The organism is Enterobacter sp. 120016 (assembly GCF_018383635.1).
Classification (GTDB): Bacteria; Pseudomonadota; Gammaproteobacteria; order Enterobacterales; family Enterobacteriaceae; genus Enterobacter; species Enterobacter asburiae_D.
The window spans coordinates 1-56717 of the sequence record NZ_JAHAWC010000022.1; the positions used below are offsets into that span (position 1 = coordinate 1).

The 56717-nt window shown below is 56.5% G+C and carries 52 protein-coding genes and 5 tRNA genes; 15 read left to right on the top strand and 42 right to left on the bottom strand.

All coding sequences use genetic code 11. The features are described from left to right. Window positions 1-112 precede the first annotated feature (112 nt). A complete protein-coding gene (gene uvrB / locus KIF87_RS20955; RefSeq protein ID WP_029742168.1) occupies window positions 113-2128 on the bottom strand; it encodes an excinuclease ABC subunit UvrB in 2016 nt (671 codons plus the stop codon). Between the two features lie 752 nt (window positions 2129-2880). Here uvrB and KIF87_RS20960 point away from each other — a divergent pair. Then, a complete protein-coding gene (locus KIF87_RS20960) occupies window positions 2881-3603 on the top strand; it encodes an ABC transporter ATP-binding protein (RefSeq protein WP_121425407.1) in 723 nt (240 codons plus the stop codon). Here KIF87_RS20960 and bioD read toward each other — a convergent pair. Genes bioD through bioB form a run of 4 tightly spaced genes read right to left on the bottom strand, consistent with a single transcriptional unit; the run spans window position 3566 to window position 7193 of the window. After that, on the bottom strand, window positions 3566-4267 hold the full coding sequence (gene bioD / locus KIF87_RS20965) for a dethiobiotin synthase (RefSeq protein WP_213330526.1): 702 nt from the start codon (window positions 4265-4267) through the stop codon (window positions 3566-3568). The two genes, KIF87_RS20960 and bioD, sit on opposite strands and share 38 nt — an antisense overlap. Next, window positions 4260-5015: a malonyl-ACP O-methyltransferase BioC gene (gene bioC / locus KIF87_RS20970; protein ID WP_213330528.1), complete on the bottom strand. Its 756-nt coding sequence runs from the start codon at window positions 5013-5015 to the stop codon at window positions 4260-4262. Before bioC ends, bioD begins: the two co-directional genes overlap by 8 nt. Then, window positions 4999-6156, bottom strand: coding sequence for an 8-amino-7-oxononanoate synthase (gene bioF / locus KIF87_RS20975; RefSeq protein WP_213330530.1), 1158 nt, complete (start codon window positions 6154-6156; stop codon window positions 4999-5001). Before bioF ends, bioC begins: the two co-directional genes overlap by 17 nt. Beyond that, window positions 6153-7193 (bottom strand): biotin synthase BioB, encoded by a 1041-nt coding sequence (bioB, locus tag KIF87_RS20980; protein WP_080327842.1) that lies wholly within the window; start codon window positions 7191-7193, stop codon window positions 6153-6155. Before bioB ends, bioF begins: the two co-directional genes overlap by 4 nt. An 86-nt stretch (window positions 7194-7279) precedes the next feature. Between bioB and bioA the strand changes: the two genes are divergently transcribed. After that, window positions 7280-8569, top strand: coding sequence for an adenosylmethionine--8-amino-7-oxononanoate transaminase (bioA, locus tag KIF87_RS20985; RefSeq protein WP_502757631.1), 1290 nt, complete (start codon window positions 7280-7282; stop codon window positions 8567-8569). 48 nt (window positions 8570-8617) lie between these two features. Beyond that, a complete protein-coding gene (locus KIF87_RS20990) occupies window positions 8618-9094 on the top strand; it encodes a kinase inhibitor (protein WP_008501131.1) in 477 nt (158 codons plus the stop codon). A 103-nt stretch (window positions 9095-9197) separates the two neighbouring features. On the opposite strand, the gene hutH is transcribed toward KIF87_RS20990, so the two are convergent. The 5 genes from hutH to hutI all read right to left on the bottom strand — a co-directional run bounded on the left by hutH (window position 9198) and on the right by hutI (window position 15442). Then, window positions 9198-10718, bottom strand: coding sequence for a histidine ammonia-lyase (hutH, locus tag KIF87_RS20995; protein ID WP_213330534.1), 1521 nt, complete (start codon window positions 10716-10718; stop codon window positions 9198-9200). Continuing rightward, a complete protein-coding gene (gene hutU / locus KIF87_RS21000; RefSeq protein WP_213330536.1) occupies window positions 10718-12403 on the bottom strand; it encodes a urocanate hydratase in 1686 nt (561 codons plus the stop codon). The genes hutH and hutU overlap by 1 nt, the downstream gene beginning before the upstream one ends. 126 nt (window positions 12404-12529) lie before the next feature. Then, window positions 12530-13264, bottom strand: coding sequence for a histidine utilization repressor (locus tag KIF87_RS21005; RefSeq protein ID WP_024908773.1), 735 nt, complete (start codon window positions 13262-13264; stop codon window positions 12530-12532). Window positions 13265-13283: 19 nt separating this feature from the next. Further along, complete coding sequence (gene hutG / locus KIF87_RS21010; RefSeq protein WP_213330538.1) at window positions 13284-14222, bottom strand: formimidoylglutamase; 939 nt, start codon at window positions 14220-14222, stop codon at window positions 13284-13286. Beyond that, complete coding sequence (gene hutI / locus KIF87_RS21015) at window positions 14219-15442, bottom strand: imidazolonepropionase (RefSeq protein WP_213330540.1); 1224 nt, start codon at window positions 15440-15442, stop codon at window positions 14219-14221. The genes hutG and hutI overlap by 4 nt, the downstream gene beginning before the upstream one ends. 224 nt (window positions 15443-15666) lie before the next feature. Between hutI and KIF87_RS21020 the strand changes: the two genes are divergently transcribed. Further along, window positions 15667-16950 (top strand): putative acyl-CoA thioester hydrolase, encoded by a 1284-nt coding sequence (locus KIF87_RS21020; protein ID WP_213330542.1) that lies wholly within the window; start codon window positions 15667-15669, stop codon window positions 16948-16950. 87 nt (window positions 16951-17037) lie between these two features. On the opposite strand, the gene pgl is transcribed toward KIF87_RS21020, so the two are convergent. After that, window positions 17038-18033 carry a 6-phosphogluconolactonase gene (gene pgl, locus KIF87_RS21025; protein WP_213330544.1) on the bottom strand — a complete coding sequence of 332 codons (996 nt, stop codon included), beginning with the start codon at window positions 18031-18033 and terminating at the stop codon, window positions 17038-17040. Window positions 18034-18173: 140 nt separating this feature from the next. Here pgl and KIF87_RS21030 point away from each other — a divergent pair, with 140 nt between their 5' ends. Further along, window positions 18174-18992, top strand: coding sequence for a pyridoxal phosphatase (locus KIF87_RS21030; protein WP_213330546.1), 819 nt, complete (start codon window positions 18174-18176; stop codon window positions 18990-18992). Here KIF87_RS21030 and modC read toward each other — a convergent pair whose 3' ends face one another. From modC to KIF87_RS21050, 4 genes are all read right to left on the bottom strand, one after another. Then, complete coding sequence (modC, locus tag KIF87_RS21035) at window positions 18993-20051, bottom strand: molybdenum ABC transporter ATP-binding protein ModC (RefSeq protein WP_213330548.1); 1059 nt, start codon at window positions 20049-20051, stop codon at window positions 18993-18995. Window positions 20052-20053: 2 nt separating this feature from the next. Then, window positions 20054-20743 (bottom strand): molybdate ABC transporter permease subunit, encoded by a 690-nt coding sequence (modB, locus tag KIF87_RS21040; protein ID WP_032641645.1) that lies wholly within the window; start codon window positions 20741-20743, stop codon window positions 20054-20056. Continuing rightward, entirely contained in the window at window positions 20743-21516 is a 774-nt protein-coding gene (gene modA, locus KIF87_RS21045) for a molybdate ABC transporter substrate-binding protein (RefSeq protein WP_198884980.1), read from the bottom strand. The genes modB and modA overlap by 1 nt, the downstream gene beginning before the upstream one ends. A 178-nt stretch (window positions 21517-21694) precedes the next feature. Continuing rightward, window positions 21695-21844: an AcrZ family multidrug efflux pump-associated protein gene (locus KIF87_RS21050; protein WP_008501118.1), complete on the bottom strand. Its 150-nt coding sequence runs from the start codon at window positions 21842-21844 to the stop codon at window positions 21695-21697. 127 nt (window positions 21845-21971) lie between these two features. Between KIF87_RS21050 and modE the strand changes: the two genes are divergently transcribed. From modE to gpmA, 7 genes are all read left to right on the top strand, one after another. Beyond that, the gene (gene modE, locus KIF87_RS21055) at window positions 21972-22760 is read left to right on the top strand and encodes a molybdenum-dependent transcriptional regulator (protein WP_213330550.1); all 789 of its coding nucleotides are present in this window, start codon (window positions 21972-21974) and stop codon (window positions 22758-22760) included. 67 nt (window positions 22761-22827) lie between these two features. After that, a complete protein-coding gene (gene modF, locus KIF87_RS21060; protein ID WP_213330552.1) occupies window positions 22828-24300 on the top strand; it encodes a molybdate ABC transporter ATP-binding protein ModF in 1473 nt (490 codons plus the stop codon). Window positions 24301-24501: 201 nt separating this feature from the next. Beyond that, entirely contained in the window at window positions 24502-25518 is a 1017-nt protein-coding gene (galE, locus tag KIF87_RS21065) for a UDP-glucose 4-epimerase GalE (protein ID WP_213330554.1), read from the top strand. Window positions 25519-25527: 9 nt separating this feature from the next. Then, a complete protein-coding gene (galT, locus tag KIF87_RS21070; protein WP_047648356.1) occupies window positions 25528-26574 on the top strand; it encodes a galactose-1-phosphate uridylyltransferase in 1047 nt (348 codons plus the stop codon). A 3-nt stretch (window positions 26575-26577) separates the two neighbouring features. Next, window positions 26578-27726, top strand: a complete 1149-nt coding sequence (gene galK, locus KIF87_RS21075) for a galactokinase (RefSeq protein ID WP_213330556.1) — start codon at window positions 26578-26580, stop codon at window positions 27724-27726. Continuing rightward, on the top strand, window positions 27720-28763 hold the full coding sequence (galM, locus tag KIF87_RS21080; protein ID WP_213330558.1) for a galactose-1-epimerase: 1044 nt from the start codon (window positions 27720-27722) through the stop codon (window positions 28761-28763). Before galK ends, galM begins: the two co-directional genes overlap by 7 nt. Window positions 28764-29039: 276 nt before the next feature. Further along, the gene (gene gpmA, locus KIF87_RS21085; protein WP_023310804.1) at window positions 29040-29792 is read left to right on the top strand and encodes a 2,3-diphosphoglycerate-dependent phosphoglycerate mutase; all 753 of its coding nucleotides are present in this window, start codon (window positions 29040-29042) and stop codon (window positions 29790-29792) included. Between the two features lie 60 nt (window positions 29793-29852). Here the strand turns inward: gpmA and aroG are convergent, their stop codons facing one another. After that, window positions 29853-30905, bottom strand: coding sequence for a 3-deoxy-7-phosphoheptulonate synthase AroG (aroG, locus tag KIF87_RS21090; protein ID WP_213330559.1), 1053 nt, complete (start codon window positions 30903-30905; stop codon window positions 29853-29855). A gap of 304 nt (window positions 30906-31209) precedes the next feature. On the opposite strand from aroG, the gene KIF87_RS21095 reads away from it, so the two are divergent. Beyond that, window positions 31210-31590 (top strand): protein YbgS, encoded by a 381-nt coding sequence (locus KIF87_RS21095; protein WP_032661161.1) that lies wholly within the window; start codon window positions 31210-31212, stop codon window positions 31588-31590. A gap of 106 nt (window positions 31591-31696) precedes the next feature. After that, entirely contained in the window at window positions 31697-32635 is a 939-nt protein-coding gene (gene zitB / locus KIF87_RS21100) for a CDF family zinc transporter ZitB (protein ID WP_213330561.1), read from the top strand. Here zitB and pnuC read toward each other — a convergent pair. The 26 genes from pnuC to sdhC form a co-directional block, all read right to left on the bottom strand. Further along, a complete protein-coding gene (gene pnuC, locus KIF87_RS21105) occupies window positions 32632-33351 on the bottom strand; it encodes a nicotinamide riboside transporter PnuC (protein WP_213330563.1) in 720 nt (239 codons plus the stop codon). The two genes, zitB and pnuC, sit on opposite strands and share 4 nt — an antisense overlap. Before the next feature lie 22 nt (window positions 33352-33373). Further along, window positions 33374-34417, bottom strand: coding sequence for a quinolinate synthase NadA (gene nadA, locus KIF87_RS21110; protein WP_121425434.1), 1044 nt, complete (start codon window positions 34415-34417; stop codon window positions 33374-33376). 222 nt (window positions 34418-34639) lie between these two features. Next, a tRNA-Lys gene (locus KIF87_RS21115) sits at window positions 34640-34715 on the bottom strand. Window positions 34716-34739: 24 nt separating this feature from the next. Next, window positions 34740-34815, bottom strand: a tRNA-Lys gene (locus tag KIF87_RS21120). Between the two features lie 46 nt (window positions 34816-34861). Then, window positions 34862-34937 (bottom strand) — tRNA-Lys (locus KIF87_RS21125). 3 nt (window positions 34938-34940) lie between these two features. Next, a tRNA-Val gene (locus KIF87_RS21130) sits at window positions 34941-35016 on the bottom strand. A gap of 26 nt (window positions 35017-35042) precedes the next feature. Beyond that, window positions 35043-35118: transfer RNA gene (locus KIF87_RS21135), tRNA-Lys, on the bottom strand. A 161-nt stretch (window positions 35119-35279) separates the two neighbouring features. Beyond that, window positions 35280-36074, bottom strand: a complete 795-nt coding sequence (gene cpoB, locus KIF87_RS21140; protein WP_213330565.1) for a cell division protein CpoB — start codon at window positions 36072-36074, stop codon at window positions 35280-35282. 9 nt (window positions 36075-36083) lie between these two features. Continuing rightward, window positions 36084-36605, bottom strand: coding sequence for a peptidoglycan-associated lipoprotein Pal (gene pal, locus KIF87_RS21145; protein WP_003858578.1), 522 nt, complete (start codon window positions 36603-36605; stop codon window positions 36084-36086). Window positions 36606-36640: 35 nt separating this feature from the next. Beyond that, the gene (gene tolB / locus KIF87_RS21150; protein WP_032649508.1) at window positions 36641-37933 is read right to left on the bottom strand and encodes a Tol-Pal system beta propeller repeat protein TolB; all 1293 of its coding nucleotides are present in this window, start codon (window positions 37931-37933) and stop codon (window positions 36641-36643) included. Between the two features lie 134 nt (window positions 37934-38067). Beyond that, a complete protein-coding gene (gene tolA / locus KIF87_RS21155) occupies window positions 38068-39369 on the bottom strand; it encodes a cell envelope integrity protein TolA (RefSeq protein ID WP_159513669.1) in 1302 nt (433 codons plus the stop codon). A 28-nt stretch (window positions 39370-39397) separates the two neighbouring features. Further along, window positions 39398-39826, bottom strand: coding sequence for a colicin uptake protein TolR (gene tolR / locus KIF87_RS21160; protein ID WP_003858589.1), 429 nt, complete (start codon window positions 39824-39826; stop codon window positions 39398-39400). A gap of 3 nt (window positions 39827-39829) precedes the next feature. After that, window positions 39830-40522, bottom strand: a complete 693-nt coding sequence (tolQ, locus tag KIF87_RS21165) for a Tol-Pal system protein TolQ (RefSeq protein WP_008501101.1) — start codon at window positions 40520-40522, stop codon at window positions 39830-39832. Beyond that, window positions 40519-40923, bottom strand: a complete 405-nt coding sequence (gene ybgC, locus KIF87_RS21170) for a tol-pal system-associated acyl-CoA thioesterase (RefSeq protein ID WP_003858593.1) — start codon at window positions 40921-40923, stop codon at window positions 40519-40521. The genes tolQ and ybgC overlap by 4 nt, the downstream gene beginning before the upstream one ends. Before the next feature lie 148 nt (window positions 40924-41071). Next, entirely contained in the window at window positions 41072-41362 is a 291-nt protein-coding gene (gene ybgE, locus KIF87_RS21175; RefSeq protein WP_010428735.1) for a cyd operon protein YbgE, read from the bottom strand. Then, on the bottom strand, window positions 41362-41475 hold the full coding sequence (gene cydX / locus KIF87_RS21180) for a cytochrome bd-I oxidase subunit CydX (RefSeq protein WP_003858598.1): 114 nt from the start codon (window positions 41473-41475) through the stop codon (window positions 41362-41364). The genes ybgE and cydX overlap by 1 nt, the downstream gene beginning before the upstream one ends. A 14-nt stretch (window positions 41476-41489) precedes the next feature. Then, window positions 41490-42629, bottom strand: a complete 1140-nt coding sequence (gene cydB, locus KIF87_RS21185; RefSeq protein ID WP_213330567.1) for a cytochrome d ubiquinol oxidase subunit II — start codon at window positions 42627-42629, stop codon at window positions 41490-41492. 15 nt (window positions 42630-42644) lie between these two features. Continuing rightward, window positions 42645-44213, bottom strand: coding sequence for a cytochrome ubiquinol oxidase subunit I (gene cydA / locus KIF87_RS21190; protein ID WP_213330573.1), 1569 nt, complete (start codon window positions 44211-44213; stop codon window positions 42645-42647). A 731-nt stretch (window positions 44214-44944) separates the two neighbouring features. Beyond that, on the bottom strand, window positions 44945-45814 hold the full coding sequence (gene sucD / locus KIF87_RS21195; RefSeq protein ID WP_008501094.1) for a succinate--CoA ligase subunit alpha: 870 nt from the start codon (window positions 45812-45814) through the stop codon (window positions 44945-44947). Continuing rightward, window positions 45814-46980: an ADP-forming succinate--CoA ligase subunit beta gene (sucC, locus tag KIF87_RS21200; protein ID WP_047347067.1), complete on the bottom strand. Its 1167-nt coding sequence runs from the start codon at window positions 46978-46980 to the stop codon at window positions 45814-45816. Before sucC ends, sucD begins: the two co-directional genes overlap by 1 nt. 117 nt (window positions 46981-47097) lie before the next feature. Continuing rightward, window positions 47098-48318 (bottom strand): 2-oxoglutarate dehydrogenase complex dihydrolipoyllysine-residue succinyltransferase, encoded by a 1221-nt coding sequence (odhB, locus tag KIF87_RS21205; RefSeq protein WP_008501093.1) that lies wholly within the window; start codon window positions 48316-48318, stop codon window positions 47098-47100. Window positions 48319-48332: 14 nt separating this feature from the next. Beyond that, window positions 48333-51140 carry a 2-oxoglutarate dehydrogenase E1 component gene (gene sucA / locus KIF87_RS21210; protein ID WP_213330569.1) on the bottom strand — a complete coding sequence of 936 codons (2808 nt, stop codon included), beginning with the start codon at window positions 51138-51140 and terminating at the stop codon, window positions 48333-48335. A gap of 269 nt (window positions 51141-51409) precedes the next feature. Beyond that, window positions 51410-52126 (bottom strand): succinate dehydrogenase iron-sulfur subunit SdhB, encoded by a 717-nt coding sequence (gene sdhB / locus KIF87_RS21215; RefSeq protein ID WP_008501090.1) that lies wholly within the window; start codon window positions 52124-52126, stop codon window positions 51410-51412. Window positions 52127-52141: 15 nt separating this feature from the next. Then, window positions 52142-53908: a succinate dehydrogenase flavoprotein subunit gene (gene sdhA, locus KIF87_RS21220; RefSeq protein WP_014883036.1), complete on the bottom strand. Its 1767-nt coding sequence runs from the start codon at window positions 53906-53908 to the stop codon at window positions 52142-52144. Further along, window positions 53908-54255: a succinate dehydrogenase membrane anchor subunit gene (gene sdhD / locus KIF87_RS21225; protein ID WP_008501088.1), complete on the bottom strand. Its 348-nt coding sequence runs from the start codon at window positions 54253-54255 to the stop codon at window positions 53908-53910. The genes sdhA and sdhD overlap by 1 nt, the downstream gene beginning before the upstream one ends. Further along, window positions 54249-54653: a succinate dehydrogenase cytochrome b556 subunit gene (gene sdhC, locus KIF87_RS21230; protein ID WP_020684965.1), complete on the bottom strand. Its 405-nt coding sequence runs from the start codon at window positions 54651-54653 to the stop codon at window positions 54249-54251. Before sdhC ends, sdhD begins: the two co-directional genes overlap by 7 nt. 639 nt (window positions 54654-55292) lie before the next feature. On the opposite strand from sdhC, the gene KIF87_RS21235 reads away from it, so the two are divergent. Continuing rightward, window positions 55293-56576 (top strand): citrate synthase, encoded by a 1284-nt coding sequence (locus KIF87_RS21235; RefSeq protein WP_213330571.1) that lies wholly within the window; start codon window positions 55293-55295, stop codon window positions 56574-56576. The last annotated feature ends 141 nt before the right edge of the window (window positions 56577-56717 follow it).

Sequence of the window (56717 nt, forward strand, 5' to 3'; positions counted from 1 at the left end):
CATAAACGGGTTCTTATGCCTTAGTTGTAAGTGTCTACCATGTCCCCGAACAAGTGTTCACTATGTCCCCGGACCGTACACCCACAGGGAGAGGGAGAAAACAACGCTTTACTCACGATGCCGCGATGAAAAGATCCCGCAGCTGATGAAGCTGGTCGCGGATCTGCGCCGCCTCTTCGAACTCCAGATTCTGTGCGTGCTGCATCATCTGCCCTTCCAGCTCGTGGATTTTCTGCTGCAGCGCTTTCGGCGTCAGCACGACGGTATCTTCTTCCACCACTGAACGCGCCTTGCCGCGGCCTTTCGCTTTGGTTTTGGCGATGTTCTGACCCAGCGCCAGAATATCCACCACCTTCTTGTTCAGCCCCTGCGGCGTGATGCCGTGCTCTTCGTTGTAGCGCTGCTGCTTCTCGCGGCGGCGCTCCGTTTCGCCAATCGCTTTTGCCATCGACGGGGTGATTTTGTCACCGTACAGAATCGCTTTACCGTTGACGTTACGCGCCGCACGGCCGATGGTCTGGATCAGGGAGCGCTCAGAACGCAGGAAGCCCTCTTTGTCCGCATCCAGAATCGCCACCAGCGAGACTTCCGGCATATCCAGGCCTTCTCGCAGCAGGTTGATCCCCACCAGCACGTCAAACTCGCCCAGACGCAGATCGCGGATAATCTCCATGCGCTCCACGGTATCGATATCCGAGTGCAGATAGCGCACCTTCTCGCCGTGCTCTTCCAGATACTCGGTGAGGTCTTCCGCCATGCGCTTGGTGAGCGTGGTCACCAGCACGCGCTCGTTGATGGCGGAACGGGCGCGGATTTCCGAGAGCAGATCGTCCACCTGAGTGGCCACCGGACGAACTTCAATAATCGGGTCGAGCAGACCCGTTGGACGAACAACCTGATCGACAACGTCTTCACCGGATTTCTCCAGCTCGTAGTTGCCCGGCGTGGCCGAGACGTAAATGGTTTGCGGCGCGAGCGCCTCAAACTCTTCAAACTTCATCGGGCGGTTATCCAGCGCCGACGGCAGGCGGAAGCCGTACTCCACCAGCGTCTCTTTACGCGCGCGGTCACCGCGGTACATCCCGCCGATCTGCGGGATCGTGACGTGGGATTCGTCGATCACCAGCAAACCGTCTGCCGGAAGGTAGTCAAACAGCGTCGGCGGCGGCTCGCCCGGCCCGCGCCCGGAGAGGAAGCGCGAGTAGTTTTCAATGCCGGAGCAGTAGCCCAGCTCGTTCATCATCTCAAGGTCGAACTGGGTACGCTGGCTCAGGCGCTGCTCTTCCAGCAGCTTATTGTTCGCCAGCAGCACCTTACGGCGCTCGGCCAGCTCCACTTTGATCTCTTCCATCGCCTGCACGATACGCTCGCGCGGCGTCACGTAGTGCGTTTTCGGGTAGATGGTGAAGCGCTGGATCACCGACTCAACGTGTCCGGTCAAGGGGTCGAAGAGCGACAGCCGTTCAACCTCTTCGTCAAACAGCTCGACGCGCAGCGCCATATCGTCCGATTCCGCCGGGAAGATGTCGATCACCTCACCGCGTACGCGGAACGTCCCGCGCTGGAACGCCTGATCGTTACGGGCATACTGCAGCTCCGCCAGACGACGAACGATGGCGCGCTGGTCGATGATCATCCCCTGCGTCAGGTGCAGCATCATCTTGAGATAGAGATCCGGATCGCCCAGACCGTAGATCGCGGAAACCGATGCGACAACGACCACGTCGCGACGCTCCAGAAGCGCCTTAGTGGCCGACAGTCGCATCTGCTCGATGTGTTCGTTCACCGAGGCATCCTTCTCAATGAAGGTGTCAGAGCTCGGCACATAGGCTTCAGGCTGGTAGTAATCGTAGTAGGAGACGAAATACTCCACCGCATTTTCCGGGAAGAACTCTTTCATCTCGCCGTAAAGCTGCGCGGCCAGGGTTTTATTGGGTGCCAGCACCATCGTTGGGCGCTGGAGATCCGCAATCACGTTGGCGATGGTGAAGGTTTTACCTGACCCCGTCACACCTAATAGCGTCTGGTGCGCCAGCCCATCTTCCAGCCCCTCTTCCAGACGACGGATCGCCTCAGGCTGATCGCCAGATGGACGGAAAGCAGAATTCAATTTGAACGGTTTACTCATGGGCGACAACCTGATGACGTTAAAAGCGGCAGGTGAGTAATTTTACTCGTTGTTGCCAGGAATGCCAGTAAAAAACACTGGATGAAAAACCAGTGGCATGTCAGGATATTTAGCATAGCGCCTGAAGGATTGGTGCGATAACGGCCAAAATTTGGGCTGCGACAATATAAAACACCAGTCAGGTCAGGTTATCCCCAGAACTTTTTCTTTTTTAACATTTGTCAAGCCAGGTAATGATAGTTTTGTGGCAACGGGTGACACTTTCATGACGGGAATTGCTTTTATCTAAGCAGTTAAATAATAAACGATATTTTCTAAAGCCGCGTTTCGCGTCAATTTGGGCGTAAGCCGCGTCTTCTCTCGCTTATCGCATGTTTTCTAACTCTAATGCACATGGTTATCCACAGGAATAGTGGATAACTGCTTCCAGCCCATACAGCGTGGCGCTCGGCAAATTCCCGGATTTTCCCACGAGACGGCAGTAAAAAAATTTTATAGCTCTTTTTTGATGATTAACAGTTGTGTCATTCATAACCAACTGATGAGATCTTGCTCACATTTTCATCATTTCGGGCACTGCACCACAACTCAACACCGCCAGCACCGTCGATGTGCAATCCCGTTTTTTCTCTGCCCCTCTCAGGTGACTTATTCCTAAAAAAGCCGTTTTTTTAAACACTTTTCGGGTTCTGGCAGGGGTTTTGCACACTCAATCACGAGCCTCACCTACACACATTTTTAAGGAGAGAAAGATGTTGAGTCTGCGTGCTGTGAATCAGTTTTACGGAAGCCAACATACGCTATGGAACGTGAATTTGGATTTTCCGCAAGGGATGTGTACAGGCGTCGTTGGCCTGCCGGGAATGGGGAAAACCACCCTCATGAATTGCATCGCCGGGAGAGTGCCCGTCGAAAGCGGCAGCATCATCTGGCATGAGGCGGGCGCGCCGCCGCGTGATTTGCTTAACCTGCCGCCAGAACAGCGTTCAGGACCGGGGATAGGCTATGTCCCGCAGGACAGGCGGATCTTCTCCCAGCTAACGATTGAGGAGAATCTGCATATCGCCATGCGGGCGATGGGGAAACCCAACCCGGAAGCGAAAAGTGACGTTTACGACCTGTTTCCGGCGCTCTACGCATTGCGGCAGACCCGCGCCAACACGCTCTCTCCGGACGACCAGTACCAGCTGGCGCTGGCTAATGCGCTGGTGAACCGCCCGCACCTGCTGATCCTCGATGAGCCCCTGCACGGCGCAGGACACAGCTTCGCCCAGAAGCTGGGGCAGCTGCTGGTGCGCTTAAACCGGGAGTTAGGCATGACGGTGCTGTTAGCGGAGCAGCAGCTGTCGTTTATCCGCCGGGTTGCGGACCGTTTCTGTATGCTCTATCGCGGGCGTAACGTGGCGCAGGGCCACGTTAACGAACTGGATGACGAGCTTATCGCGCACTGGATGTCGCGGGAAGCAAGACGCTGAGATCGAGATAACGCCCGGTTTCGGCATTTTCCGCGCCGTCAGCAAGCCAGGGAATTTCCCCGAGGCACGGGGCGGGAAGTACGCGCCTGAGCGTCGCCAGATACTCCAGGTGTCGTTTCCCCGGCGCAACCACGTCGTTGGCTATCCAGCCCGCCAGACGCAGCCCGGCCTGCTGCACGGCCTGCGCGGTCAACATGGCGTGATTGATGCAGCCCAGCTTGACGCCGACGACCAGAATGACCGGAAGCTGCTCGGCCTGCACCCAGTCGGCAAACGTCTGCGCGTCCGAAAGCGGCGTAAACCAGCCCCCTGCACCTTCCACCAGCACCCAGTCGGCCTGGCCTTCCAGCGTCCGTAACCCGGCAGACAGCACCGCGAAATCAATCGGACGACCTTCGTCAGCGCTGATGATGTGCGGCGAGGTCGGCTCGGCAAAGGTGTACGGATTGACCGCTGAATAGGCCAGTTCAATCGTGCTGTTACGCTGGAGCGCCAGCGCGTCGGTGTTGCGTAACCCTTCCGGCGTCATCTCGCTGCCGGAAGCAACCGGCTTATATCCGGCGGTGTTTTTCCCAAGCTTCCTTGCCGCCTGCAGCAGCGCCGAGCTGGCAACCGTTTTGCCCACTTCCGTGTCCGTGCCGGTAACAAAATAACGTTCAGTCACGTTCGATAATCCCATGAAAAAGTTGATAAGAGAGCGGGAAATGCCCCCGCTGCTGCGGCCAGGCCAGCTCCAGACGCTGCAGCTGTCCCCGGGTCAGCGGTTTTCTCTCCCGTCCGGCATGCAGGTGCGTGGCCCCGATGCCCTTCAGCGAGCGCATCGCGCTGAACGCATCGCTAAAATTGAGGGTGATGGTCTGCACCGTGCTGCGGTAGCGCCAGCCTGCCAGCGCCTGCGTCACCTGGTCATGCGATAAAAAGCGGTTAGCGTGCGGCTGCTCATCCACCGCTTTCCACGCCTGATTCAGCTCCGGCAGCGAACTTTCCAGCAGGGTGGTAAAGGCCACCTTTCCGCCCGGTCGCGCCACGCGATAAAGCTCGCGCAGGGCCTGCGGCAGGCTGCTGCACCACTGGACCGCCAGATGACTCCAGACCAGATCGAACTGCGCGTCCGCCAGCGGGATCGCCTCGATATCGGCCAGAAGATAGCGATCCGCTGCCTGCCGCTGACGCGCCTCGTCGAGCATCTGCTCTGAGAGGTCGATAGCCGTGACCTGGCTTCCCGCTCCGCGCCAGTAGCGGCTGTTGCTGCCGGGACCACAGCCGGCATCCAGCACCTGCGGAAAGCGGTTCTCGCCAAGCGCGGCCAGAAGCCCCTGCGCGCTCTGACGCTGCAGTTCGTCGTGCTGCGAATAGCTGTGCGCGGCCCGGCCAAATGCCGCCGCAACGGCCTGTTTATTCACCGGCAACATGGAGCGCCTCCAGCAGCGTCTGGATATCCCGTGCTTCATGCGCCGCCGTCAGGGTTAAGCGCAGCCGCGCCGTTCCCGGCGGGACCGTTGGCGGGCGGATAGCGGTCACCCACATGCCCCGCTCGCGCAGCGCCTGTGCCAGCGCCAGCGCGCGGCCGTTTTCGCCGACAATCACCGGCTGGATAGCGCTCTGCGAATCCGGACTGTGGAAGGGCAGCGCCGCTAGCCCCTGGCGGAAGCGGGAGATATGCTCTGCCAGCCGCTGACGACGTTCATCTCCTTCTGCGCTGCGGATCACCTCAAGTGACGCAGACAGCGCCACCGCCTGCGCCGGGGGCATACTGGTGCTGTAGATCAGGTGTCGGGCAAACTGCAGCAGATAGTCGGCGACGGACTCGCTGCACAGCACGGCGGCGCCGCTGACGCCAAAGCCCTTGCCGAAGGTGACAATCAGCAGTTCCGGCTTCACGTTTTGCTGATGCGCGCTGCCGCGACCTTCGTCACCCATCACGCCAATGCCGTGAGCATCGTCCACCAGCAGCCAGGCGTTTTGCCGCTTTGCTGCCTCGTGCAGCGCGGCAAGCGGCGCGCTGTCGCCGTCCATGCTGAACACCCCTTCCGTGATCGCCAGCTGTTGTCCGTCGCAGGGTTTATCCAGCAGCACAGCAAGCTGCCCCGCATCGTTATGGGCGAAGCGGCGCAGCTGCGCCGGGCTTAAATTTGCCGCCTCAAGCAGCGAGGCGTGGCTCAGGCGGTCAGCGACAATGCGGTCCTCTTTTTCCATCAGGGCGGTAATGACCGCCTGATTGGCGGCAAAGCCGGAGATAAACAGCAGAGCGCGCGGGTAGCCGAGCCAGTCGGCAAGCGCCTCTTCCAGCGCCTGATGCGCCGTGGTGTATCCGCTGACGTGTCCCGAACCGCCGCTGCCAACGCCAAACCGCTCCGCCCCCTGCTGCCAGGCGCGGACGATGGCCGGATGCTGGCTCAGCCCGAGATAGTCGTTGCTGGAGAAATTACAAAACTGCCGCCCGTCGCGGGTAAGAAAACGGCCCGCGCCGTTTTCCACCACCCTGCGAACGCGAAACGCCTCTGCCGCCCGGCGTTCGTCCAGCGCGGTATTCACTCGTACCTGCCAGGTCATACGGCTGCCGCGTTGTAGAACTGGTCGGTGTCGGCGTTGAAAATCTGCTGCTCCAGCTGCTGCTGTTGCTCGTTATCGCCCGTCAGCACCTCAGTCTGATGCGGGTTAAGCCCCAGCTTGCGGAACAGCTGAACGTCTTTGTCCTCTTCCGGGTTCGGCGTGGTCAGCAGCTTGCAGCCGTAGAAGATGGAGTTGGCTCCGGCCATAAAGCACATCGCCTGAGTTTGCTCACTCATCTGCTCGCGACCGGCGGAGAGGCGCACGAAAGAGGTCGGCATCATGATGCGCGCCACCGCGATGGTGCGGATAAAATCAAACGCATCCACGTCGTCGTTGTCCGCCATCGGCGTGCCCTTAACCTTCACCAGCATGTTGATCGGCACGCTTTCCGGCGGGGTCGGCAGGTTCGCCAGCTGCAGCAGCAGGCCCGCACGATCTTTCACCGTCTCACCTAAGCCCACGATACCGCCGGAGCAGACCTTGATCCCCGCGTCACGCACCTTATCCAGCGTGTCCAGACGCTCCTGATAGGTACGGGTGGTGATGACGTTGCCATAAAACTCCGGCGAGGTGTCGAGGTTGTGGTTGTAGTAGTCCAGCCCCGCGGCGGAGAGGCGCTGCGCCTGCTCGTCGTTCAGCGTGCCGAGCGTCATACAGGCTTCGAGGCCCATCTCCTTCACGCCCTTCACCATCTGCTCCAGATACGGCATGTCGCGATCGTGCGGGTTCTTCCACGCCGCGCCCATGCAGAAGCGGGTCGAACCAGCGTTTTTCGCCTTGCGCGCCGAGTCGAGCACCTGCTCCACTTCCATCAGCCGTTCGGACTCCAGGCCGGTTTTGTAGCGCGCGCTCTGCGGGCAATATTTGCAGTCTTCAGGACAGGCACCGGTCTTGATCGACAGCAGCGTGCTGACCTGAACATGGCGAGGATCGAAGTGCTGACGATGCACCTGTTGGGCTTCGAACATCAGCTCAAGGAAAGGTTTATTGAATAATTCAGTAACTTGCGACATCGTCCAGCGTGCGTGGTGAGCCATTGGGCTTCTCCAAAGGGTTTTGTTAATTTTCGGTTCGGTTTATACTCGTAAACCTAAAACTTTTCAAAATGGTTTACAAGTCGATTATGACCCAGGACGATCTCGCCTTCGACAAGCAGCATATCTGGCACCCTTACACCTCCACCACCCGCCCCCTTCCCGTCTATCCGGTGGCCTCGGCCCACGGCTGCGAGCTGCACCTCGCCAGCGGCGAGCGGCTCGTTGACGGGATGTCCTCCTGGTGGGCGGCCATTCACGGGTACAACCACCCGCGCCTGAATGCGGCGATGAAGGCGCAGATTGACCAGATGTCGCACGTGATGTTCGGCGGAATCACCCATCAGCCCGCGGTGGATTTATGCCGTCGCCTGGTGGCGATGACGCCTGCATCGCTGGAGTGCGTGTTCCTGGCCGATTCCGGCTCCGTGGCGGTGGAAGTGGCGATGAAAATGGCGCTGCAGTACTGGCACGCGAAGGGCGAAACGCGCCAGCGGTTCCTCACCTTCCGCAACGGCTATCACGGGGATACCTTCGGGGCGATGTCGGTGTGCGATCCGGACAACTCCATGCACAGCCTGTGGAAGGGCTATCTGCCGGAAAACCTGTTTGCCCCGACCCCCCAGAGCCGCTTCGACGGCGAGTGGAACGAGATGGACATGGTCGGCTTCGCGCGGCTGATGGCGGCGCATCGCCATGACATCGCCGCCGTGATCCTGGAGCCGATTGTGCAGGGCGCGGGCGGAATGCGGATGTACCACCCGGAATGGCTGAGGCGTATTCGCAGGATGTGCGACCGCGAGGGCATTCTGCTGATTGCCGATGAGATCGCCACCGGCTTTGGCCGCACCGGCAAGCTGTTTGCCTGCGAGCATGCGGGTATCGCCCCGGATATTCTGTGTCTGGGCAAGGCGCTGACCGGCGGCACCATGACGCTCTCCGCCACGCTCACGACCCGTCACGTTGCCGACACCATCAGCGACGGCGAGGCGGGCTGTTTTATGCACGGCCCGACGTTTATGGGTAATCCTCTCGCCTGCGCCGTCGCAAGCGAAAGCCTGGCCATTCTGGAAGGCGGCGAGTGGCAGACGCAGGTGGCGGCGATTGAGGCGCAGCTGAAAGAGGCGCTGAGCGCCGCCTCGGGTGCGAATTTTGTGGCGGACGTTCGCGTGCTGGGCGCCATCGGGGTGATTGAAACCACTCATCCGGTGAATATGGCGGCGCTGCAGCGCTTCTTCGTTGAGCAGGGCGTCTGGGTGCGGCCTTTCGGCAAGCTTATCTACCTGATGCCGCCGTACAGCATTACGCCGGAGCAGCTGCGTAAATTAACCGACGCGGTTGTAACAGCCGTTAACATTCCCGCGCATTTCACGATGTAACCCTATGCATTACACTTGCTGAACGAGCGATCAACGAGGGTAAACCGTATGAAAATCATCAGTAAAGATCTGCGCGACGGTGAAAAACTGCCGGAACGCCACGTATTCAACGGCATGGGGTATCAGGGAGACAATATCTCCCCGCACCTGGCGTGGGACGAGGTACCGGCCGGGACCAAAAGCTTTGTCGTGACCTGCTACGACCCGGATGCGCCTACCGGCTCCGGCTGGTGGCACTGGATTGTGGCGAACCTGCCTGCCGACACGCGCGTCCTGCCGCAGGGCTCCGGTTCAGACCTGGTTGCCCTGCCTGAAGGCGCGATTCAGACGCGCACCGATTTTGGTAAAGCGGGCTACGGCGGCGCGGCGCCGCCAAAAGGGGAAACCCACCGCTATATCTTCACGGTGCACGCGCTGGATGTGGAGAAGATTGAGGTCGATGAAGGGGCGAGCGGCGCAATGGTAGGGTTTAACGTGCATTTCCATTCGCTTGGGAGCGCGTCGATTACGGCGATGTATTCATAATAGTGCGGGCTGATGCCCTCACCCCGGCCCTCTCCCACAGGGAGAGGGAGAAAATCTGACAGTTCCCTCTCCCTGTGGGAGAGGGTTAGGGTGAGGGTAAATATCACAGCACCGAAGGTAACAGCCCCACCAGCCGCCCTTCTTCCAGAAGCTGCATCGCCTTATCAATATCCGGCGCAAAGAAGCGGTCGTCATCGTAGTGCGATACATGCTCGCGCAGCGCATGACGCGCCTGCTCCAGCAGCGGGCTGGATTTTAGCCCTTCTCGCAGATCGATACCCTGACTTGCCGCCAGCCATTCCACCGCCAGCACGCCGCGGGTGTTGGAAGCCATTTCCCAGAGACGACGTCCGGCAGCCGGTGCCATCGAAACGTGATCTTCCTGGTTCGCGGACGTTGGCAGGCTGTCCACGCTGTGCGGGTGCGACAGGGCTTTGTTCTCGCTCGCCAGCGCCGCCGCGGTGACCTGGGCAATCATAAAGCCCGAGTTGACCCCGCCGTTACGCACCAGGAACGGCGGCAGCTGGGACATATGTTTATCCATCATCAGCGCAATGCGGCGTTCGGACAACGCGCCAACTTCGGCAATCGCCAGGGCGATATTATCCGCCGCCATTGCCACCGGCTCGGCGTGGAAGTTGCCCCCGGAAACCACCTCGTTTTCCTCGGCGAACACCAGCGGGTTATCGGACACCGCGTTGGCTTCCACCAGCAGGACCTCTGCCGCCTGACGCAGCTGCGTCAGGCACGCGCCCATCACCTGCGGCTGGCAGCGCAGGGAATAGGGATCCTGCACCTTCTCGCAGTTATGGTGTGAATCGGCAATTTCGCTGGTATCGGTAAGCACGTGACGGTACATCGCGGCGGCATTAATTTGACCGCGCTGGCCGCGCACCTCGTGGATGCGGGCATCGAACGGGCGACGCGAGCCCAGCACGGCTTCGGTGGTCAGCGCGCCGCACACTACCGCCGAGGCAAACAGATCTTCCGCTTCAAACAGGCCGCGCAGCGCGAAAGCGGTCGATGCCTGCGTGCCGTTCAGCAGCGCCAGCCCCTCTTTCGCCGCCAGCGTAATCGGATTTAACCCGGCTTTTTTCAGCGCCTCTTTCGCAGGAAGCCACTCGCCCTGCCAGCGCGCTTTGCCTTCGCCCAGCAGCAGCAGCGACATGTGGGCAAGCGGCGCAAGATCGCCGGAGGCACCGACGGAACCTTTTGCCGGGATCCACGGATAGACTTCCGCATTGACCAGCGCCATCAGCGCCTGAATCACGCTCAGGCGAATGCCGGAAAAGCCGCGCGCCAGGCTGTTGATTTTGAGGACCATCATCAGACGGACAATTTCATCATCCAGCGGCTGACCCACGCCCGCGGCATGCGACAGCACCAGCGAGCGCTGTAAGTTTTCCAGATCGTGCGTCGCGATGCGGGTCTGCGCCAGCAGCCCAAAGCCGGTGTTAATCCCGTAGGCGGTGCGCCCTTCGGCAACGATGGCTTCGACGCAGGCGACGCTGTCGTTAATGGCGGCGTGGGCCGTTGCATCCAGCGAAAGAGTGACCGGTTTACGCCAGACGTTACGCAGCTGTTTGAGCGTCAGCGAGCCGGGAGTGAGTGTTAACGCGTTCATTAATGCTTTCCTTGTGTGGCAGGGATCATCGGCAGGTTAAGGCCCTGCTCTTTGGCACAGTCAATGGCAATCTCATAACCCGCATCCGCGTGACGCATCACGCCGGTTGCCGGGTCGTTGTGCAGGACGCGAGCGATACGCGCGGCGGCTTCATCGGTTCCGTCGCAGACGATGACCATCCCGGAATGCTGGGAGAAGCCCATCCCCACGCCGCCGCCGTGGTGCAGCGATACCCAGGTCGCGCCGCTGGCGGTATTGAGCAGAGCATTCAGCAGCGGCCAGTCGGAGACCGCATCCGAGCCGTCGCGCATGGCTTCGGTTTCGCGGTTCGGGCTGGCGACGGAGCCGGAGTCCAGGTGGTCTCGGCCAATGACGATCGGCGCGGAGACTTCACCGCTGCGCACCATTTCATTGAAGGCGAGGCCGAGTTTTTGACGCCACTCCAGCCCTACCCAGCAGATACGCGCCGGCAGGCCCTGGAAGTTAATGCGCTCGCGGGCCATGTCCAGCCAGCGATGCAGGTGTTCGTCATCGGCAACGATCTCCTTCACTTTGGCGTCGGTTTTGTAGATATCCTCCGGATCGCCGGACAGGGCAACCCAGCGGAACGGGCCGATGCCGCGGCAGAACAGCGGGCGAATATAGGCAGGAACGAATCCCGGGAAGTCGAAAGCGTTATTTACGCCCATCTCTTTCGCCATCTGGCGGATGTTGTTGCCGTAGTCAAAGGTCGGAATGCCCATCTGGCTAAAGGCCAGCATGGCGGAGACGTGTTCTGCCATGGCGCGTTTCGCGGCGAGTACCGTACCTTCCGGGTCGGTTTCCGCTTTTTGCTGATATTCTTCCCACGTCCAGCCTTTTGGCAGGTAACCGTGCAGCGGGTCATGGGCGCTGGTCTGGTCGGTAACCAGATCCGGGTGCACGCCGCGGGCGACGAGCTGCGGGAGAATGTCCGCCGCGTTGCCGCACAGGGCAATCGACACCGCTTTGCCTTCGGAGGTGTATTTTTTAATGCGCGCCAGCGCATCGTCCAGATCGGTTGCCTGTTCATCGACGTAGCGGGTACGCAGACGGAAATCAATGCGGCTCTGCTGGCACTCAATGTTGAGCGAGCAGGCACCGGCAAGCGTGGCGGCCAGGGGCTGCGCGCCGCCCATGCCGCCGAGACCCGCGGTCAATACCCAGCGGCCTTTCAGCGAGCCGTTATAGTGCTGACGGCCGGCTTCGACGAAGGTTTCGTAGGTGCCCTGCACGATCCCCTGGCTGCCGATGTAGATCCAGCTACCCGCGGTCATCTGGCCATACATCGCCAGCCCTTTCGCGTCCAGCTCGTTGAAGTGTTCCCAGGTAGCCCAGTGCGGCACGAGGTTAGAGTTGGCGATCAGCACGCGGGGCGCGTTTTTGTGCGTTTTAAATACGCCCACCGGCTTGCCGGACTGCACCAGCAGGGTTTCGTCGTGTTCGAGTTCGGTCAGGGATTTTACAATTGCGTCATAGCATTCCCAGTTGCGCGCGGCGCGGCCTATGCCGCCGTAGACCACCAGCTCGTGGGGGTTCTCCGCTACCTCAGGATCAAGGTTGTTCATCAACATGCGCAGCGGGGCTTCGGTGAGCCAGCTTTTGGCGGTGAGAGTGGTGCCGCGCGCGGCGCGGACATCCTGCTGGCGGTATTTACCTGACGACATTGTGTGCTCCTCATACGGGACAGTGATGCATTTAGATATACTTGTATAGACAAGCACACACAAGGTCAGATTTAACAAAAAAGATACAATTTTGTTATATTGCGTTAGCTATCACGCTTTTAAAACTTATGACATAAAGTGGCCCTGCAGCCGGTATCGGTTACCCGGGAAAAGCAGCCGGGCATGCGACACAATGTGCGACGAGGACCAGGTCCGACGGCGGATCAGCAGGCACGGATCGTGCTCTTTAATGCGCAGCCGCTCGCACTCCTGCGGCGTGGCGCGCACGGCTTCCACAATGTGCTCCCCTTCCGTCAGCGGTGCGACGAGCGAGAGATAGGCGTGCGGCGTGGTCTGGGTGTAATCCTGATTCAGATAGTCCGGTATCCGTTCAGCGTTCACGCAGCGATCTTCAATCTGCACCGGAATGTCGTTCTCAAAATGCACCATCACGGAGTGGAAGATACGGCTGCCTTCTTTGACATTCAGCTCTACGGCCTGCTCGGCGCTGGCCTGGGTCTCTTCGAGCACCAGCACCTCACAGCGGTGCTGATGATTTCGCGAGGTTATCTCATCGGCAATACTGCGGATTTCAAACAGGGCAGATTGCCCTTTCGGTTCCGCCACAAATGTCCCCACGCCCTGCAGGCGCACCAGAAGCCCTTCATCGGTCAGCTCGCGCAGCGCCCGGTTGACGGTCATCCGGCTAAAACCAAACTGCGCCACCAGCTCGGCCTCCGAGGGAATGCGATCGTGCGGCCGCCAGACGCCGGTGGCGATTTTTTCGCTGATCGCCTGCTTCACCTTTTCGTAAAAAGGCGCGGGAGGGCTCGACTGCGGCAGAGGTGAGCGTGAAAACATCGTGACTCCTTGAATAGTGTTATGCCCACCAGTGAGCAATTTGCCAGGCCAGACGGGCGGCAAGCTTTGCGCCCTGTCCGTCCCGATCGTACTGCGGGTTAAACTCTACCAGATCGGCGGCCTGTAGCTTACCGCTGCGGCAGATTTGTTCGATAACCGGGAGAAGTTCCAGCGCCGGTATGCCTAACGCGGCCGGTGCGGACACGGCAGGCATTTCGCTGGCAGGCAGGACGTCCAGATCGATCGTCAGATAGATACGATCGGCCTGCGCCAGCACCTTTTCCAGCGCGGATAGCGCATCGCGCCTGAAATGGAGATCTTCCACCAGCGTGACGTTCAGGCGTTCAGCCTCATCCCACAGCGCCAGCGTGTTCGCCGCCCGGCTCACGCCAAAGCAGGCGTACTGAAATTCCCGCCCGCGCTCATCGCAGTAATGCGCCAGCTGGCGAAACGGGGTGCCGGACGTCGCCCGGTCGGCCCTGCGCAGGTCAAGATGTGCATCAAGATTGATTACCGCCACGCGCTCGTTCGGGAACGCGTCCAGAACGCCCCGACCGTGCGCCCAGGCGGTTTCGTGCCCGCCGCCAAAGACCAGCGTGCGCATCCCGGACTGCTGGCAGGCCGTGACGGCATCGCTTAACGCCTGCTGCGCCGCTTCCAGCTCGTCGCCTTCAACGTAAACCGAGCCCATATCCGCCAGCCGTTCGTGCCCCTGATGGCTTGCCATATTCGCCAGCGCTTTTCGCAGCATATCCGGTGCCTGCACGGCGCCGGGCCTGCCCTGATTGCGTTTTACCCCTTCATCACATTCAAAGCCTATCAGCGCGATGCCGGATGCAAGCGGCGTGAACTGTCCCTGCTGCTTTATCGTCTGGAAAATGCGCGTTGCATTGCTGGCCTCGGCGCTGTCGTCGCGCCCCTGCCAGACGGTTTCGGCTACGGGCCGCCATAACCTCATACTGCCTCCCCACGGAAAATACGTTGATACAGCGGATTGCGTCCCGGCTCGTAGACCATCTCAACCGGATGGCGAGCATCCCAGACGATAAAATCAGCGACAAACCCTGCCCTGAGCTGTCCGTGGGTTGCGCCACGGCCCAGCGCCTGCGCGGCATGCCGCGTGACGCCAGCCCAGGCTTCTTCAGGGGTCAGACCAAACTGGACGCAGGCCATGTTCATCGCCAGGTGCAGGCTGGCAAACGGGCTGGTGCCGGGGTTATAGTCGGTGGCGACGGCCATCGGCACGCCCTGTTTTCTGAGCCGTTCCACCGGCGGGCGCTGGCGCTCCTGAAGAAAATAGAACGCGCCGGGGAGCAGGACGGCAACCGTGCCGCTTTCCGCCATCGCCTGAACGCCTGCGTCGTCGAGATACTCAATATGATCGGCGGAAAGCCCCTTATACTGGCTGACCAGCGCCGCGCCGCCCTGATTCGACAGCTGCTCGACGTGCCCTTTCACCGGAATACCGAGCGCGGTGGCAGCCTGGAAGAGGCGCTCGGTTTGCGACGGGGTGAAGCCGACGTTTTCACAAAACACGTCGACTGCTTCATATAGCTCTTTCTGCCACAGCGTGGGCAATATCTGCTCGCAGACCAGCGTGAGATACGCATCGGGATCCTGCCGGTATTCCGGCGGAACCGCGTGCGCCGCCAGCAGCGTTGGGCTGATATCGATCGGATTATTGAGGCTCAGCTGGCGCGCGACCTGCAGCATCTTCTCTTCGGCCTCGGGGTTTAGACCGTATCCCGACTTGATTTCAACCGTGGTAACGCCTTCATTCATCAATCGCTGAAGCCGCTGCTGCGCCAGTTGAAGCAGGGTTTCGGGCGAGCTGCCGCGCGTCGCCGTCACGGTAGCGTTAATCCCGCCCCCCTGGGCGCTGATCGTTTGATAAGAGACGCCGTTCAGACGCTGCTCCCACTCCGCCGCGCGATCGCCGCCAAACACCAGGTGGGTATGGCAGTCAATCAGGCCAGGCGTGACCAGACGTCCCTGGAGATCGACACAGTGAGGGTGTCCGGCAGGAACGTCAGATTCAGGGATCACGGCCAGAAGGGTGTGGCCGCGCACGACCAGGGCATGTTGCTCTTTCAGTCCATAAGGCGCAGATACGTCCGGCACCATCGTAGCCAGTCGCGCATTTCGCCATATTACATCGTCGGGATGAATCTGCTGCATGGGCATTCCACTTGTCATAGGTTGTATAGACATTTATTTTCATCTGTTGTCTGCTGTCAACCGACTTTGCGGAAAATGTTATTTATTTGTGATCACTTACCTGCCGCACCGGGGCTAAAAATGCAACTTTTACCCTTTTTATCTTCCCGTTTCGCTCAACTTAGTATAAAAAAGCAGGCTATTTCGTCTATCCCGTAAAGACTTGCATACCCAGGAGCTTCACCTTGAACATTTCCAGGATTTCCCGTCTGGCGTTAGCACTCGCCTTTGGCGTGACCTTATCCGCATGCAGTTCAACTCCACCGGATCAGCGACCTTCTGAGCAGGCTGCGCCCGGTACCGCCTCCCGCCCGATTTTGTCCGCTGATGAAGCGAAGAACTTCGACCGCGCGCACTACTTCTCAGCGATGGATCCTAACGCTGCGCCGTGGACACCGTCGTCTATTAACCTGCCTAAACAGCCTGACTTCGTGGTTGGCCCGGCGGGTACGCAGGGCGTAACGCATACCTCTATTCAGGCTGCGGTTGATGCTGCCATCACTAAACACAGCGCGTCTCGCCAGTACATCGCGATCCTGCCGGGTGAATATGAAGGCACCGTGTATGTTCCGGCGGCCCCAGGCAGCATTACGCTTTACGGTCTGGGCGAAAAAGCGGTCGACGTAAAAATTGGCCTGGCGATTGATTCCGAAATCGACAGCAACACCTGGCGTCACCTGGTGAACCCGGCCGGTAAATATATGCCGGGTAAACCGGCGTGGTACATGTTTGATAACTGCCAGAGCAAGCGTTCCGCCACCATTGGCGTGATGTGCTCGGCGGTGGTCTGGTCTCAGAATAACGGTCTGCAGCTGCAGAACCTGACCATTCAGAATACCCTGGGCGACAGCGTTGATGCCGGTAACCACCAGGCCGTTGCGCTGCGTAGCGATGGTGACCAGGTGCAGATTAACAACGTCAACATTCTGGGCCGTCAGAACACCTTCTTCGTGACCAACAGCGGCGTGCAGAACACCCTGCAGAATAACCGCCTGACCCGTACCCTGGTGACCAACAGCTACGTTGAAGGTGACGTGGATCTGGTGTCCGGGCGCGGCGCGGTGGTATTTGATAACACCGATTTCCGCGTGGTGAATTCACGTACTCAGCAGGAAGGCTACGTGTTTGCTCCGGCAACCCAGTCTAACCTCTTCTACGGCTTCCTGGCCGTGAACAGCCGCTTTAACGCTGCCGGTGACGGCGTGGCGCAGCTGGGACGCTCCCTCGACGTGGACTCTGCGACTAACGGCCAGGTCGTTATCCGCGACAGCGTAATCAACGAAGGCTTCAACATGGCGAAGCCGTGGGCTGATGCCGCGATCTCCAAACGTCCATTCTCCGGCAATACCGGTGCGGTGGATGATAAAGGGAACGTGCAGCGCAACCTGAACGACGCTAACTTCAACCGCATGTGGGAATACAACAACCGCGGTCTGGGTAGCAAAGTGGTTGCAGAGCCGAAGCAGTAAGCTGTTTTGCCGGGTGGCGGCTTCGCCTTACCCGGCCTACAGAGATAAAAAAACCTCGCATTCGCGAGGTTTTTTGTTTTTAGCCGCTTAGTGAGCGTTTACCACGACCCACATTGGCCCCTGGCCGACGGCGTAACGTCCTTTCTCTTCCAGCAGCCCCTGCTCGCCTTTAATTTCATACAGCGCGATGTGGTGGGATTTCTGCCCTGCCGCAATCAGGTATTTACCGCTGTGATCGATATTAAAGCCGCGCGGCTGGGTTTCCGTTAGCTGGAATCCTTCAATCGCCAGCACGCTGCCGTCTTCAGAGACGCTGAACACGGTAATCAGGCTGGAGGTACGGTCACAGGCGTACAGATGGCGGCCATTTGGCGTAATGTGGATATCCGCCGCCCAGCGGGTATCGGAGAAGTCAGACGGCATCATATCCAGCGTCTGCACGCATTCAATCTGGCCGTTAGGATCTTTCAGCTCCCATACGTCCACAGAGCTGTTCAGTTCATTGACCACGTAGGCGTACTGCTGGTTCGGATGGAAGACCATATGACGCGGACCCGCGCCTTCAACGGTAGTCACTTCGGCAGGATGCTGCGCCACCAGGTGACCATCGTCGCTCAGGGTGAACAGGCAGATACGATCCTGCTTCAGCGCAGGCACCCACAGCGTGCGGTTATCCGGCGTGATATTCGCCGAGTGGCAGCCTTCAAGCCCTTCCACCACATCCACGGTTTCGACCGGAATGCCATTTTCCAGACGCGTTACGCTGACGCAGCCCGCGTTATAAGAGCCGCTGAAGACAAAGTTGCCTTTACGATCGGTAGAGATATGGGTTGGGCTGCCCGGCAGTGGTGCTTCGGCAGTGTACGTCAGCGCGCCATCGTCCGGAGAAATGCGATAGGCCAGCACGCGGAACTCCGGGCGCACACCCACGTACAAGAAACGTTTATCCGGGCTGATGACCATCGGCTGCACCTGGCCTGGCACGTCAACAACCTGAACCAGCGTGAGTGTCCCTTCGGTATTTAAACGCCAGACGTGGATCTGCTGGCTTTCAGGACTGGCGGTATAAACGGTTTGTTTCATGAATATTCACTCCTCACTGCGCATGAAAGTAGTTAACTTTTGACGGTGAATGCTGAATTGTCGACAGGAATTTTGAAGCGTTCGCCTCTCGGTGTACCATCCCATCAAAACGTAAATTCAATATTAACCCGGGAAAACAGATGACCTCGCGTGTGATTGCTCTGGATTTAGACGGTACCTTACTGACGCCGCAAAAAACCCTTCTCCCCTCCTCCCTTGAGGCGCTTAAACGCGCGCAGGAAGTGGGATATCAACTCCTTATCGTAACGGGTCGACATCACGTTGCCATTCACCCTTTTTATCAGGCACTGGCGTTAGATACACCTGCAATTTGTTGTAATGGCACTTATTTGTATGATTATCAGGCAAAAAAGGTTTTAGCCTCCGACCCGCTGCCGGTTCCCCAGGCGCTGCAGCTGATTGATCTGCTGGATGAGCATGCCGTTCACGGACTGATGTACGTGGATAACGCGATGGTGTACGAGCGCCCTACTGGCCATGTGGTGCGCACCAGCAACTGGGCGTTGTCCCTGCCTGAAGCGCAGCGTCCGGTCTTTACCCAGGTTTCCTCCCTGCGTCAGGCCGCCCAGGACGTTGAGGCCATCTGGAAATTCGCCCTGACGGATGAAGACACCGCTAAACTGAACACCTTCGCAAAACACGTGGAGCAGACGCTGGGTCTGGAGTGCGAATGGTCCTGGCATGACCAGGTGGATATTACCCGTAAAGGCAACAGCAAAGGCAAGCGTCTGACGCAGTTTGTGGAATCAAAAGGCTGGTCGATGCAGGATGTTGTCGCCTTTGGTGATAACTACAACGACATCAGCATGCTGGAAGCCGCCGGTACCGGCGTGGCGATGGGCAATGCCGACGACGCGGTCAAAGCCCGCGCCAACGTGGTGATTGGCGACAATACCACCGACAGCATCGCGCAGTACATTTATACCCACCTGCTGTAATCAGGCGGTAATCGAGACGCTCTTAATTTGCGCGTAAAGCCACAGGCCGGGTTTGATCCCTAACTCATCCCTGGCCCACGGGCTGATGCGCGCCCAGAGCGTCCTGCTGCCGACTTCAAGCTTCACTTCCACCTGCCCGTTATCATCAAAACACTCCGCGACCTTGGCGCGCAGAATATTTCGAATACTGGTTTGCAGCGGCGGCTGCAGCACCAGCGAGACGTCCGACGCCTGGATGCGGATTCTCAGCGCGGACTGCAACGGTTTGTCGATCTTATTGACCCAAAGATGCTGGTCACCCAGCGCCAGGGCGGTCATCGCGTAGTGTGGATGGTGTTCCAGAACGCTCACTTTCAGGATGCTGCTCTGCTGCTCCCTGGGTAACCACGGGTGCATGACGCTGCTGCCCCACACCTCTTCCAGGTTGCCAAACGCCTTAACGCTGCCCTCTTCCAGCACCAGCACCTTGTCGGCCAGATGGAGGATCTCATCCAGCGAATGGCTGACGTAGAGCATCGGAATATTAATTTCTCGCGTCAGGCGCTGTAGATAAGGCAGAAGTTCGCGTTTACGCGGAATATCGAGTGAGGCCAGCGGTTCGTCGAGCAGCAGCAGTTCGGGTGCGGTCAGCAACGCGCGGCCAATGGCCACACGCTGTTTTTCTCCACCGGAGAGCGAGGAGGGCAGCCTGTCGAGCAGAGGTTCAATGCCCAAAAGCGTCACCAGCTTATCAAACTGCCCGGCCATGCTTTTCGCCATGCCGTAACGCAGGTTGCCGCGCACGCTGTAGTGCGGGAACAGGCGCGCGTCCTGGAAAACATAGCCGATGCGGCGTTTATCCGGCGAGAGGTAAACCTTATTCTCTACGTCATTCAGGACGCGGTCATTCAGGACAATACGGCCAGACTGCGGGCGGGTCAGGCCGCTGATGGCATTAATCAGCGACGTTTTTCCCGCTCCCGACACGCCAAAGACGGCGGTGATACCGCTTGCCGGCAGCGTTTCGTTAAGCGTCAGGGTATGGTTTCCCAGCGTCTGGGTGAAATGGAGTTCCAGCATGCTTATTTCCCCATCCGCTCGCGGCTGAGCCGCGCCAGCCATTCAGACACCATTAGCGATGCCAGCGCCAGCACAATTGAAATAATACACAGCCGCGCCGCCGCGCCTTCACCGCCCGGCGTTTGAATCAGAGTGTACATTGCCGACGGGATGGTTCGCGTCTCGCCGGGGATGTTCGACACAAACGTAATCGTCGCGCCAAACTCGCCCAGCGAGCGGGCGAAGGCCAGCACCGTGCCGACAATAATGCCGGGTAGCGTCAGGGGTAGCGTGATGGTGAAAAAGACGCGCCAGCGCCCTGCGCCCAGCGTGCGGGCCGCCTGTTCGAGCTTCATGTCAACGCCTTCCAGCGCGAGGCGTATCGCCCTCACCATCAGCGGGAATGACATCACCGCCGCCGCCAGTACCGCACCGCGCCAGCTAAACGCAAACGTCAGCCCAAACCAGTCGTAGAGCTTCTCACCGATAAAACCGCGTCGCCCCATCGAAATCAGCAGCAGGTAACCGACCACCACGGGCGGCAAAACGAGCGGAAGATGAAGCACGCTGTCGAGCAGCGTTTTGCCGGGAAACTGGCAGCGAACCAGTAGCCAGGCAAAGAAGATCCCAAAGGGCAAACTCAGCGCAACCGCCAGGGAAGAGACTTTAAGGCTCAGCAGAACAGCCTGCCATTCAGGATCGGTCAATATCATCAGTGAGTCGTAAATCCATAACGTTTAAAGATCGCGGACGCCTCCGGGCCCTTCAGGTAATCGCGGAAGGCCGTCACGGTCGCATTTTTATGTCCATCAACAATCGCAACAGGATATTCCACTTTCTTGTGGGAGTCTTCCGGGAACGTTGCGACCACTTTTACACCTTTACTGGCAACGGCATCAGAGCCATACACAATGCCCAGCGGGGCTTCGTTGCGCTCAACCAGCGCCAGCGCGCCGCGTACATCTTCCGCCGGGGCCAGCTTCGGTGACAATGTCTCCCATGCGCCCAGCTTTTGCAGCGCTTCTTTGGCATAAATACCGGCCGGAACGTGCTCCGGATCGCCCACCGCCAGACGGCCACCGTTCAGCAGGCTCGTCCAGTTGGTCTCTTTATTGATGGTGATGTCCGCCTGCGCGCTGGCTTTTGGCGCCACGACAACCAGGCTATTGCCCAGCAGCGTTTCGCGGGTTGTCGCATCAATCGATTTCTTCTCCGCCGCGTAATCCATCCACTTCTGGTCAGCCGAGATAAACAGATCCGCCGGTGCGCCCGCTTCTATCTGGCGCGCCAGCGTCGAGGAAGAGGCAAAAGAGGAGACCACCTCGACGTTTTTCTCTTTTTTATACGCCGCCGCGATATCCTGCAGCGCGTTGGTCAGCGACGCCGCCGCAAAGACCGTGATTTTACCCTCGTCCGCCAGCGCGTGTCCGGTAAGTGAAAGCGTCAGCGTTGCCCCTGCGAAAAGGCGTACCCATGAACGTGCCATCTGTAACTCCTGTGAGTAGCGTTATATATATATTAATATAACGGTAACATCAGGGAGATCCCAGCGTTTAATCGTACCGCTGAAGGGGTAAATCGGTGTGATGCGTTAAATATTATCGGCGAAAACGAGAAAATCTTGAGAGCAAAACGCCCGGGCTAGCCGGGCGTTTTGTGGGGAATCAATGCTGCTTTTTAGCCTGGTCTCTGTGACCAATGTTCGAAAAGACGTTGAACACTTCACCCAGGCCGTAGATGGCACCGAGGATGATGGCCATCACTACTGGTACCATGATCACGGCGAATACCAGACTTTTCAACAACTCTAACATGGTTTTCTCCAGATATTGTGAACAGCTTATTCTACCCTTTCAAGTGAGAAAAACATCCCCTTTTGTGCGGTACCCTTTGCGCCCTGCCCCATTTAGGCCACAATACTCTTTTTGCCAGGACACTGTTATGCAGGCCGAAATTCTTCTCACTCTACGACTTCAGCAAAAGCTTTTCGCCGATCCGCGACGTATCGCCCTGCTTAAACAAATAGAACAAACGGGCTCGATTAGCCAGGGGGCGAAAAACGCGGGCATCAGCTACAAAAGTGCCTGGGACGCCATCAACGAAATGAACACCCTGAGCGAACAGCCGCTGGTGGACAGAGCCACGGGCGGCAAAGGCGGCGGCGGAGCGATCGTGACGCGCTATGGCCAGCGTCTTATTCAGCTTTACGATCTGCTGGCCCAGATCCAGCAAAAAGCGTTTGACGTATTGAGCGACGACGATAACGTTCCGCTGGACAGCTTGCTGGCCGCCATTTCCCGCTTCTCGTTACAAACCAGCGCCCGCAACCAGTGGTTTGGAACGGTGACGGCGCGCGACAATCTCCAGGTACAGCAGCATATTGAGATCCTGCTTGCCGATGGCACCACCCGTCTGAAAGCCGCAATCACGGCGCAGAGCGCAGAGCGTCTTGAGCTGGACGAAGAGAAAGAGGTGCTGGTGCTGCTGAAAGCACCGTGGGTCAATATCACGCGCGATCCCGACACCGCAAAGGCAGCCGATAACCAGCTACAGGGCGCAATTAGCCATATCGAACGCGGCCAGGCGCAGTGCGAAGTGCTGATGACCCTGGCTGACGGGCAACAGCTTTGCGCGACGATACCGCTTAGCGAAGCGGACGGTTTAGAAGAAGGTACGGTGGTCACCGCCTGGTTCAACGCAGACCGGGTGATTATCGCCACATTGTGCTGAGCGCATTGACAATCGCGCCGACAGTGCGTATCCCTGATATCTATTGCTGCAAAAACAGGGATAAATCATGTCATCATTGCATATTTCGCAAGGCACGTTTCGTCTTAGCGATACCCGAACGCTGGCGATTGCTGATTTGACGATACGCGCGGGTGAAAGCTGGGCGTTTGTCGGCACTAACGGCAGCGGTAAATCCGCGCTGGCCCGCGCGCTGGCCGGAGAGCTTCCTCTCCTCAAGGGCGAATGCCAGGGCGACTTTACGCGCCTGACGCGCCTGTCATTTGAACAACTGCAAAAGCTGGTGAGCGACGAGTGGCAGCGTAACAACACCGATTTACTCAGCCCTGGCGAAGAAGATACCGGCCGTACGACGGCGGAAATTATTCAGGATGAGGTGAAAGATCCCGCCCGCTGTCAGCGCCTGGCAGAACGGTTCGGCATCACCGCCCTGCTGAACCGGCGCTTTAAATACCTTTCTACCGGCGAGACGCGGAAAACGCTGCTCTGCCAGGCGCTGATGAGCGAGCCCGAGCTGCTTATCCTCGACGAACCGTTTGACGGCCTTGACGTGCAGTCCCGTGCGCAGCTGGCGGCCCTGCTGGAGTCGCTTAATCAGCAGGGATATACCCTGGTGCTGGTGCTTAACCGCTTCGATGAAATTCCGGATTTTATCCAGCATGCAGGCGTACTGGCAGACTGTAACCTGACCGAGACCGGTGAAAAGACAGCGCTGCTTGAGCAGGCGCTCATCGCCCAGCTCGCGCACAGTGAACAACTCGACGGTGTAACCCTTCCGGAACCTGACGCCCCTGCGGCCCGCCACGCGCTTGATCCCCACCAGCCGCGTATCGTGCTGCGGGATGGGATGGTCTCTTATGACGATCGCCCGATCCTTAACCGTCTAAGCTGGACGGTCAATCCTGGCGAGCACTGGCAGATTATCGGCCCTAACGGCGCGGGAAAATCCACGCTGCTGAGCCTGATAACCGGCGATCACCCGCAGGGCTATAGCAACGATCTGACGCTGTTCGGTCGGCGTCGCGGCAGCGGCGAAACCATCTGGGATATTAAAAAACATATCGGCTACGTCAGCAGCAGCCTGCATCTGGATTACCGGGTCAGTACCACGGTACGCAACGCGATCCTTTCCGGTTATTTTGATTCCATCGGTATTTATCAGGCGGTGTCGGACAAACAGCACAAGCTGGCCCAGCAGTGGCTGGATATCCTGGGCATGGACACCCGGATCGCTGACGCGCCGTTTCATAGTCTGTCGTGGGGGCAGCAGCGTCTGGCCCTGATCGTTCGCGCGCTGGTGAAACACCCTACGCTTCTGATCCTCGACGAACCGCTGCAGGGACTCGATCCGCTGAATCGACAGCTTATCCGCCGCTTTTTGGACGTGCTGATTAGCGAAGGTGAAACGCAGCTGCTGTTCGTTTCACACCATGCCGAAGATGCCCCCTCCTGCATCACGCATCGCCTGGAGTTTGTTCCGGACGGTGAGCACTATCGTTATCTGCAAAGCAAAATCGATTAACCCCCGGAGGGTGCCGCCCTCCGTTTTTCAGATAACCTGCACTAAGACATCGCTATCCCTTTGATCTACAATGCCCTAAAGCGGCTGAAAATCGGATTTTAAAAACAGTGTAAACGATTCCACTATTTTATCCCATGTCACACTTTTCGCGTCTCTGTTATGCTATGGTTATTACATACCATAAGCCCAATGGAGCGAAATATGCGAGTTCTGGTAACAGGTGGTAGCGGTTACATAGGTAGTCATACCTGCGTGCAACTGCTGCAAAACGGTCACGACGTCATCATTCTCGACAACCTGTGCAACAGTAAGCGCAGCGTGCTGCCTGTGATTGAACGTCTTGGCGGTAAACAACCCACTTTCGTGGAAGGCGACATCCGCAACGAAGCGCTGATGACCGAGATCCTTCACGACCACGCTATCGAAGCGGTGATCCACTTCGCGGGCCTGAAAGCGGTTGGTGAATCCGTTGCGAAACCGCTCGAGTATTACGACAACAACGTCAACGGTACCCTGCGTCTCATCTCCGCCATGCGTGCGGCCAACGTCAAAAACTTCATCTTTAGCTCCTCCGCCACCGTCTACGGCGATCAGCCCAAAATCCCTTACGTCGAAAGCTTCCCGACCGGTACACCGCAAAGCCCGTACGGCAAAAGCAAGCTGATGGTGGAGCAGATCCTGACCGACCTGCAAAAAGCGCAGCCGGAGTGGAGCATCGCGATGCTGCGCTACTTCAACCCTGTCGGCGCGCATCCGTCCGGCGATATGGGTGAAGATCCGCAGGGCATCCCGAACAACCTGATGCCGTATATCGCGCAGGTTGCCGTGGGTCGCCGCGACTCGCTGGCGATTTTTGGCAATGATTACCCTACCGAAGACGGCACCGGCGTGCGCGACTACATCCACGTAATGGATCTGGCTGACGGCCACGTTGCCGCGATGCAGCAGCTGGCCAACAAGCCGGGCGTGCATATTTACAACCTCGGCGCCGGAGTCGGCAGCAGCGTGCTGGACGTGGTTAACGCCTTCAGCAAAGCCTGCGGTAAGCCGGTGAGCTACCACTTCGCCCCGCGTCGTGATGGCGACCTGCCTGCTTACTGGGCCGATGCCACCAAAGCCGACAAAGAGCTTAACTGGCGTGTGACGCGCACGCTTGATGAAATGGCACAGGATACCTGGCACTGGCAGTCACGCCACCCGCAAGGCTATCCGGACTAAGGATCCGTCATGACGCAATTTAATCCCGTCGATCATCCGCATCGTCGTTTTAACCCGTTAAGCGGGCAATGGATTTTAGTTTCTCCGCATCGCGCCAAGCGCCCCTGGCAGGGGGCGCAGGAGACGCCTGCAAAACAGACGCTGCCACAGCACGACCCGGACTGCTTCCTTTGTCCGGGCAACACGCGCGTCACCGGGGATAAAAACCCGGACTATAAAGGCACCTTTGTCTTCACCAACGATTTTGCCGCCCTGATGACCGACACCCCGGACGCGCCGGAAAGCCACGATCCGCTGATGCGCTGCGAAAGCGCGCGCGGAACCAGCCGCGTGATCTGCTTCTCGCCCGATCACAGCAAAACGCTGCCGGAGCTGAGCGTGGACGCGCTGAAAGAGGTCGTCAGCACCTGGCAGGCGCAAACCGCAGAGCTGGGGCAGAGCTATCCTTGGGTGCAGGTGTTCGAAAACAAAGGCGCGGCCATGGGCTGTTCTAACCCGCACCCCCACGGCCAGGTCTGGGCGAACAGCTTCCTGCCTAACGAAGCCGAGCGTGAAGACCGTCTGCAGAAAGCGTATTACGCGGAAAACGGTTCGCCGATGCTGGTGGATTACACCCAGCGCGAGCTGGCCGACGGCAGCCGCACCGTGGTGGAAACCGAACACTGGCTGGCCGTCGTCCCTTACTGGGCCGCCTGGCCGTTTGAAACGCTGCTGCTGCCGAAAGCGCACGTGCAGCGCATCACCGATCTCAGCGACGCGCAGCGCGACGACCTTGCCCTGGCGCTGAAAAAGCTGACCAGCCGTTACGACAATCTGTTCCAGTGCTCTTTCCCGTACTCCATGGGCTGGCACGGCGCCCCGTTTAACGGCGAAGAGAATCAACACTGGCAGCTGCATGCCCATTTCTATCCGCCGCTGCTGCGCTCTGCGACGGTGCGTAAATTCATGGTGGGCTATGAAATGCTGGCGGAAACCCAGCGTGACCTGACGGCGGAACAGGCGGCAGAACGTCTGCGTGCCGTTAGCGACGTCCACTATCGCGAATCAGGAGTCTAAAAAATGAGTCTGAAAGATAAAACACAATCCCTGTTTGCTGAGAAATTTGGCTACCCTGCCACCCACGTTATCCAGGCACCTGGCCGCGTTAACCTGATCGGTGAACACACCGACTATAACGACGGTTTCGTGCTGCCGTGCGCCATCGATTACCAGACCGTCATCAGCTGTGCGAAGCGCGACGACCGTAAGGTCCGCGTGATTGCGGCGGATTACGATAATGAGGCGGACGAGTTTTCCCTTGATGCCCCAATTGTGACGCACGACAGCCAGCAGTGGTCTAACTACGTGCGCGGCGTGGTGAAACACCTCCAGAAGCGTAACAAGAACTTTGGCGGCGCAGATTTAGTCATCAGCGGCAACGTGCCGCAGGGTGCGGGCTTAAGCTCCTCTGCGTCTCTGGAAGTCGCCGTGGGTACCGTGTTCCAGCAGCTTTATCATTTAGCGCTGGATGGGGCGCAAATCGCCCTGAACGGTCAGGAAGCTGAAAACCAGTTCGTGGGCTGTAACTGCGGCATTATGGACCAGCTGATCTCCGCGCTGGGCAAAAAAGAGCATGCCCTGTTAATTGATTGCCGCTCGCTGGGTACCAAAGCCGTTCCCCTGCCAAAAGGCGCGGCTGTGGTGATCGTCAACAGCAACTTTAAGCGCACGCTGGTGGGCAGCGAATACAACACCCGCCGCCAACAGTGCGAAACCGGCGCCCGCTTCTTCCAGCAGCCTGCCCTACGCGACGTAACGCTCAATGAATTTAACAAAGTGGCGCACGAGCTTGATCCGGTCGTCGCCAAACGCGTTCGTCACGTGCTGACGGAAAATGCCCGTACCGTCGAAGCCGCGTCCGCGCTGGCGAAAGGCGATCTGAAACGCATGGGTGAGCTGATGGCGGAATCGCACGCCTCCATGCGCGATGATTTTGAAATCACCGTTCCGCAGATCGACACCCTGGTGGACATCGTCAAAGCCACCATCGGCGACAAAGGTGGCGTGCGCATGACGGGCGGCGGCTTTGGCGGCTGTATCGTTGCGCTGGTGCCTGAAGAGCTGGTGCCTGCCGTACAGGACGCCGTGGCGAAGCAGTACGAAGCAAAAACGGGTATCAAGGAAACCTTCTATGTTTGCAAAGCATCACAAGGAGCCGGACAGTGCTAAACGAAACACCTACCCTTGCACCGGATGGTCTGCCGTATCGCCTGTTAACCCTGCGCAACAGCGCGGGGATGGTCGTTACGGTGATGGACTGGGGGGCAACCCTTCTTTCTGCCCGCGTAGCGATGCCGGACGGCAGCGTGCGTGAAACTCTGCTCGGCTGCGCCTCGCCTGAGCAGTACGTCAATCAGTCCGCCTATCTGGGCGCGTCCGTTGGGCGCTATGCTAACCGCATCGCGAAGAGCCGTTTTGAGCTCGACGGCGTGCAGTACACCCTGCTTCCAAGCCAGGGGGAGAACCAGCTGCACGGCGGACCGGACGGGTTTGATAAACGCCGCTGGAAGATTGTTCGTCAAAACGACGGGGAAGTGCTGTTCTCGCTGGATTCACCTGATGGCGATCAGGGCTTCCCGGGGAACCTTACCGCGTCCGCGCGCTTTACGCTTACCGACGACAGCCGTATCGCCATTGAATACCGTGCGACGGTCGACAAACCGTGTCCAGTCAACCTGACCAACCACGCGTACTTTAATCTGGACGGTAACCAGTGCGACGTGCGTGAGCACAAGCTGCAGATCCTGGCGGATGCATATCTGCCGGTTGACGAGATGGGCATTCCGCATCAGGGCCTCAAAGACGTGAGCGGCACCAGCTTTGACTTCCGCAGCGCGAAAACCATCGCCCAGGATTTCCTGAGCGATGACGATCAGCGTAAGGTGAAAGGCTACGATCACGCTTTCCTGCTGCAGGCCAAAGGCGATGTGAAACAACCTGCCGCGCAGGTCTGGTCTGCGGATGAGAAGCTGCAGATGACGGTTTATACCACCGCCCCTGCCCTGCAGTTTTACTCAGGCAACTACCTCGGCGGCACGACGGCGCGCGAACACGATGAGTACAGCGACTGGCAAGGCCTGGCGCTGGAGAGCGAGTTCTTGCCGGACAGCCCGAACCATCCGGAATGGCCACAGCCGGACTGCGTGCTGCGCCCGGGTGAAGAGTACGTGAGCGTCACCGAGTATCATTTCACTCCGCGCGCTTAACGCCCGGCGGCGCTACGCTTGCGCGGGCCTACGATTCCTGGCCCGATAAGCGAAGCGCCATCCGGCAAAAAACGCCAGCCCTCACAACGAGGGCTTTTTTCTGCGCGCCTTGCTGAAAATAGCGCCGATCGCAGACAAAATCATAACCCTGGATTCACAAGCATCTTACACTCAGAGACTATTTTCGCTATGGTTAGGGTTAAGCGTTGCTGGTGGCACCGCCACGGCAATATAATGAGAATTGTTATCATTCTAAAAATGCTTGAGGAGTAAGAGATGGCTATTACTAAGCTGGTCCTGGTGCGTCACGGCGAAAGCCAGTGGAACAACGAAAACCGCTTTACCGGTTGGTACGACGTTGATCTGTCTGAGAAAGGCGTAAGCGAAGCAAAAGCAGCAGGTAAACTGCTGAAGGAAGAAGGCTTCAGCTTTGATTTTGCTTACACCTCTGTGCTGAAACGTGCCATCCACACCCTGTGGAACGTGCTGGACGAACTGGATCAGGCCTGGCTGCCGGTTGAGAAGTCCTGGAAACTGAACGAACGTCACTACGGTGCGCTGCAGGGCCTGAACAAAGCGGAAACCGCTGAGAAATATGGCGACGAGCAGGTTAAACAGTGGCGTCGCGGCTTCGCAATCACCCCACCAGAGCTGACCAAAGATGACGAGCGCTACCCGGGCCACGACCCGCGTTACGCGAAGCTGACCGACGCTGAGCTGCCAACCACCGAGAGCCTGGCGCTGACCATCGACCGCGTTGTGCCTTACTGGAACGAAACCATTCTGCCACGCCTGAAAAGCGGCGAGCGCGTGATCATCGCTGCTCACGGTAACTCCCTGCGCGCGCTGGTGAAATACCTGGACAACATGGGTGAAGACGAAATTCTCGAACTGAACATCCCAACTGGCGTACCGCTGGTGTATGAGTTCGACGAAAACTTCAAGCCAATCAAACACTACTATCTGGGTAACGCAGAAGAGATCGCGGCGAAAGCAGCGGCTGTCGCGAACCAGGGTAAAGCGAAGTAATTTTCGCCAGACATAAAAAAAGCGCGGAGCCTTCCGCGCTTTTTTATTTGTGCATTCGAATTAACCGCGACGCGCTTTTACCGCATTCGCCAGCTGACGCAGGATGGTGTCGGTATCGTCCCAGCCAATGCAGGCATCGGTCACGCTTTTGCCATACACCAGCGGTTCGCTGCCTTCCAGGTTCTGGTTACCTTCAACCAGATGGCTTTCGATCATCACCCCAATCACCGCCTTCTCACCGCCGGCAATCTGCTGACATACGTCGGCACCCACTTCCATCTGCTTTTTAAACTGCTTGCTGGAGTTGGCATGGCTGAAATCGATCATCACCTGTGCTGGCAGCCCGGCTTTTTCCAGCCCGACCTTTACTTCCGCCACGTGTTTCGCGCTGTAGTTTGGCTCTTTGCCGCCGCGCAGAATGATATGGCAGTCGCCGTTGCCGCTGGTGTTAACGATGGCGGAATGACCCCATTTGGTCACCGACAGGAAGCAGTGCGGCGCGCCCGCTGCGTTGATGGCATCAATAGCTACCTTCATCGTGCCGTCAGTGCCGTTTTTGAAACCCACCGGGCAAGAGAGACCGGACGCCAGCTCGCGGTGCACCTGAGATTCTGTTGTGCGGGCACCAATTGCGCCCCAGCTCATCAGGTCTGCCAGGTATTGTGGCGTAATCATGTCCAGGAATTCACCGGCCGCTGGCAGGCCGCTGTCGTTGATCTCCAGCAGCAACTTGCGCGCAATGCGCAGACCGTCGTTGATCTGGAAGCTGTTATCCATATGCGGATCGTTAATCAGCCCTTTCCAGCCCACGGTGGTGCGCGGTTTTTCAAAATAGACGCGCATCACGATTTCAAGCTCGTCCTTCAGCTCTTCACGGAGGGTGAGCAGACGGGCTGCGTACTCTTTCGCGGCTGCAGGATCGTGAATGGAGCACGGGCCAATCACCACCAGAAGACGATCGTCATTACCTTTCAGGATCTTATGGATCGCTTTACGAGCATGAGAAACCGTGTTTGCGGCATTTTCAGTGGCGGGGAATTTCTCAAGGAGCGCTACAGGAGGTAATAACTCATTGATCTCTTTAATGCGTAAATCGTCGTTCTGATAATTCATTTTCTTTCCAGCTCTGCCATATCTTTAGTAATGAAAGCAATCCTTTCAATCTATCTTGTCGACCAGGAAGTGTAAACACGGTTTTACACTTCACGCAGATAATTCCTGGAATTCGCCTAAAAATCGCCACAAAATAGCGAAAAATGAGATCTAACCTAAGCTTTTTAACTGTAACAACCAATTTTACACGCTTAAACGCGATTCCCTACTGACGTAAGTCCGTAAGGCGGAATCTTTCGCCTCTGAAAAAGATGCACTGTTGGAGAATGTTATCCAGCGTAACGACAAGAACAGGAGCACCATGATGAAAATGACAAAACTGGCAACCCTCTTCCTGACCGCCACACTCACTCTGGCCAGCGGCAGCGTCCTGGCCGCGGAAACGGGCACATCAGACAGCAACGGGGATGCGAATGCGGCTGCGGCAGCAGGCCAGCCTGCCCCTGATGCGAAACAGAATATTGCCCCGAATAATGTCGACAACAGCCAGATCAATACCGGCAACACCAACACCGGCGGCACGATGCTGCATCCTAACGGCAGCGGTTCCGGCACCATGAATCATGACAATATGAGTTCGGATGAGGTTCATAAGAACTCGATGTGTAAGGACGGCAAATGCCCCGATCCTAATGACAAAGTAGGAAACGACGCGAATACTAAAACCGACGGCACCACCCAATAACTGGTTGTGATCGGGAAGAAAAAGGAGAGCTCTGGCTCTCCTTTCTTTTTGGAGTAACCTATTAAAAACGCTACACTAAAAACAATAACACATCAGGAAAGCAGACATGGCGCACTCCCATTCCCACTCACACTCTCCCGGCAACGACAACGCTAAACGACTAATGCTGGCCTTTGGCGTCACGGCAACGTTTATGGTTATCGAGGTCATTGGCGGCCTGATATCCGGCTCTCTGGCGCTTCTGGCTGATGCCGGACACATGCTGACCGATGCCGCAGCGCTGCTCTTCGCCCTGCTGGCGGTGCAGTTTGCGCGTCGTCCTCCGAATGCGCGCCATACCTTCGGCTGGCTGAGGCTGACAACCCTGGCCGCGTTTGTTAACGCCATTGCGCTGGTGGTCATTACCGTTCTTATCGTCTGGGAGGCCGTACAGCGCTTCCGACACCCGCAGCCGATCGCCGGGGCGACAATGATGGTGATTGCCGTGGCCGGGCTGCTGGCAAATATCCTGGCCTTCTGGATTTTGCACCGCGGCAGCGGGGAGAAGAACCTCAACGTACGCGCCGCGGCTCTGCATGTTCTGGGTGATTTGCTCGGCTCCGTCGGGGCGATTGTCGCCGCGCTGGTGATCCTCTACACCGGCTGGACGCCTGTCGATCCAATTCTGTCCGTTCTGGTGTCGTGTCTGGTCCTGCGCAGCGCCTGGCGGCTGCTGAAGGAGAGCGTGAATGAGCTGCTTGAAGGGGCACCGGCATCAATGGATATTGACGAGCTGAAGCGCAACCTGCGCCGTTCAGTCCCGGAAGTACGCAACGTTCATCATGTTCACGTCTGGCTGGTGGGGGAGAAACCGGTCATGACGCTGCACGTCCAGGTGATCCCGCCTCACGACCACGATGCGCTGCTTGAACGCATCCAGCATTTTCTTGAACATCACTACGAAATTGGCCACGCCACCATCCAGATGGAGTATCAGCCCTGTAACGGGCCGGACTGCCACCTTAACGAGGCGCAGTCCGGACATTCAGATCATCACCACCACTAGCTGGAAAGCGCGTGAGAGCCTCGCTCACGCGCGCTGTTAATCCACATCCGGCTGCCGTTCAGCGCGATGAAGGTCAGCAGCAGATATTCCAGCGACATCGCATAGACGCCCTGCAGGGCGAAGATCGCCACGCTAATCACGTTGATGATGACCCACAGCAGCCAGTTCTCAACGTATTTACGGGTCATCAGGATCATCGCCGCAATCGACAGCACCATCATGCAGGAATCCCAGAACGGGAAGGCATCCGGCTGGAGGACAGGCATCGTCACGTTCAGGCCGAAACCGGACATGACCGAGACGGCAACGCGGGTCAGGAACGCAAACACCGGGTTGATATAGACGGTCATTAAGCCAATGGCGACCACGCAGGCGACAAACCAGGCGATGGCTTTCGGCAAGGGCAGCCAGCGGATCTGCAGCTCTGCCTCCTGCTGGCTGTTCTGACGCGACCACGCGTACCAGCCGTAGATATTGGCGGCGAAGAAGAACAGCTGCAAAAGCAGGCTGGCGTACAGCTGGATCTGGAAGAAGATAATCGCAAACAGCGTAACGTTAATCAGCCCGAACGCATAGTTGCTAATTTTCTCCAGGCTTGCCAGCCAGATACAGAGTAACCCCGCCAGCGTGCCAACTGCCTCAATCCATGACAGGTCATAGCCACCTGCACCAATCGGTATATGAACCAGAATGTTCTGCGTGCTAAAAAAATCCATCTTTTCCCCGGGGCGTTGTGAATTAAGTACGTAGTGTAGCCGCAAAATCCAGCATGCGGTTAAGCGGAATCAACGCACCTTCACGCAGAGCGGCATCCACATGGATTTCATGTGCTGCACCGCCTGTCTCGAGCCCTTCGGCAATGGCCTTCAGGCCGTTCATCGCCATCCACGGGCAATGCGCACAGCTGCGACACGTTGCGCCCTCACCCGCCGTTGGCGCTTCAAGGAGCTCTTTCTCCGGCACGGCCTGCTGCATCTTATAGAAGATACCGCGATCGGTCGCCACGATGAGCTGCTTGTGAGGCAACGTCCTGGCCGCGTTGATAAGCTGGCTGGTTGAGCCCACAGCATCCGCCATGTCGACTATCGCCTGCGGTGATTCAGGGTGAACAAGGATCGCGGCGCCAGGATAAAGTGCCTTCATGCGCGCCAGCGCCTGGGTTTTGAATTCGTCGTGCACAATGCAGGCGCCCTGCCAGCAGAGAACGTCAGCCCCCGTCTGCTTCTGGACATAATTTCCAAGATGACGGTCAGGCGCCCAGATAATCTTCTCACCCAGGCTGTCCAGATGTTCAATCAGCTCAACGGCGATGCTGGAGGTGACAACCCAGTCTGCGCGCGCTTTTACCGCCGCAGAGGTGTTGGCGTAAACTACCACGGTCCGGTCAGGGTGGGCGTCACAGAAGGCCGTGAATTCGTCAATCGGGCAGCCGAGATCCAGCGAACACTCCGCGTTAAGCGTCGGCATCAGAATGGTTTTTTCTGGGCTCAGGATCTTTGCCGTTTCCCCCATAAAACGCACGCCAGCAACCAGCAGCGTGGAAGCGGGATGTCTTGCACCGAAGCGTGCCATCTCAAGTGAGTCAGAAATACAGCCCCCGGTCTCTTCCGCCAGCTGCTGAATTTCCGGGTCGGTGTAGTAATGGGCCACCATCACCGCATCTCGTTCTTTGAGAAGACGTTTGATCTTCTCGCGATAGAATTGCTTTTCATCCAGGCTCAGCGGGACAGGCTTGGGCGGAAACGGATAGATTGCAGCTTCAGGATCAAACATCACACTCATTATGGCTTCTCGTTTTACGGGCTTAACAATATTGCCTTTCTTTTGCATGACATAGCAAAACGCATGGCAATTGTGTTTTGTATACTAAACAAGATAGCGAATATGAGCGGAAAAGTCACCGGAAATAGGTGCGGAAAGCATTTGTCGGGTGGCGGCTTCGCCTTACCCGACCTACAAAAACTGCAGATAGCAAAAAGGCGCCTTTAGGGCGCCTTTCTACACTGGTGGGTCGTGCAGGATTCGAACCTGCGACCAATTGATTAAAAGTCAACTGCTCTACCAACTGAGCTAACGACCCCTTGCGGGATTTTTTTCTTCGAAGTGGTGGGTCGTGCAGGATTCGAACCTGCGACCAATTGATTAAAAGTCAACTGCTCTACCAACTGAGCTAACGACCCATTCGGGTGCTGACTTCGAAGATTTTTACTCGGTACCACCGGAGAGTGGTGGGTCGTGCAGGATTCGAACCTGCGACCAATTGATTAAAAGTCAACTGCTCTACCAACTGAGCTAACGACCCGAGTGGTGGGTGATGACGGGCTCGAACCGCCGACCCCCTCCGTGTAAAGGAGATGCTCTACCAACTGAGCTAATCACCCACTCTGTACTGCCGGTATGCGTTAAGTGGTGGGTCGTGCAGGATTCGAACCTGCGACCAATTGATTAAAAGTCAACTGCTCTACCAACTGAGCTAACGACCCACTTTTACGCTGTTTTCACGTTGTTTGATATCCCGTGGCAACGGCGGCATATATTACTGATTTAAGAATTCAGCGCAACAAAAATTTCGATGAAGATCACTTAACTGCTTACGAATCATGCTGCACGACCAGAAATAACGCGATTTCTGGTCATGCGGTAATCATCCCATCGAATTCAGACGTTTTTGCGCCTGCTTAGCACCTTCGGTACCCGGGAATTTAGAGACCACCTGCTGATAAACCGCTTTGGCTTTCGCAGTGTCGCCTTTGTCCTGCATGATGACGCCCACTTTGTACATCGCATCAGGCGCTTTTGGCGATTTCGGGTAATTTTTTACCACGGAGGCAAAATAAAACGCCGCATCGTCCTTTTTACCCTTGTTGTAATTCAGCTGACCGAGCCAGTAATTCGCATTTGGCTGATAAGTGGAATCAGGGTATTTCTTAACAAAGTTCTGAAACGCAGCAAGCGCGTCATCCTGACGAGATTGATCCTGCACCAGGGCAATGGCCGCGTTGTAGTCCGTATTCGCGTCACCGCTCTGTACAGGCGCCCCTGATGAAGCAGAAGCATCCGCAGCCGGAGCTGATGTCGCCGCACCGCTCTGATCGCCTGCGGCTGGCTGTGCTTGTGCAGCTGCACCACCGCTGCTCAGGCTATCCATCTGCAGCAAAATCTGCTTCTGACGTTCCACAACCTGGTTCAACTGATACTGGCTTTCCTGAATCTGGCCGCGGAGAGCGTCAATATCGCTTTGGTTATCAGAGAGCTGTTGCTGGAGTTGGGTTAAAAGCTGGCTGTGAGCGTTAGAAATACGCTCGAGTTGAGTGACCCGGTCTTCTACCGAGCCTGAGCCGACACTACTGATTGGTGCCTGAGCAAAAGCGGCCCAGGGGGCCGCTATTCCAACCAGTAACGACAGACTCAACAGATGATGTCTGAAGTTACTGCTCATGCAATTCTCTTAGTAAACCAGTACGGCACGACGGTTTTTGGAGTAAGCCGCTTCGTCGTGACCCAGTACTGCAGGTTTTTCTTTACCGTAAGAAACGATGGAGATCTGGTCAGCAGAAACGCCTTTACCCTGCAGGTACATTTTAACAGCGTTAGCACGACGTTCACCCAGGGAGATGTTGTACTCTGGAGTACCACGTTCGTCCGCGTGACCTTCTACGGTGACTTTGTAAGATGGGTTGCTACGCAGGAAGTTAGCGTGCGCATCCAGCATCGCAGCGAAGTCAGAACGGATGTCGTATTTATCCAGATCGAAGTAAACGATGTTGTTCTGCTGCAGCTGCTGCATCTGAAGACGCGCTTGCTCTTCAGAAGACATGTTGCCATTGCCGTTCGCGTCCATACCGGTGCCGGCACCCATCATGCCTTCGCCGCTCTGGTCATTGCTTGCGTTCTTGTTAGAAGAACACGCTGCGATTGCCATTACAGGCAGAGCGATCATCAGCCCCTTCAGCACTTTGTTCAGTTGCATTTCTATGATTCCTTTAGTAATCAATTAATTATTATTTACAGATACGGCGACCAGGCAGGTGATTTTACCTGTCCATCAGTTGCCGGAATACGCGCTTTGAAACGCCCATCTGTAGAAACCAGATTCAGCACAGATCCCATCCCCTGAGAAGAGCTGTAGATTACCATCGTGCCGTTAGGTGCCAGACTTGGCGTTTCATCCAGGAACGTTGACGACAGAACTTGAACGCCACCCGCTACCAGATCTTGTTTGGCAATGTGCTGCTGCCCACCGTTGGAGCTCACCATTACCATAAATTTACCGTCGCTGCTCACGTCTGAGTTCTGGTTCTGCGAACCTTCCCAGGTAATACGTTGCGGAGCACCGCCGTTGATGTTGACTTTATAGATTTGCGGACGGCCAGCCTGGTCAGAGGTAAACGCCAGGTTTTGACTGTCCGGGAACCATGAAGGTTCGGTGTTGTTGCTGCGACCGTCGGTCACCTGACGGATCTGGCCAGAGCCAATGTCCATCACGTACAGGTTCAGGCTACCGGTTTTTGACAGCGCAAAGGCCAGTTTAGACCCGTCCGGTGAGAACGAAGGCGCACCATTGTGACGTGGGAAAGATGCAACCTGACGAACAGCACCGTTTGCCAGCGTCTGGATAACCAGCGCTGAACGGCCGCTTTCGAAGGTCACATAGGCCAGTTTAGAACCGTCCGGAGACCAGGCTGGAGACATCAGCGGCTGTGAAGAACGTTTCACCAGGAACTGGTTGTAGCCGTCGTAGTCAGATACGCGCAGCTCATATGGGAACTGACCACCGTTGGTCTGCACCACATAAGCAATACGGGTACGGAACGCCCCTTTAATACCGGTCAGTTTTTCAAATACCGCGTCGCTGGCAGCGTGTGCCGCGTAGCGCAGGTACTGCTTAGTGACCTTGTAAGAGTTCTGTGCCAGAACGGTACCCGGTGCACCGCCGGTATCCACCAGCTGCCACGCCACGTTGTAAGAGCCGTCCGGGTTAGGTGTAACCTGCCCCACCACCACGGCATCAATACCCAGTGCAGACCATGCTGCAGGCTGTACTTCCTGCGCGCTACCCGGCTGCTGAGGCAGACGAGAACGATCTAACGGGTTGAATTTACCGCTGTTACGCAGGTCAGCCGCCACGATGCCACCGGCATCTTCAGGTGCAGCGCCAGGACCGGCCCACTGGAACGGGACAACACCGATTGGGCGTGCCGAGTCCACCCCCTGGGTGATCTCGATACGTACTTCTGCGTGCAGTACTGCTGCCCACAGCATTAAAAAACCAAATGCTACACGTAATGCCTGCTTCATCATATCTCCCTTATCCGGGTAACCTTACCCACGATAATTTAGCAGAATGTTAACAAACTCAAATAGACAAAACTACCAGAACCCTGTGACTAAACCTGGTCTATTTTTCCCCGTTTGCACGGGGAAAATGTAACTTAAGGTTTGAAGTCCAGCGGCGCATTTTTAAAGACTTCGTAAACGGCCTGAGACGGCGGTTTAGGCATCTTCGCCTGACGCGCTGCAGCCAGGGCCGCAGTACATAAAGCCGGGTCGCCACCTTCAGACTTAATATCCAGCAGCATGCCGTCCGGAGCCAGTTTTATACGCAACGTACACGTTTTACCGGTATAGGAAGACGCATCATAGAATCGGCTTTCAATAGCGGATTTAATCTGCGCGGCATAACCGTTGATTTCAGCCCCGCTCGCACCGTTACTCTTAGTGTTACCACTTCCGGTCGGCGCTGCGTTGTTTCCTTTCGCCCCACCGCCCGCTTTCGGTGCATTCTTACCGGAGCTCAAATCGCCCAGCAGATCGTCAACCCCTGCGGCAGCAGCAGCTTTTTCAGCGGCTGCAGCCTTCTTCGCAGCGGCTTTTTCAGCTGCTGCTTTCTTATCGGCAGCGGCCTTCTCAGCTGCAGCTTTTTTATCAGCAGCGGCTTTTTCTGCGGCGGCTGCTTTTTCTGCTGCCGCTTTCTCAGCAGCAGCCGCTTTCTTAGCGGCCTCGGCAGCAGCTTTCTTCTCTGCGTCCTGAGCGGCTTTCTTCGCGGCTTCGGCTTCCGCTTTCTTCTGAGCATCAGCAGCAGCTTTCTTCGCAGCTTCCGCTTCGGCTTTCTTCTGAGCATCGGCAGCGGCTTTCTTCGCCGCTTCCGCTTCAGCTTTCTTCTGGGCATCAGCCGCGGCTTTCTTCGCAGCTTCTGCTTCAGCTTTCTTCTGAGCATCTGCAGCGGCTTTCTTCGCCGCTTCTGCCGCTAATTTTGCCTGGGCATCAGCCTGTGCTTTCGCGTCCGCTGCGGCTTTTGCTGCCGCCTCTTCCGCCTGCTTTTGCTGTTCCTGGGCTTTCTTCGCGGCCTCTTCGGCTTGTTTCTGCTGCTCCGCCTGCTCTTTTGCGGCTTCCTGCGCCTGCAAACGTTCTTTCTCAAGCTGCTTCAGACGCTCCTGCTCTGCGGCCTGCTTTTCACGCAGTTCTTCCGCCTGCTGTTGCGACTGTTTTTCACGCTGCTCTTCAGCCCGTTTGGCACTCGCCTTCTGCTGCTGTTCGCGATTATAGTTCTGTACTACCGCACCGGGATCCACCATCACGGCGTCAATGGAAGACCCTCCACCGCCGCCGGCTGATGCATCAATATGCTCGTCGAACGAACTCCAGATCAGCGCTGCAAAGAGAATAACGTGCAGCACTGCGGAGACGATTATCGCTCGCTTAAGCTTGTCGTTCTGTTCGGTTGCCTTTGACACTATCGGTTCCCAAAAACTACGCGGATGATCAAATAGGTTGGGTCATTAAGCCAACTGACTTAACACCCGCACTATGTAGCAAGTTCAGCGCTTTAATAATTTCATCGTAGGGTACGTCTTTCGCGCCACCGATTAAGAAGACCGTTTTCGGATTTGACTCCAGGCGACGCTGCGCTTCAGCAATCACCTGCTCAGGCGGCAGCTGATCCATACGATCTTTCTCGACCACGACGCTGTATTGCCCTACGCCGGAAACCTCAATGATAACCGGAGGATCGTCATTGGTGCTCACCGCCTGTGATTCTGTCGCATCCGGCAGATCGACTTCCACGCTCTGGGTAATGATTGGCGCTGTCGCCATAAAGATAAGCAGCAGTACCAACAGGACGTCCAGCAGTGGAACGATATTGATTTCGGACTTGAGCTCGCGACGACCTCGTCCACGCGATCTGGCCATGGTTTACCCCTTGTTGCTCTCGGTGCTGGTAAACGCCTGACGGTGCAGAATCGCAGTGAACTCTTCCATAAAGTTGTCGTAGTTCAGTTCCAGTTTGTTCACGCGCTGGTTCAGACGGTTGTAAGCCATAACCGCCGGAATTGCCGCAAACAGACCGATAGCGGTCGCAATCAGTGCTTCAGCGATACCCGGTGCAACCATCTGCAACGTCGCCTGCTTCACCGCGCCCAGCGCGATAAAGGCGTGCATGATCCCCCACACGGTACCAAACAGGCCGATATACGGGCTGATGGAACCGACAGTGCCGAGGAATGGAATGTGCGTTTCGAGATTTTCCAGCTCGCGGTTCATAGAGATGCGCATCGCACGCGAGGCACCTTCCACTACCGCTTCCGGCGCATGATTGTTTGCACGATGCAGACGGGCAAACTCTTTGAAACCGCTATAAAAAATTTGCTCGGAGCCTGTAAGGTTTTCACGGCGCCCCTGGCTTTCCTGATACAGACGAGAAAGCTCAATACCCGACCAGAACTTATCTTCAAAGGCTTCGGCTTCACGGCCAGCGGCATTGAGGATACGCGTTCTCTGGATGATGATGGCCCAGGATGCGATTGAAAAACCAATCAAAATCAACATGATAAGTTTAACCAGAAGGCTTGCCTTCAGGAACAAATCAAGGATATTCATGTCAGTCACTGCTTAAACTCCGCGACAATAGACTTAGGAAGCGCACGAGGCTTCATTATGGTTGGATCAACACAAACAATCAGTACTTCAGCTGAGTTCAGTACGGTATTCTCTGCGTTGACTATCCGCTGCGTGAAAACCAGTGAGGTCCCGCGCATTGATGTAATTTCAGTTTGGACTTCGAGCATATCGTCGAGTCTGGCAGGCGCAAAATACTCAAGCGTCATCTTGCGAACCACGAAGGCAACTCGCTCAGCCAACAGTACCTGTTGACTAAAGTGATGATGGCGCAGCATCTCTGTGCGTGCCCGTTCATAAAAAGCAACGTAGCTGGCGTGGTAAACCACACCACCGGCATCGGTATCTTCGTAATAGACACGAACCGGCCATCGAAACAGCGTTGTATTCACTTTACATCCCGGTAATGCAACAAAAGTTAATGCTTTTAAACTTCGCTACTATACGCGCGGGAAAGAGGGTTGGGAATGGGAGAAAGTAAACGGAGAGTAAATTTTTATGGGCTAGGGTAAGCCCATAACGTTAACGGACATTTCTTATTCAGAAGAAGAAGAAAATCAAACCGGCGAGAAGCACCAGATCGGCAATCAGCGGGCAAAAAATTCCCTGCCAGTGAACGGCTTTCGGACGAAAGCCCACGCCGTGGATCACACCTGCACACACCGCCCACATAATGAGGAATCCGTGCCAGATTTCAAGCTCGCTGGTTTTCGCTGCAAAGCGCGAAGGGTCCCAGAAGATACAACCTGCCAGCAGTAATGCCATCACTAAAGAAAGCGCCCGTAACGGGCGCTTATCCATTACCGCATATAACGTTGCGATAATATTCATTAGTGTTTTTCTTCACCCGCTTTGGTCGCTTCGACGTGCTCAAGCGCCAGGGCAGTGATGACACCAAATGCACAGGCAAGAAGCGTCCCTAAAATCCATGCGAAATACCACATATTCAGCTCCTTACTTAATACATAGAGTGGGTGTTGCTTTCGATATGTTCTTTCGTGATGCGACCGAACATTTTCCAGTAACACCAGGTGGTGTAGAGCAGGATAATCGGTACGAACACGCAAGCAACATACGTCATCAGGTTCAGCGTCAACTGGCTGGAGGTTGCATCCCACATGGTCAGGCTAGCATTCAGCATGGTGCTGGATGGCATGACGAATGGGAACATCGCAATACCCGCCGTCAGGATGATGCACGCCAGGGTCAGTGATGAGAACACGAACGCCAGAGCGCCTTTCTCCAGACGAGACGTCAACACGGTCAGCAGCGGCAGCAATACGCCCAGAGCCGGGATAGCCCACAGCGCAGGGGTATTGTTAAAGTTCACCAGCCATGCACCTGCCTGACGCGCCACTTCTTTGGTCAGCGGATTAGACGGCGCAGTATGGTTGATTGCAGACGTCACCACGTAGCCATCAATGCCGTACACCACCCACACACCGGCCAGCGCGAAGCAGACCAGCGTCACCAGTGCCGCAACCTGAGCAGTAGCACGGGAACGCAGATGCAGTTCGCCAACCGTACGCATCTGTAGGTAGGTTGCACCCTGAGTGATGATCATCGCCACGCTCACCACGCCTGCCAGCAGACCAAACGGGTTCAGCAGCTGGAAGAAGTTACCGGTGTAGTAAAGACGCATGTATTCGTCCAGGTGGAACGGTACGCCCTGCAGCAGGTTACCGAACGCCACGCCGATCACCAGCGGTGGAACGAAGCTACCGATGAAGATGCCCCAGTCCCACATGTTGCGCCAGCGGGTGTCTTCAATCTTAGAACGGTAGTCGAAACCGACCGGACGGAAGAACAAAGAGGCCAGCACCAGAATCATCGCCACGTAGAAACCGGAGAACGCAGCCGCGTAGACCATCGGCCAGGCAGCGAACAGCGCGCCGCCTGCGGTGATCAGCCACACCTGGTTACCGTCCCAGTGCGGGGCGATGGAGTTGATCATGATTCGACGCTCGGTGTCATTACGACCGAGGAAACGGGTGAGCATCCCCACCCCCATGTCGAAACCATCCGTGACGGCGAAACCGATCAGCAGAACGCCGATCAACAGCCACCAGATAAAACGCAATACTTCATAATCGATCATTTGATGACTCCTGTCTTAGCGTGCCGGCTGAGTAGTCGCGGTGGACTGCTCGTAGTGATAGCGACCGGTTTTCAGGCTGCTTGGGCCAAGGCGCGCGAACTTGAACATCAGGAACAGTTCAGCCACCAGGAACAGGGTGTACAGACCACAAATCAGCAGCATGGAGAAGATCAGGTCGCCCGCTGTCAGGGAAGAGTTCGCTACCGCCGTTGGCAGTACCTCACCAATCGCCCATGGCTGACGGCCATACTCCGCAACAAACCAGCCGGATTCGATAGCGATCCACGGCAGTGGAATGCCGTACAGCGCGGTGCGCAGCAGCCATTTTTTCTCGCCGATGCGGTTGCGAATCACGGACCAGAAGGACGCCGCAATGATCAGCAGCATGATGATGCCGCAGCCCACCATGATACGGAATGCGAAGTACAGTGGCGCAACGCGTGGAATCGAGTCTTTGGTGGCCATCTGGATCTGCGCTTCTGTCGCATCAGAAACGTTCGGGGTATAGCGTTTCAGGAGCAGACCGTAACCCAGATCTTTCTTCACGTCGTTGAACTGGTCGCGAACGGTCTGGTCGGTAGAACCGGCACGCAGCTGTTCCAGCAGCGAGTAGGCTTTCATACCGTTACGGATACGCTCTTCGTGCTGAACCATCAGCTCTTTCAGACCGGTCACCTGCTTATCAACAGAACGGGTGGCGATGATACCCAGCGCGTAAGGGATCTGAATAGCGAAGCGGTTTTCCTGCGCGTCCTGATCGGGAATACCGAACAGCGTAAAGGCAGCAGGCGCCGGTTGGGTTTCCCATTCGGCTTCGATGGCGGCCAGTTTGGTTTTCTGCACGTCACCCATTTCGTAACCGGATTCATCACCCAGAACGATAACAGAGAGGATTGCAGCCATACCGAAGCTTGCAGCGATAGCAAAGGAGCGCTTAGCAAACGCGAAGTCACGACCGCGCAGCATGTAGTAAGAACTGATACCCAGGATAAACATCGCGCCGCACACATAGCCAGAAGCGACGGTGTGAACGAATTTAACCTGCGCAACCGGGTTCAGGACCAGCTCGGCAAAGCTGACCATCTCCATACGCATGGTTTCGAAGTTGAAATCAGACGCGATAGGGTTCTGCATCCAGCCGTTCGCCACCAGGATCCACAGCGCGGACAGGTTCGAACCTAATGCCACCAGCCAGGTCACCGCCATATGCTGGACTTTACCCAGACGGTCCCAACCGAAGAAGAACAGACCTACAAAGGTGGATTCGAGGAAGAATGCCATCAGACCTTCAATGGCCAGCGGCGCACCGAAGATATCCCCTACATAGTGGGAATAGTAAGACCAGTTAGTCCCGAACTGGAACTCCATGGTCAAACCGGTTGCCACGCCCAGTGCAAAGTTGATACCAAACAACTTGCCCCAGAACTTGGTCATATCTTTATAAATCTGTTTGCCGGAGAGAACGTATACCGTTTCCATAATGGCCAGCAGGAACGCCATACCGAGCGTCAGTGGCACAAACAGGAAGTGGTACATCGCGGTCAAGGCAAACTGTAAGCGCGACAGTTCGACTATATCTAACATCATGACTCCTTGCTCATCGCATGAAGACTCCGAGAGTGAACCCCGTCAGAGAGAGATCCACACGCATGCCCCAATACAAATTATTCGCATCCTTGTCGTCGTTATTACCCTAAAGGAGGATAAAAACGATGACGTGAGGTTACAAATACGTTAATAAAAAACTCAAATTGATCCCGCAAATATAATACGCTGCAAAACCCTTACAATAAACAGGTTTTTATTGAATCACATTTACGTTTTTCGACGGTGATCAATTTATAGCAAAATTACCACTTTTCGGCCATTTTGATCGGGGACAATTTAGCGCCTTTTGATGGGTTTTTCCAAGGATTAAACATTGATTTAAATCAAAAACAATCCGTTATGTTAATTGTGTTTTGATGCGGTGAACATAGTAAAGACCATGTTAAAGATATGTATATAAAATACAATTAAGGTTATCGAATCGACGGGTGAATATAAACAGAAGTGATTTTTATTAACCTAGCAGTCTGAATGCCTCATTTATTCAGGACATAAATTTTAGTGGGTTTTTCGTTTTTTTCCATCTTCTCTCTTTAAGGTAAATAAATAACAATTATTTTACTTTTACACCCTCTCTAATTAACACCTATTTGTGACTATAGCATGACGTCCGGCAGGCAATAAAAAAGGCCGCTTTACAGCGGCCAACCATGTCGAAACGGACATTTTTATACTTCAACGCCCCCCTTTCGGGGAGCAGAGAGGACTTACTTAATGATGGATTTCAGTGCTTCGCCGATATCCGCCAGGCTGCGAACGGTTTTCACGCCTGCGGCTTCCAGCGCTGCGAATTTCTCATCAGCCGTACCTTTACCACCGGCGATGATCGCGCCTGCGTGACCCATACGCTTGCCTTTCGGCGCGGTCACACCCGCGATGTAACCCACAACCGGCTTGGTCACGTGTTCTTTGATGTAAGCAGCCGCTTCTTCTTCCGCGCTACCACCGATCTCACCGATCATTACGATCGCTTCGGTCTGTGGATCTTCCTGGAACAGCTTCAGGATGTCGATGAAGTTAGAGCCCGGGATCGGGTCACCGCCGATGCCCACGCAGGTGGACTGGCCGAAGCCGTAGTCGGTAGTCTGCTTAACGGCTTCATAGGTCAGGGTACCGGAACGGGACACGATGCCCACTTTGCCCGGCTTGTGAATGTGGCCCGGCATGATGCCGATTTTGCATTCGCCCGGAGTGATAACGCCTGGGCAGTTCGGGCCGATCATGCGCACGCCTGCTTCATCCAGCTTCACCTTCACGGTCAGCATATCCAGCGTCGGAATGCCTTCAGTGATGGTGATGATCAGCTTGATGCCTGCATCGATCGCTTCCAGAATGGAGTCTTTGCAGAACGGAGCCGGAACGTAGATCACGGTCGCGGTTGCGCCCGTCGCTTCTACCGCTTCACGCACGGTGTTGAACACCGGCAGGCCCAGGTGCGTGGTGCCGCCTTTACCTGGCGTTACGCCGCCAACCATCTGCGTGCCGTAGGCAATCGCCTGTTCGGAGTGGAAAGTCCCCTGGCTACCGGTGAAGCCCTGGCAGATAACCTTGGTATCTTTATTAATTAAAACTGACATTATTTCCCCTCCACTGCGGCAACAACCTGCTGAGCTGCATCCGTCAGACTTTTCGCTGCAATAATATTCAGGCCGCTGTCAGCCAGTTTTTTCGCGCCGAGTTCAGCGTTGTTACCTTCCAGACGCACAACAACCGGAACGTTAACACCCACTTCTTCTACCGCACCGATGATACCGTCGGCGATCAGGTCGCAACGGACGATGCCGCCGAAGATGTTCACCAGAACGGCCTTCACGTTGTCGTCAGAGAGGATGATTTTGAACGCTTCGGTTACGCGCTCTTTGGTTGCGCCACCGCCTACGTCGAGGAAGTTTGCTGGCTCACCGCCGTGCAGCTTAACGATGTCCATGGTGCCCATTGCCAGGCCCGCACCGTTAACCATACAGCCGATGTTACCGTCCAGCGCCACGTAGTTCAGCTCCCACTGTGCAGCCTGCGCTTCACGCGGGTCTTCCTGAGACTGATCGCGCATTTCGCGCAGATCGGACTGGCGGAACAGCGCGTTGCCGTCAGCGCCCAGCTTACCGTCGAGGCAGATCAGGTCGCCCTGGGTGGTGATCACCAGCGGGTTGATCTCGATCAGCGCCAGGTCGCGCTCCAGGAAGATGTTCGCCAGACCCATGAAGATCTTGGTGAACTGCTGAACCAGCTTGCCTTCCAGACCCAGTTTGAACGCCAGCTCGCGACCCTGGTAAGGCATTGGGCCCGCCAGCGGATCGATTGCCACTTTGTGGATCAGGTGCGGGGTCTCTTCCGCCACTTTTTCGATTTCCACGCCGCCTTCGGTAGACGCCATGAACACCACGCGACGGGAGCTACGGTCAACAACCGCGCCCAGGTACAGTTCTTTCGCGATGTCGGTCGCCGCTTCAACCAGGATCTGGTTAACCGGCTGGCCGTTCGCGTCTGTCTGGTACGTTACCAGACGCTTGCCGAGCCAATGTTCAGCAAACGCACGAATCTCTTCTTTGCTCTTAACAACCTTCACACCGCCCGCTTTACCACGGCCGCCAGCGTGAACCTGACACTTAACTACCCACGGGCCGGCACCGATTTTAGATGCAGCTTCTTCTGCTTCACGCGGGGTAGTACAGGCATAACCCACCGGAGCCGGTAAGCCATACCGGGCAAACAGCTGTTTGGCCTGATATTCATGTAAGTTCATGTGTTCTATCCATCCTTCAGGGTAATCGTTATCTTCAAACCTGTAGACCGGCGCAGTCTGTGTGCCGGATGGCGCTACGCTTATCCGGCCTACAGGGCAGGTGATGCTAAATAGTCACTAGACGTCCAGCAGCAGACGCGTTGGATCTTCCAGCAGCTCTTTAATCGCGACCAGGAAGCCCACGGACTCGCGGCCGTCGATCAGGCGGTGGTCGTAAGAGAGCGCCAGGTACATCATTGGCAGGATCTCAACTTTACCGTCTACCGCCATCGGGCGATCTTTAATGGCATGCATACCCAGGATCGCGCTCTGCGGCGGGTTAATGATCGGGGTAGACATCAGCGAGCCGAATACGCCGCCGTTGGTAATGGTGAAGTTACCGCCGGTCAGATCGTCTACGGTCAGCTTGCCGTCGCGGCCTTTAACAGCCAGCTCTTTAATATTTTTCTCGATGTCAGCCATACCCAGGGTATCCACATCGCGCAGAACCGGCGTTACCAGACCACGTGGGGTAGAAACCGCCATGCTGACGTCGAAATAGTTGTGGTAAACCACGTCATCGCCATCAATAGACGCGTTCACTTCCGGGTAGCGTTTCAGCGCTTCAACTACCGCTTTCACGTAGAAGGACATAAAGCCCAGACGGATACCGTGACGTTTTTCAAACGCGTCACCGTACTGCTTACGCAGGTCCATGATTGGCTTCATGTTCACTTCGTTGAAGGTGGTCAGCATCGCGGTGGAGTTTTTCGCCTCCAGCAGACGCTCGGCCACGCGCTTACGCAGACGAGTCATTGGCACGCGTTTTTCGCTGCGGGCGCCCAGAGCAGGCTGTGCTGCCGGTGCCGCCGCAGGGGCTTTCGCTTCTGCCTGAGCAGGCGCTTTCGCCAGGTGCTTGTCGATGTCTTCGCGGGTCAGACGACCGCCCACACCGGTACCTTTGATGGCCGCCGGGTCAAGGCTGTGCTCAGCCAGCAGGCGACGGATCGCCGGGCTGAGGGCGTCGTTAGACTGTTCTTCCAGAGAGGCCTGCTGGCGCTGAGCCGGCGTAGAGGCTTTCTCTTCAGATTTCGCGCTGGACTCTTTGCCCGCGCTGTTGCCTTCACGCAGGCGACCCAGGATCTGACGAGAGGTAACGGTGGTACCTTCATCTTCCAGCACCGCGTCCAGAACGCCATCCGCCGAAGCCGGTACTTCCAGTACCACTTTGTCAGTTTCGATTTCTACCAGCACTTCATCGCGCTTAACGGCATCGCCTGGTTTTTTGTGCCAGGTAGCGACGGTCGCATCTGCTACGGATTCAGGCAGGTCGGGAACAAGAATATCTACGCTACTCATTTTGTATCCTTTAATTAATCGACGTTCAGCGCGTCATTGACCAGATCTTGTTGCTGCTTCTGGTGAACGGACATATACCCTACCGCCGGAGAGGCGGAGGCCGGGCGACCTGCATAGCGCAGGGCTGACCCAAATGGAATCACTTCACGGAAATGATGCTGGCTGCAGTACCATGCGCCCTGGTTGAGCGGCTCTTCCTGGCACCAGACAAAATCATGTACGTGAGCATATTGTTTCAGCACTTCCTGCATCGCCTGATGCGGGAACGGATAAAGCTGTTCGATACGCACGATGGCGACATCTTTCTGATCGTTCTTACGGCGCTGTTCCAGCAGGTCGTAATAAACCTTACCAGAACACATTACGACACGCTTCACGGCCTGCGGATCCAGCTCGTCAATTTCGCCGATGGCCGGCTGGAAGGTACCGTTCGCCAGTTCTTCCAGGCTGGAGACCGCCAGCGGATGACGCAGCAGGGATTTCGGCGACATCACCACCAGCGGACGGCGCATACCGCGCAGCGCCTGACGACGCAGCATGTGGTACACCTGAGCCGGAGTGGACGGCACGCAGACCTGCATGTTCTGCTCGGCGCAGAGCTGCAGATAACGTTCCAGACGCGCGGAGGAGTGCTCCGGACCCTGACCTTCATAACCGTGCGGCAGCAGCATCACCAGGCCACACATACGGCCCCACTTCTGCTCGCCGGAGGAGATGAACTGGTCGATAACCACCTGCGCGCCGTTGGCGAAGTCACCGAACTGCGCTTCCCAGATGGTCAGGGTGCGTGGTTCAGCGGTGGCGTAACCGTATTCGAAAGCCAGCACCGCTTCTTCAGACAGCACGGAGTCCCAGACCTTGAACTGGCCCTGACCGTTGTGCACGTGCTGCAGCGGGGTGTAGGTTGAACCGTTGGACTGGTTGTGAACCACCGCGTGACGGTGGAAGAAGGTACCACGGCCCGCATCTTCACCGGAAAGACGAACAGGAATGCCTTCGTCAACCAGCGTTGCGTAGGCCAGCGTTTCCGCACCGCCCCAGTCAAACAGCTTCTCGCCTGCCGCCATGGACTGACGGTCAGCGTAGATTTTCTGCACGCGAGACTGCATCTCGATAGCGTCCGGTACGGTGCTGATGCGTTTAGCCAGCTCCTGCAGGCGCTTCATCTCAACCTTGTTCGGGTAGCTCTCATCCCACTCGTGGTTGAGGTACGGCGACCAGGTAAAGGAGTGCATGTTCATTGGACGCAGCTCTTTCACCACGCATTCACCCGCATCCAGCGCGTCGCGGTAGAGGTTGACCAGCTCGGTCGCATCTTCCAGCGTCGCCACTTTGTCCGCTTCCAGCTTGTCAGCATAGATTTTGCGCGGGGTCGGGTGTTTTTTGATTTTCTGATACATCAACGGCTGGGTTGCACTTGGCTCATCCGCTTCGTTGTGGCCGTGACGGCGATAGCAGAACAGGTCGATCAGCACGTCGCGTTTAAAGGTGTTACGGAAGTCGAGCGCCAGACGGGTAACAAAAGCAACCGCCTCCGGGTCATCCGCATTCACGTGGAAGATTGGCGCCTGCACCATCTTACCGATGTCGGTGCAGTACGGGGTAGAACGCGCGTCAAGCGGGTTAGAGGTGGTGAAGCCCACCTGGTTGTTGATCACGATGCGAACGGTACCGCCCACTTCGTAACCCCGCGCTTTCGACATGTTCAGGGTTTCCTGAACCACGCCCTGACCGGTAATCGCCGCATCGCCGTGAATGGTGATTGGCAGAACTTTGTTGCTGCTCGGCTCGTCCAGACGATCCAGACGCGCACGCACGGAACCGATAACCACCGGGCTAACGATTTCCAGGTGTGACGGGTTAAACGCCAGCGCCAGGTGAACCAGACCGCCTTCGGTTTCGATATCCGACGAGAAGCCCATGTGGTACTTCACGTCGCCGGTGCCGAGGTGTTCTTTATGTTTGCCCGCGAATTCGTCGAACAGGTCCTGCGGTTTTTTACCCAGCACGTTGACCAGCACGTTCAGACGGCCGCGGTGCGCCATACCCAGTACCACTTCACGGGTGCCGCTCTTGCCTGCGTGACGAATCAGCTCTTTCAGCATCGGCACCAGCGCGTCGCCGCCTTCCAGCGAGAAGCGTTTTGCGCCCGGGAATTTCGCGCCCAGATAGCGCTCAAGCCCTTCCGCTGCGGTCAGTTCGTTCAGGAAGCGTTTTTTCTCGTCAGCCGAGAAGGTCGCGTGGCCCGCTACGGATTCGATGCGCTGCTGGATCCAGCGTTTCTCTTCGGTAGAGGTAATGTGCATGTATTCCGCGCCGATGGAGCCGCAGTAGGTTTGCTTGAGCGCGTCAATCAGATCGCCCAGCTTCATCGTGTCTTTGCCGATGGCAAAGGAACCTACGTTAAAGCTTTCCTGGAAATCGGCCTCGGTCAGATCGTGATACGCCGGATCGAGATCGGCCACACGGTCTTGTTTCCACAGTCCCAGCGGATCGAGATTCGCATGCTGGTGACCGCGGAAGCGATAAGCGTTGATAAGCTGCAGGACTTTAACCTGCTTCGCATTGGTGTCAGGGTCGGAAATCGCAGAAGAGTAACGTGAGGCATCCTTCGCCAGACGACGGAAATAATCACGTGTTTTGGAATGGAATTGATCCGGTTTGACCCCTGTGCCAGGCAACTGCTGGAACATGGAACGCCAGTTTGCGTCCACTGAGTCAGGATCGGTTAAGAAGTCTTCATAGAGCTGTTCAATCCAGCTCTGGTTTGCACCAGAAAGGAAAGAAGAGTCCAGCCAGGCTTTCATTGCGCCGTTCTGCATCGTGATCCCTTAAGCATTTTTATGCTTACTTTCGCCGTAGAAACTACCACGCACACCACGTGTACGTGCCGGGGTTCACCTGCGAGCTCTTTTCATTTGGCCCGCGAAGGAACCTTTAGAAACTGTCTTAAGGGTTTCCCCTCACCCCGACCCTCTCCCGTGGGGAGAGGGGGAAGGTCGTCGGCAGTTTTTAAAGATTTCCTGCAATCTGTTCCCTCTCCCACAGGGAGAGGGTTAGGGTGAGGGGAACAGCGCTCCCCTCTCACTACTTACGCACTGCGCTGCAGCAGCATCGACTTAATATGGCCGATAGCGCGCGTCGGGTTCAGCCCCTTCGGACACACACTGACGCAGTTCATGATGCTATGGCAGCGGAATACGCTGAAAGCGTCACTCAGTCCTTCCAGACGGCTGTCGGTTTCGGTGTCGCGGCTATCGATCAGGAAGCGATAGGCAGCCAGCAGACCGGCCGGGCCGATAAACTTGTCCGGGTTCCACCAGAACGACGGGCAGGACGTTGAACAGCATGCGCAGAGAATACACTCGTACAATCCATCGAGTTTTTCACGCTGCTCAGGAGACTGTAAGTGCTCGCGAGCGGGTGGATTTTGCCCATTATTCAATAAGTAAGGCTTAATCTTCTCATATTGTGCATAGAATTGCCCCATGTCTACCACCAAATCACGCACGACCGGCAGGCCTGGCAGAGGACGGATAACAATTTTCTGACCCGGACGCTGCAGCGCTGAAATTGGCGTGATGCAGGCCAGGCCATTTTTGCCGTTCATGTTCACCCCGTCAGAACCACACACCCCTTCACGGCAGGAGCGGCGGAACGACAGCGTTGGATCTTTTTCTTTCAGCTGGATTAACGCATCCAGCAGCATCATATCGCGACCTTCTTCCGCTTCCAGGGTGTAATCCTGCATACGCGGAGCGTCGTCTACATCCGGGTTATAACGATAAACTGAGAATTCGAGTTTCATTATCCTGTCTCCGCATTAGTAAGTACGAATCTTCGGCGGGAACGCCGGACGCAGTTTCGGTTCCATATTGACGCTACGACGCGTCATGGATTCCGACTCTGGCAGATACAGGGAATGGCACAGCCAGTTTTCGTCATCACGATCCGGGAAGTCGAAGCGACTGTGCGCGCCACGGCTTTCGGTACGGAAGTTTGCCGACATCGCGGTCGCGAACGCGGTTTCCATCAGGTTATCCAGCTCCAGGCACTCAACGCGCTGGGTGTTGAACTCGCTGGAGGTGTCGTCCAGACGGGCATTTTTGAGACGCTCGCGGATCGCTTTCAGCTGCTCAAGACCTTTCGCCATCGCGTCGCCTTCGCGGAATACCGAGAAGTTGTGCTGCATACATTCCTGCAGCGCTTTACGGATTTCCACCGGATCTTCGCCGTTACGGTTACCGTTCCAGCGGTTGAGGCGCTCAAGAGAGGCATCAATTTCGTCGTCGGTCGCATCACGCAGCGCGCCCTGCTCGGCAATGGATTCCTGCAGATGCAGACCCACTGCACGACCAAACACCACCAGGTCCAGCAGGGAGTTGCCGCCCAGACGGTTTGCACCGTGTACGGATACGCAGGCAATTTCGCCTACCGCAAACAGGCCCGGGATGACCACGTCTTCGCCCTGCTCGTTCACGGTCAGCGCCTGACCGGTCACTTTGGTCGGAATACCGCCCATCATGTAGTGGCAGGTTGGGATAACCGGAATCGGCTCTTTCACCGGGTCGACGTGTGCGAAGGTGCGGGACAGTTCCAGGATGCCCGGCAGACGGGATTCCAGAACTTCTTTACCCAGATGGTCGAGCTTCAGCTTCGCGTGTGGACCCCATGGGCCGTCACAGCCGCGGCCTTCACGGATTTCGATCATGATGGAACGCGCCACCACGTCACGACCCGCCAGGTCTTTCGCATTCGGGGCATAACGCTCCATGAAGCGCTCGCCGTGCTTGTTCAGCAGGTAACCACCTTCACCACGGCAGCCTTCCGTCACCAGAACGCCCGCGCCGGCGATACCGGTTGGGTGGAACTGCCACATCTCCATATCCTGCACCGGCACGCCCGCGCGGATAGCCATACCGACACCGTCACCGGTGTTGATGTGGGCGTTGGTGGTGGACTGATAGATACGGCCTGCGCCGCCGGTCGCCAGCACGGTAGCGCGAGCTTTGAAGTAAACCACTTCACCGGTTTCGATGCACAGCGCGGTACAGCCGACAACTGCGCCATCGGCGTTTTTCACCAGATCCAGCGCATACCACTCGGAGAAGATAGTGGTGTGGTTTTTCAGGTTCTGCTGGTACAGGGTGTGCAGCAGCGCGTGACCGGTACGGTCAGCCGCCGCCGCGGTGCGTGCCGCCTGCTCGCCGCCGAAGTTTTTCGACTGGCCGCCAAACGGACGCTGATAGATAGTGCCATTTTCCAGACGGGAGAATGGCAGACCCATATGGTCCAGCTCCAGAATCGCTTCCGGGCCGGTTTTACACATATATTCGATGGCATCCTGGTCGCCGATGTAGTCGGAACCTTTTACCGTGTCATACATGTGCCATTCCCAGTTGTCTTCATGGGAGTTACCCAGCGCAACGGTGATACCGCCCTGCGCAGACACGGTGTGGGAACGGGTCGGGAAAACTTTAGAGAGCAGCGCACAGGTCTGGCCGCTCTGGGAAATTTGCAGTGCGGCACGCATACCTGCGCCACCGGCACCAATCACAACAGCATCAAATTCTCTGACTGGCAGTTTCATTACACACCCCACACCACAACGAATCCATAAATAACGTAAACCACCAGTGCAACGACAATGGCCAGCTGCAGCGGGAGGCGAATCGCCAGCGGTTTAACGTAATCGGTCAACACCTGCCACATGCCAATCCAGGCATGAATAAGGATGGAGAACAGAGCCAGCAGGGTGAACACTTTGGTGAAGGCGGAGCCGAAGAACCCACTCCAGATTTCCCACGTCAGCGTGCCGCTGGTCGCGAAGAAACCGATCATATAGATGATGTAAAGCGTGAGAACGATGGCGGTAGCACGGACCAGGATGAAGTCATGTACGCCGTTGCGTCCTAATGCGGAGGCGTTGCTTACCATACGAGAACTCCTGCGAGAAGTGAAAGCACGACTGTAATCACAAATGAAATGTTAGCGGAGCGTTTCCCGGCTTCGAAAGTCTCTTCCAGGTAGCCAAAGTCCATCAGCATATGGCGAACACCCACGACGACGTGGTACGCCAGCGCGGTCAGAATGCCCCACATGATGAATTTCACGAAGAAGCTGTTCATGATGGCAGAGGCCTGGAGGAATCCTTCAGGAGAAGAGAGGCTGGTCCCCAGCAACCACAGCAGAATACCGACCGCCACAAACGTAATCACACCGGATACACGGTGCAAAATGGACGCTATTGCTGTTACAGGGAACCGGATCGTTTTGAGATCCAGATTGACAGGTCTTTGTTTTTTCACATTTCTTATCATGAATAACGCCCACATGCTGTTCTTATTGTTTCCTTCCTCCGGACTGCGATGCGGGTCAAGCAGCGTTCCTTTTCTATAACTGCGCGTCATGCAAAACATTGCTTCCAGATGCTAAAACGACACGTTACAACGCTGGGTGGCTCGGGATTGCAGGGTGTTCCGGAGACCTGGCGGCAGTATAGGCCGTTCACAAAATCATTACAATTAACCTACATACAGTTTGTCGGGTTTTCTCTGGAACAGTGATCAGGGTCACGATAACAACATCTTTTTAATTTTTAATCATCTGATTTGACAAATGTTAAACAATATTGTTACAAACGTCATCAGAAAAGGCATATAATGCGCAAAAGTTATGAGGTCTCACTTTCACCTGACAAATAGTTATGTAACAGTGTGATGGTATTGACCGAAGTTATCAGGACAGTTATTAGTGATATACAGGTTTGAATAATTCGGACTGCAAAAACGCTGATTTGCTGTTGTTTCACTGATATTTCATTCGTTTACCTGCAAGGCGCCATAGCTCTGTACCCTGGTTTGTCCTCGTGAGCTGAGCGGTAAGCCAAATAACAATCTGGTAACGGTGATCTACAGCTGAAAGCAAATCCGGTGAAGCGCAGTCTTAAGCATAAGGCGCTAAGGAGACCGTAAATGGCTGATACAAAGGCAACGCTCACCCTAAATGGTGACACTGCTATTGAACTGGATGTGCTAAAAGGCACGCTCGGTCAGGATGTTATTGATATCCGTACGCTGGGTTCTAAAGGTATGTTCACCTTTGACCCTGGATTTACCTCTACCGCATCTTGCGAATCCAAAATCACCTACATTGACGGTGACGAAGGTATCCTGCTCCATCGCGGCTTCCCCATCGATCAGTTAGCCACCGAATCCAACTATCTGGAAGTGTGCTACATCCTGCTGAACGGCGAAAAACCGACGCAGGCACAGTACGATGAATTCAAAACCACCGTGACCCGTCACACCATGATCCATGAGCAGATCACCCGTCTGTTCCATGCGTTCCGCCGTGACTCTCACCCAATGGCGGTGATGTGCGGGATTACCGGTGCGCTGGCGGCGTTCTACCACGACTCCCTTGACGTGAATAACCCGCGTCACCGTGATATCGCGGCGTTCCGCCTGCTGTCCAAAATGCCGACCATGGCGGCGATGTGCTACAAATACTCTATCGGCCAGCCGTTTGTGTATCCGCGCAACGATCTCTCCTACGCGGGTAACTTCCTGCGCATGATGTTCTCCACGCCGTGCGAAGAGTACGAAGTGAACCCGGTGCTGGAACGCGCGATGGACCGTATTCTGATCCTGCACGCTGACCACGAACAGAACGCCTCTACCTCTACCGTCCGTACCGCGGGCTCTTCAGGCGCGAACCCGTTCGCCTGTATCGCTGCGGGCATCGCCTCCCTGTGGGGACCGGCGCACGGCGGCGCGAACGAAGCGGCACTGAAGATGCTGGAAGAGATCAGCACCGTTGAGCACATTCCTGAGTTCGTGCGTCGCGCGAAAGACAAGAATGACTCCTTCCGCCTGATGGGCTTCGGTCACCGTGTTTACAAAAACTACGACCCGCGCGCTACCGTCATGCGTGAGACCTGCCACGAAGTGCTGAAAGAGCTGGGTACCAAAGATGACCTGCTGGAAGTGGCGATGGAGCTGGAACACATCGCGCTGAACGACCCGTACTTCATCGAGAAGAAACTCTACCCGAACGTCGATTTCTACTCTGGCATTATTCTGAAAGCGATGGGTATTCCGTCTTCCATGTTCACCGTAATCTTCGCCATGGCCCGTACCGTAGGCTGGATTGCGCACTGGAACGAAATGCACAGCGAAGGCATGAAAATCGCCCGTCCTCGTCAGCTGTATACCGGCTACGAGCAGCGTGATTTTAAGTCTGATATTAAGCGCTAACAGGAGTTGGGTGCGGCCTGATGCCCTCACCCCGGCCCTCTCCCACTGTACAGTCCGGGGACATGGTAGACAGGTGTTCGGGGACATGGTGAACACTTTTTAACATCCTTTACCCATGGTGATCGACTTTTTCTTCAGGTC

Coding starts and splice junctions, on each gene's coding strand:
- KIF87_RS21095 (WP_032661161.1), top strand. CDS start 31,210: ATGAAAATGACAAAACTGGCAACCCTCTTCCTGACCGCCACACTCACT.
- hutI (WP_213330540.1), bottom strand. CDS start 15,442: ATGCAGCAGATTCATCCCGACGATGTAATATGGCGAAATGCGCGACTG.
- uvrB (WP_029742168.1), bottom strand. CDS start 2,128: ATGAGTAAACCGTTCAAATTGAATTCTGCTTTCCGTCCATCTGGCGAT.
- KIF87_RS20990 (WP_008501131.1), top strand. CDS start 8,618: ATGAAAATCATCAGTAAAGATCTGCGCGACGGTGAAAAACTGCCGGAA.
- hutU (WP_213330536.1), bottom strand. CDS start 12,403: ATGTCGTCAGGTAAATACCGCCAGCAGGATGTCCGCGCCGCGCGCGGC.
- cydX (WP_003858598.1), bottom strand. CDS start 41,475: ATGTGGTATTTCGCATGGATTTTAGGGACGCTTCTTGCCTGTGCATTT.
- cydA (WP_213330573.1), bottom strand. CDS start 44,213: ATGTTAGATATAGTCGAACTGTCGCGCTTACAGTTTGCCTTGACCGCG.
- nadA (WP_121425434.1), bottom strand. CDS start 34,417: ATGAGTGTGATGTTTGATCCTGAAGCTGCAATCTATCCGTTTCCGCCC.
- aroG (WP_213330559.1), bottom strand. CDS start 30,905: ATGAATTATCAGAACGACGATTTACGCATTAAAGAGATCAATGAGTTA.
- bioC (WP_213330528.1), bottom strand. CDS start 5,015: ATGTTGCCGGTGAATAAACAGGCCGTTGCGGCGGCATTTGGCCGGGCC.
- sucA (WP_213330569.1), bottom strand. CDS start 51,140: ATGCAGAACGGCGCAATGAAAGCCTGGCTGGACTCTTCTTTCCTTTCT.
- cydB (WP_213330567.1), bottom strand. CDS start 42,629: ATGATCGATTATGAAGTATTGCGTTTTATCTGGTGGCTGTTGATCGGC.
- KIF87_RS21235 (WP_213330571.1), top strand. CDS start 55,293: ATGGCTGATACAAAGGCAACGCTCACCCTAAATGGTGACACTGCTATT.
- hutH (WP_213330534.1), bottom strand. CDS start 10,718: ATGAACGCGTTAACACTCACTCCCGGCTCGCTGACGCTCAAACAGCTG.
- modA (WP_198884980.1), bottom strand. CDS start 21,516: ATGGCACGTTCATGGGTACGCCTTTTCGCAGGGGCAACGCTGACGCTT.
- galK (WP_213330556.1), top strand. CDS start 26,578: ATGAGTCTGAAAGATAAAACACAATCCCTGTTTGCTGAGAAATTTGGC.
- KIF87_RS21030 (WP_213330546.1), top strand. CDS start 18,174: ATGACCTCGCGTGTGATTGCTCTGGATTTAGACGGTACCTTACTGACG.
- galT (WP_047648356.1), top strand. CDS start 25,528: ATGACGCAATTTAATCCCGTCGATCATCCGCATCGTCGTTTTAACCCG.
- KIF87_RS21050 (WP_008501118.1), bottom strand. CDS start 21,844: ATGTTAGAGTTGTTGAAAAGTCTGGTATTCGCCGTGATCATGGTACCA.
- modE (WP_213330550.1), top strand. CDS start 21,972: ATGCAGGCCGAAATTCTTCTCACTCTACGACTTCAGCAAAAGCTTTTC.
- hutG (WP_213330538.1), bottom strand. CDS start 14,222: ATGAGGTTATGGCGGCCCGTAGCCGAAACCGTCTGGCAGGGGCGCGAC.
- modC (WP_213330548.1), bottom strand. CDS start 20,051: ATGCTGGAACTCCATTTCACCCAGACGCTGGGAAACCATACCCTGACG.
- sdhA (WP_014883036.1), bottom strand. CDS start 53,908: ATGAAACTGCCAGTCAGAGAATTTGATGCTGTTGTGATTGGTGCCGGT.
- sdhD (WP_008501088.1), bottom strand. CDS start 54,255: ATGGTAAGCAACGCCTCCGCATTAGGACGCAACGGCGTACATGACTTC.
- sucD (WP_008501094.1), bottom strand. CDS start 45,814: ATGTCAGTTTTAATTAATAAAGATACCAAGGTTATCTGCCAGGGCTTC.
- modF (WP_213330552.1), top strand. CDS start 22,828: ATGTCATCATTGCATATTTCGCAAGGCACGTTTCGTCTTAGCGATACC.
- pnuC (WP_213330563.1), bottom strand. CDS start 33,351: ATGGATTTTTTTAGCACGCAGAACATTCTGGTTCATATACCGATTGGT.
- tolR (WP_003858589.1), bottom strand. CDS start 39,826: ATGGCCAGATCGCGTGGACGAGGTCGTCGCGAGCTCAAGTCCGAAATC.
- sucC (WP_047347067.1), bottom strand. CDS start 46,980: ATGAACTTACATGAATATCAGGCCAAACAGCTGTTTGCCCGGTATGGC.
- bioA (WP_502757631.1), top strand. CDS start 7,280: ATGACCCAGGACGATCTCGCCTTCGACAAGCAGCATATCTGGCACCCT.
- odhB (WP_008501093.1), bottom strand. CDS start 48,318: ATGAGTAGCGTAGATATTCTTGTTCCCGACCTGCCTGAATCCGTAGCA.
- bioB (WP_080327842.1), bottom strand. CDS start 7,193: ATGGCTCACCACGCACGCTGGACGATGTCGCAAGTTACTGAATTATTC.
- KIF87_RS21005 (WP_024908773.1), bottom strand. CDS start 13,264: ATGTTTTCACGCTCACCTCTGCCGCAGTCGAGCCCTCCCGCGCCTTTT.
- tolB (WP_032649508.1), bottom strand. CDS start 37,933: ATGAAGCAGGCATTACGTGTAGCATTTGGTTTTTTAATGCTGTGGGCA.
- modB (WP_032641645.1), bottom strand. CDS start 20,743: ATGATATTGACCGATCCTGAATGGCAGGCTGTTCTGCTGAGCCTTAAA.
- ybgE (WP_010428735.1), bottom strand. CDS start 41,362: ATGAATATTATCGCAACGTTATATGCGGTAATGGATAAGCGCCCGTTA.
- gpmA (WP_023310804.1), top strand. CDS start 29,040: ATGGCTATTACTAAGCTGGTCCTGGTGCGTCACGGCGAAAGCCAGTGG.
- galE (WP_213330554.1), top strand. CDS start 24,502: ATGCGAGTTCTGGTAACAGGTGGTAGCGGTTACATAGGTAGTCATACC.
- sdhB (WP_008501090.1), bottom strand. CDS start 52,126: ATGAAACTCGAATTCTCAGTTTATCGTTATAACCCGGATGTAGACGAC.
- cpoB (WP_213330565.1), bottom strand. CDS start 36,074: ATGAGCAGTAACTTCAGACATCATCTGTTGAGTCTGTCGTTACTGGTT.
- zitB (WP_213330561.1), top strand. CDS start 31,697: ATGGCGCACTCCCATTCCCACTCACACTCTCCCGGCAACGACAACGCT.
- sdhC (WP_020684965.1), bottom strand. CDS start 54,653: ATGTGGGCGTTATTCATGATAAGAAATGTGAAAAAACAAAGACCTGTC.
- pgl (WP_213330544.1), bottom strand. CDS start 18,033: ATGAAACAAACCGTTTATACCGCCAGTCCTGAAAGCCAGCAGATCCAC.
- KIF87_RS20960 (WP_121425407.1), top strand. CDS start 2,881: ATGTTGAGTCTGCGTGCTGTGAATCAGTTTTACGGAAGCCAACATACG.
- bioF (WP_213330530.1), bottom strand. CDS start 6,156: ATGACCTGGCAGGTACGAGTGAATACCGCGCTGGACGAACGCCGGGCG.
- pal (WP_003858578.1), bottom strand. CDS start 36,605: ATGCAACTGAACAAAGTGCTGAAGGGGCTGATGATCGCTCTGCCTGTA.